General features: G+C 31.5%; 40 protein-coding genes (1 of these 40 only partly in view). 1 reads left to right on the forward strand and 39 read right to left on the reverse strand.

All coding sequences use genetic code 11. The annotated features are described in order from the left end of the window. The 9 genes in view from GGR97_RS12165 to GGR97_RS12205 are tightly spaced (at most 13 nt apart) and all read right to left on the reverse strand, a layout consistent with a single transcriptional unit that may run on beyond the window. Window positions 1-213, reverse strand: the start of a protein-coding gene (locus GGR97_RS12165; protein WP_167898794.1) for a DUF4494 domain-containing protein. It extends 297 nt beyond the left edge of the window; 213 of the gene's 510 nt are visible here — the first part of the coding sequence; the start codon lies at window positions 211-213; its stop codon lies off the left edge, out of view. A 13-nt stretch (window positions 214-226) separates the two neighbouring features. Then, the gene (locus GGR97_RS12170) at window positions 227-484 is read right to left on the reverse strand and encodes a hypothetical protein (RefSeq protein ID WP_167186136.1); all 258 of its coding nucleotides are present in this window, start codon (window positions 482-484) and stop codon (window positions 227-229) included. Then, window positions 481-780 (reverse strand): hypothetical protein, encoded by a 300-nt coding sequence (locus GGR97_RS12175; RefSeq protein WP_167898795.1) that lies wholly within the window; start codon window positions 778-780, stop codon window positions 481-483. Before GGR97_RS12175 ends, GGR97_RS12170 begins: the two co-directional genes overlap by 4 nt. Further along, window positions 777-968, reverse strand: coding sequence for a hypothetical protein (locus GGR97_RS12180; protein ID WP_167186130.1), 192 nt, complete (start codon window positions 966-968; stop codon window positions 777-779). The genes GGR97_RS12175 and GGR97_RS12180 overlap by 4 nt, the downstream gene beginning before the upstream one ends. Before the next feature lie 3 nt (window positions 969-971). Next, on the reverse strand, window positions 972-1,328 hold the full coding sequence (locus GGR97_RS12185; protein WP_167898796.1) for a hypothetical protein: 357 nt from the start codon (window positions 1,326-1,328) through the stop codon (window positions 972-974). Window positions 1,329-1,332: 4 nt separating this feature from the next. Next, complete coding sequence (locus GGR97_RS12190; RefSeq protein ID WP_167898797.1) at window positions 1,333-1,998, reverse strand: AAA family ATPase; 666 nt, start codon at window positions 1,996-1,998, stop codon at window positions 1,333-1,335. Between the two features lies 1 nt (window position 1,999). After that, window positions 2,000-2,851 carry an AAA family ATPase gene (locus GGR97_RS12195; protein ID WP_167898798.1) on the reverse strand — a complete coding sequence of 284 codons (852 nt, stop codon included), beginning with the start codon at window positions 2,849-2,851 and terminating at the stop codon, window positions 2,000-2,002. 4 nt (window positions 2,852-2,855) lie between these two features. Beyond that, a complete protein-coding gene (locus tag GGR97_RS12200; RefSeq protein WP_167898799.1) occupies window positions 2,856-4,853 on the reverse strand; it encodes a transposase family protein in 1,998 nt (665 codons plus the stop codon). A gap of 9 nt (window positions 4,854-4,862) precedes the next feature. Further along, window positions 4,863-5,054 (reverse strand): hypothetical protein, encoded by a 192-nt coding sequence (locus tag GGR97_RS12205; RefSeq protein ID WP_167898800.1) that lies wholly within the window; start codon window positions 5,052-5,054, stop codon window positions 4,863-4,865. Window positions 5,055-5,177: 123 nt separating this feature from the next. On the opposite strand from GGR97_RS12205, the gene GGR97_RS12210 reads away from it, so the two are divergent. Beyond that, window positions 5,178-5,840: a S24 family peptidase gene (locus tag GGR97_RS12210; RefSeq protein WP_209272378.1), complete on the forward strand. Its 663-nt coding sequence runs from the start codon at window positions 5,178-5,180 to the stop codon at window positions 5,838-5,840. A gap of 584 nt (window positions 5,841-6,424) precedes the next feature. On the opposite strand, the gene GGR97_RS12215 is transcribed toward GGR97_RS12210, so the two are convergent. The 30 genes from GGR97_RS12215 to GGR97_RS12360 all read right to left on the reverse strand — a co-directional run bounded on the left by GGR97_RS12215 (window position 6,425) and on the right by GGR97_RS12360 (window position 57,668). Continuing rightward, window positions 6,425-6,577, reverse strand: coding sequence for a hypothetical protein (locus GGR97_RS12215; protein WP_167898802.1), 153 nt, complete (start codon window positions 6,575-6,577; stop codon window positions 6,425-6,427). A gap of 72 nt (window positions 6,578-6,649) precedes the next feature. Continuing rightward, the gene (locus GGR97_RS12220) at window positions 6,650-7,036 is read right to left on the reverse strand and encodes a MerC domain-containing protein (protein WP_167898803.1); all 387 of its coding nucleotides are present in this window, start codon (window positions 7,034-7,036) and stop codon (window positions 6,650-6,652) included. A gap of 769 nt (window positions 7,037-7,805) precedes the next feature. Continuing rightward, on the reverse strand, window positions 7,806-8,186 hold the full coding sequence (locus tag GGR97_RS12225) for an HU family DNA-binding protein (RefSeq protein ID WP_167898804.1): 381 nt from the start codon (window positions 8,184-8,186) through the stop codon (window positions 7,806-7,808). A 336-nt stretch (window positions 8,187-8,522) separates the two neighbouring features. After that, window positions 8,523-9,587 (reverse strand): glycoside hydrolase family protein, encoded by a 1,065-nt coding sequence (locus GGR97_RS12230; protein WP_209272379.1) that lies wholly within the window; start codon window positions 9,585-9,587, stop codon window positions 8,523-8,525. 9 nt (window positions 9,588-9,596) lie between these two features. Next, window positions 9,597-10,418: a carboxylesterase family protein gene (locus GGR97_RS12235; RefSeq protein WP_167898805.1), complete on the reverse strand. Its 822-nt coding sequence runs from the start codon at window positions 10,416-10,418 to the stop codon at window positions 9,597-9,599. 6 nt (window positions 10,419-10,424) lie between these two features. Then, window positions 10,425-11,879: a sialate O-acetylesterase gene (locus GGR97_RS12240; protein ID WP_167898806.1), complete on the reverse strand. Its 1,455-nt coding sequence runs from the start codon at window positions 11,877-11,879 to the stop codon at window positions 10,425-10,427. A 144-nt stretch (window positions 11,880-12,023) separates the two neighbouring features. Continuing rightward, window positions 12,024-13,088 (reverse strand): glycoside hydrolase family protein, encoded by a 1,065-nt coding sequence (locus GGR97_RS12245; RefSeq protein WP_167898807.1) that lies wholly within the window; start codon window positions 13,086-13,088, stop codon window positions 12,024-12,026. Window positions 13,089-13,462: 374 nt separating this feature from the next. Then, entirely contained in the window at window positions 13,463-14,791 is a 1,329-nt protein-coding gene (locus tag GGR97_RS12250; RefSeq protein WP_209272380.1) for a glycoside hydrolase family protein, read from the reverse strand. A 23-nt stretch (window positions 14,792-14,814) separates the two neighbouring features. Beyond that, window positions 14,815-16,317 (reverse strand): hypothetical protein, encoded by a 1,503-nt coding sequence (locus GGR97_RS12255; protein ID WP_167898809.1) that lies wholly within the window; start codon window positions 16,315-16,317, stop codon window positions 14,815-14,817. A gap of 259 nt (window positions 16,318-16,576) precedes the next feature. Then, window positions 16,577-18,196, reverse strand: a complete 1,620-nt coding sequence (locus GGR97_RS12260; protein ID WP_167898810.1) for a sulfatase-like hydrolase/transferase — start codon at window positions 18,194-18,196, stop codon at window positions 16,577-16,579. A 192-nt stretch (window positions 18,197-18,388) separates the two neighbouring features. Next, a complete protein-coding gene (locus tag GGR97_RS12265; RefSeq protein WP_167898811.1) occupies window positions 18,389-19,525 on the reverse strand; it encodes a carboxypeptidase-like regulatory domain-containing protein in 1,137 nt (378 codons plus the stop codon). A 145-nt stretch (window positions 19,526-19,670) separates the two neighbouring features. Beyond that, on the reverse strand, window positions 19,671-21,236 hold the full coding sequence (locus GGR97_RS12270) for a sulfatase family protein (protein ID WP_167898812.1): 1,566 nt from the start codon (window positions 21,234-21,236) through the stop codon (window positions 19,671-19,673). 186 nt (window positions 21,237-21,422) lie between these two features. Next, on the reverse strand, window positions 21,423-23,090 hold the full coding sequence (locus GGR97_RS12275; protein WP_167898813.1) for a sulfatase family protein: 1,668 nt from the start codon (window positions 23,088-23,090) through the stop codon (window positions 21,423-21,425). 220 nt (window positions 23,091-23,310) lie between these two features. Then, window positions 23,311-26,061, reverse strand: coding sequence for an outer membrane protein assembly factor BamB family protein (locus GGR97_RS12280; protein WP_167898814.1), 2,751 nt, complete (start codon window positions 26,059-26,061; stop codon window positions 23,311-23,313). A gap of 141 nt (window positions 26,062-26,202) precedes the next feature. Beyond that, the gene (locus tag GGR97_RS12285; protein WP_167898841.1) at window positions 26,203-27,723 is read right to left on the reverse strand and encodes a sulfatase family protein; all 1,521 of its coding nucleotides are present in this window, start codon (window positions 27,721-27,723) and stop codon (window positions 26,203-26,205) included. A gap of 3 nt (window positions 27,724-27,726) precedes the next feature. Then, window positions 27,727-29,241, reverse strand: a complete 1,515-nt coding sequence (locus GGR97_RS12290) for a sulfatase family protein (RefSeq protein WP_167898815.1) — start codon at window positions 29,239-29,241, stop codon at window positions 27,727-27,729. After that, a complete protein-coding gene (locus GGR97_RS12295; protein ID WP_167898816.1) occupies window positions 29,242-30,783 on the reverse strand; it encodes a glycoside hydrolase family protein in 1,542 nt (513 codons plus the stop codon). 120 nt (window positions 30,784-30,903) lie between these two features. Continuing rightward, the gene (locus GGR97_RS12300) at window positions 30,904-33,552 is read right to left on the reverse strand and encodes a PQQ-like beta-propeller repeat protein (protein WP_167898817.1); all 2,649 of its coding nucleotides are present in this window, start codon (window positions 33,550-33,552) and stop codon (window positions 30,904-30,906) included. 30 nt (window positions 33,553-33,582) lie between these two features. Next, on the reverse strand, window positions 33,583-35,103 hold the full coding sequence (locus GGR97_RS12305) for an arylsulfatase (RefSeq protein ID WP_167898818.1): 1,521 nt from the start codon (window positions 35,101-35,103) through the stop codon (window positions 33,583-33,585). Window positions 35,104-35,113: 10 nt separating this feature from the next. Next, the gene (locus GGR97_RS12310) at window positions 35,114-36,793 is read right to left on the reverse strand and encodes a glycoside hydrolase family protein (RefSeq protein WP_167898819.1); all 1,680 of its coding nucleotides are present in this window, start codon (window positions 36,791-36,793) and stop codon (window positions 35,114-35,116) included. A gap of 13 nt (window positions 36,794-36,806) precedes the next feature. Beyond that, entirely contained in the window at window positions 36,807-38,333 is a 1,527-nt protein-coding gene (locus GGR97_RS12315; RefSeq protein WP_167898820.1) for a sulfatase-like hydrolase/transferase, read from the reverse strand. Between the two features lie 229 nt (window positions 38,334-38,562). Next, the gene (locus GGR97_RS12320) at window positions 38,563-42,663 is read right to left on the reverse strand and encodes a hybrid sensor histidine kinase/response regulator transcription factor (RefSeq protein WP_167898821.1); all 4,101 of its coding nucleotides are present in this window, start codon (window positions 42,661-42,663) and stop codon (window positions 38,563-38,565) included. Window positions 42,664-42,823: 160 nt separating this feature from the next. Further along, complete coding sequence (locus tag GGR97_RS12325; protein ID WP_167898822.1) at window positions 42,824-44,476, reverse strand: hypothetical protein; 1,653 nt, start codon at window positions 44,474-44,476, stop codon at window positions 42,824-42,826. A gap of 16 nt (window positions 44,477-44,492) precedes the next feature. Then, window positions 44,493-46,298, reverse strand: a complete 1,806-nt coding sequence (locus tag GGR97_RS12330) for a RagB/SusD family nutrient uptake outer membrane protein (protein WP_167898823.1) — start codon at window positions 46,296-46,298, stop codon at window positions 44,493-44,495. Window positions 46,299-46,310: 12 nt separating this feature from the next. Next, window positions 46,311-49,415: a SusC/RagA family TonB-linked outer membrane protein gene (locus GGR97_RS12335; RefSeq protein WP_167898824.1), complete on the reverse strand. Its 3,105-nt coding sequence runs from the start codon at window positions 49,413-49,415 to the stop codon at window positions 46,311-46,313. 776 nt (window positions 49,416-50,191) lie between these two features. Further along, entirely contained in the window at window positions 50,192-51,697 is a 1,506-nt protein-coding gene (locus GGR97_RS12340) for a sulfatase (protein ID WP_167898825.1), read from the reverse strand. A 28-nt stretch (window positions 51,698-51,725) separates the two neighbouring features. Next, window positions 51,726-53,141 carry a carbon starvation CstA family protein gene (locus GGR97_RS12345; protein ID WP_167898826.1) on the reverse strand — a complete coding sequence of 472 codons (1,416 nt, stop codon included), beginning with the start codon at window positions 53,139-53,141 and terminating at the stop codon, window positions 51,726-51,728. Between the two features lie 32 nt (window positions 53,142-53,173). Next, window positions 53,174-55,102 (reverse strand): FAD-dependent oxidoreductase, encoded by a 1,929-nt coding sequence (locus GGR97_RS12350; protein ID WP_167898827.1) that lies wholly within the window; start codon window positions 55,100-55,102, stop codon window positions 53,174-53,176. Between the two features lie 54 nt (window positions 55,103-55,156). Continuing rightward, the gene (locus GGR97_RS12355) at window positions 55,157-56,716 is read right to left on the reverse strand and encodes a sulfatase (protein ID WP_245229501.1); all 1,560 of its coding nucleotides are present in this window, start codon (window positions 56,714-56,716) and stop codon (window positions 55,157-55,159) included. A 274-nt stretch (window positions 56,717-56,990) separates the two neighbouring features. Continuing rightward, complete coding sequence (locus GGR97_RS12360) at window positions 56,991-57,668, reverse strand: hypothetical protein (RefSeq protein ID WP_167898828.1); 678 nt, start codon at window positions 57,666-57,668, stop codon at window positions 56,991-56,993. Between the last annotated feature and the right edge of the window lie 3 nt (window positions 57,669-57,671).

Genomic DNA, 57,671 nt, shown 5'->3' on the forward strand with positions numbered 1-57,671 from the left:
ATCTCCATGCTCACTAGGGAATATTTCAGAGAAGTTTGCAATAGATATATCCGTGATCATAAAACCTTCAGATAAATACTTACCCATTTCTTCATTAGCACGAGCTTCTGCTTCAGTATGCGTTAATGCATCAAACAAATAGGGCTGATTAAAGGTTTTAATCTTTTCATTATCATCTAATTTGCTATACTTTACTTTTACGATAAACCACATATGTATTTCTTTTTTAAATTGTAAATTCTATTTTTAAACCAGCACCAGATCTCTTTATCTCGAGGTCGTTAAACTTCCAAAAGGCTAAAATTTCAGAGATACCTAACAACTCAAACCTTTTAATAGTGCTTTCCTTAGGTATGATGATTTTACCTCGTTCAATTCTTTTCTTTCCGGCATGCCATTTTAAATACCTTTTTGCTTTTGCTCCAAAAACTTCATCAATGTTTTGGTTCAATGCTTCTTTACTTGTTTGTTCTTCTGTACTCATTCTATTATTGATATTAAATTAATTGCTTCTTGTAGTATTGGGTGTTTATAGGTTTCTATAGGCTCCCAGTTACCTGTTTTAGGATGTAAAAACACTTTGCATCTATCTTGGTTGTATTTTATTTTTGGAGTAACCCACTTATATTTTAAAATTAAATTGCATAAATCCTCAATAGTCTCTGGAGGTTCTCCATAATAAATTCCTTGAGGAATTAACCGCTGTCTTTGCAACCATATTCTTTCATCAAAACTTAATAGATTCACTAAGCTATCAAGGGCCAATATTCTTTCTATCATAGCTGTATGCAGTTAAAAGGGCTTTTATCCAGCTCAATTATTTTATTTACGTAGTAGTTTCTTTTAATAATTGTTAAAGTCCTTTCTTTAGATCCTGTTGGGTTAGCATCTAACCAATTGTTTAAAACTTCAATATTTGCATTCAAACAATTTTCATTTACGTAGTGTTTTACATTTTTAATTGCCATGGCTTAGTTTTTATGAGATTCAAAAAAATTAATAGGTTTGGGTCTGCTTGTAAACTTGTGTTTGTCTGGAAACAATGCAGAAGGAAAAAACTCTAATATTTTAGTCACTACTTTGCTGTAATACTTTAAAGCATCTACTTTGTCTAATTTTTTAATGTATGGCTTGGTCGTTTGTATAAACTCTATTTCAAGAGCTTTAAACTCCATTTTAAACCAGTTTAAAAGTTCCTGGTAAGAAAGTAACTGTTGTAACTCTCTTTGGCTATTAGAGTGCTTATCACACCAATTCATATACACAGATAACACTAACACATCGTACTCTTTAGGTGTGTATTCTAATATTTTTTGTATTTTTTTCATAGGATTAAGATTTTCGTAATAGTTTTAATTCTCTAGCTGCAGCTCGTTCTTCATTTATGATATAAGGAGTATTTTCATCGGCTCCACATCTGCTTTTAAGTACATGTGCTTTAAAATCCTTAACCAATATTCTGTTTTGGCAGTCCCAATAAATTTCTTCAGCAATACTTCCTTTTGGATTTCCTGCTCTATCAACATGAGAGATAAAAACAAATAAGGTGTTGTTAAATTCCTCAATCAGATCAAAGTAATGCTGAACTCTTTTACCTCTAAATACGTATTGAACACTATCTATAAACACCACTTTAGGCTGACGTTTACGTCTTAATCTCTTTACAACATCATCATATCCTTCTTTTTGAAAAAACACACTAGACTTTACTTTCTTCATGTTATTTAACAACAACGATCTTTTGAACGAATTCCTTAAACCTTCCTCAGCAGTGTCGTAGTACACTTTTTCAAATTCTGTTAATTGATGTACAAAGTCTAAACAGTAAGTTGTTTTACCATGCCCAGAATCTCCCATAATCAAAATAGAACCTGAACACTCTATAATCCCCTGATGCCTTACCCATTCAGGATTGTTAAATTCAAACGTTTTATAGTTTTTGCGGGTAATATCTTCGTAGGACAAAAACTTTTTAATATCTGATTTTTGTTCTGCCATATTATGCTGCTTTATTTTCTGCTTCCATTAAAAAATACTTTTCAACTTCACGTTTTACACGTCTAGCATCACCTTCACAATTTTCATAGATATACTCTATAACCTCCAAATCAGTCAATCCATTTGCCTTACACATTAATGCAACATCATTTAAAGAAATAGGACCTAATGGTATTGCTTTACTACCTACACGAGACCAACGTTCTGCATAACCCATTTTGTTTTTATTACGTCCTTTTTTCTCTTGATGAGCTAAATGTTTAACTCCAGATAACAGAAAAGCACATTCTCCATCTAAATCATTGTAGTAGTCCATAAACAAATCCTTCTGAACCTCTTTAAGCTTATCAAACTGATCATAAATAACTAATGCTTTATTTTGCTTAGAAAGATATTCAGCAAAGGCTTCAATCATTTCCTCTGTGGTTCCATGTGTATCAAGTCCACAAGCCAACAATTGATGACGTGCAAAACTCTTTTTAGACCAGTAGTTTTTACATTCAATAAGAATTACATTATCATTTTCTTTTTGATACTCCTTGTAACCTGTAGTTTTACCTATTCCTTGTGCATCAGAAATCATGGCACTCATACTTAAAGACTGAATATCTTTTAATAATTCTTTTACCGTCAATAGATTTTGTGTAGGTACTATATTCCAACCCCAGTCAATTTTTAAATTCACCTTTACTTTAATCCACATAGATTCTGCAATATGATCATGCTTATTGTTAACCATTTGGCTAATCGTAGCATTAGAAACCTTAGCCATATTTGCTACTTTCTTTTGAGAAGATTTTGCAATTAGAATATTTAATTGCTCTACTATAAGTTGTATGTGTTCTGTTTTCATAATTTTAAAATCTTGATGCGGTTAAATTTTCTGATGATTCAGCTTTACTACGTTGTTCTTTGGTTAAATGACCTTTCATTTTTATCATCAAATCTTGATCATCTATCATTTTCTCTCTTGATATCCCCGTTCTTCTTACCAAAGCTTTGTAATCAGCTTCATCTCTGGCAAACTCAATCTCTCTAACTTTAAAGTCTTTTTTCCATGCCTCTTTATCACCATCCTGCATTAAAACTTCTATAGTGTTGTGAGTTCTTTTAGGTTGTGCATTAGCTACGTGAACAATCTTCTTGTTTTCGTCCATTAAACACAGTTGTATGTAGCCATCTAAATATTCAGGATCGTAACGAACAATGAATTTTTCACCTATGTACTTACGTCTGAATTCTAAATCAATGTGCCCATCAGCATCTAGCACTTCATACTGGTGTTTTTTATCACCAATACGTAAATCCAAACCATGACCTTTGTAAGTGATTGGTTTTTTGCGTTCTTCAATCCACATTTTATCCATAATATCAAAAAGACTTAATGACTGTTGTTGTGGCATTTCTTGATTATAAACCTGTGCTCTGGTTAATTTTTTTAAATGAGGGTGTTTTTTATCATTCCAAAGATTAACAGCTGTTTCCCATGCCTGATATAGTTCCTCAGGTGTTTTAAGAATATCTTTGTTGTCATAAACAAAATCTTCGTTCATTCGGTTGTCAGCTCTACGTACTTTTATACTTTGCCCATCAGAAAACCAAAACTTTGTAATTACCTGCTGTTGTAATCTTTTAAACAATTGTTCTGCAGGCGAGTTGTGTTCCCCTGCTTTGTGTGGGTAGTGTGTTCCTCCATTTTTTCCATCATCATCAGACTTTGCAACTAAAGAACTGTACAGATTTTGCATTCTATCCATTTTATGACCACTTTGATTATCGTATGTAAACAAATAAGGTCTACAGCCTGCTTCATTAACCGCCATTTTAATAGCTTTAAAGTGATCTACATGGTTTTCTGTAAAACTTAAAGACCAACCAATAATTTTTTCGCTAAACACATCAAAAACAACATCTATTTTAAGTTTGGCACCCATGTTATTACTGCTGTCGTCCCAAAAGTGAACCCAGTCCAATTTAGTACCATCAATAGCCCAATACACATTTGGAAACCAGTTAGATTTATCTCGCGTAAGTGTGTGTTTAAACTGTTTTGCCCATTCCTCTTTACCATGACGAGCAAGCATCCAAATTCTTTTGTTTTCAGGTTGATCTAAAAAGTTACTTACTGCACCTTCAGAAATACTAGGCCAATTATTTTCATCTCTAACATTATTGTATTTTTCTAAAAGCTCTGGAATGGTATATTTTACAGGTAAACAATAAGTAGCTAGTAAAAAATCTTTAACCTCTTGTTTCAATTTTAGTTTGTGATCATTCCCTTCATTTTTATGAATAAAACAAGCGTAACCGTTTTTTAAATATTCATTATACCTTCTGTATAAGCTTCTATCATTACCGGGTAAAGAGTAATTCCATTCTCTTGTAGGAATTGCATTTACAGCATCACTAATATTCTTCCAGATATGGGTTTTCTTTCTCCCAAAAGCTTTAGAAGCAACACCATAATCATTTAACACCGTTCTAATAGCGTTTAAAATCATCACATTGGTAGCTCTAACAACTTGTACATCTTGTGCCAAAGGTTGCCCATCTGGTTTCCTGTGTTGAGCAAAAAATGAAATTGCATTGTGGTCTGGTACCAAATACTCTATTAAAATATTTTTTACCGCTACTTTTTTAGGATCTCCTAATTTTGACAGACAAATATTTTTAATATCTAAGGGTAGGTCCTTGTAGCTTACAAAAGCTTCGTTACTAGCACCACGTCCTTGTTTTGTTCTTACTAACTTTCCTCTTTTACACCAAGTCTTATATGTTTCATAAGCCATTAAAGCCCAATCATCATAAAGAAGTTTTGCAGGAATAGAAAGTGTATTGCTGTGATATTCGTACATAAGCTTTTTTTAGATATTCTTAACAAGTGTTTCTGTAACAGATTCAGAAGTATTTAAAACCATTTGATATTGCTTTCTTACTTCGTCTGCAAAAACAGTGTCCGTATCTTTTCTTATATACCTCTCAATTTGTCTAGTAGATTTTCCGTGTTTTTTAGCTAAAGCGGCAACTATTTTTGAGTTCAATTTTATTTGTGTCATAAAACTTGGTTTAATTATCTTTTTTAATACTTTTACCCTTTCGACTTATGATGTCGTGTTTTATGACAAATATAGAAGATAATTATCTTCTTAAACAAATAAATGGAAGAAAATTTTAATCCAATGAGTGATTCGATAATTGATAGAATAATGTATATAGCTGAAAAAGAAAACATTACACTTACTTCTTTAGAAAAAAAAATTGAAGCAAGCAAGGGGGTTTTAACTAGAGCATATAACAAAAAAACAGACATTCAGTCTAAATGGGTTACTCGTATAGCTGAAAATTATCCCCTATATAATGCTTTTTGGATTTTAACCGGAGCTGGAGAGCTTGAAAATGAAACTTCAGTAACTAGAGAAGATCAATCACCATATTTTAATTTAAAAAAAGGAACTCCATTAATTCCAGTAAATGCTTTTGCTGGTCTAAGTCATGGGAATGTAAGTATTATGGAACAAGATATTATGGAACGTTATTTAGTTCCTGATTTTACCAATGTAGATTTTATGATTCGCATAAAAGGTTCTAGTATGTACCCAAAATACAATAGCGGGGATGTAGTGGCTTGTAAAATGATTAATAGTGAATCTTTTTTACAATGGAACAAAGTACATGTTATAGCTACAAAGGAACAAGGGGTATTGATCAAACGTATTGATATTTCAGAAAAAGAAGACTGTATAAAAGCAGTAAGTGATAACGAAAAGTACAAACCTTTTGATATTCCTAAAGACGAAATACTAAATATAGCACTAGTTACAGGTGTTATACGTTTAGAATAACAATCTAAAACACTGAAAAACAATTACTTAAAATAAACTTCATACATCACTATATTGTCGTTTCACTATGGTTATAAATCTATTTTAAACACTTTAATTGTGTAAAAATGTATATTAGAGCCTTTTTCAAATCTTTTTTTTATTGTTTTTTGAACCCCTAAGTGAACCCCTAAGCGAACCCCTAACCCCAAAAAACAGCATTATTTAAAAAATTAAAACATTTTTAAACAGTGAAGTTTTAAAGATCTACCAGAATTCTGCAATAAAACAGAAAACCAACAAATACAAGCCCTTTAAGAGGTTTAATAAAACTCATCGGTAGTTTTGTTGTTATTGTATTTAAAACACCTTTAAATGGTTTTAAACCTTGTTTTAACTAGGTTTTAAGAGTGTTTTATTCGTAAAAGAGTAGTGTTTTACAGCAAAAGCCTTAAATGCTTTTTAAAAGAGGAAGTATAAGTGAAGTATATGGAAGCATTTTCACATTATGAAGATTACTTCTTAAACATAAAAAAACGCCCGTATAGAGCGTTTTTATTGGCTTTTGGTTGTTTTTCAGCCTTTTTTTATTTGTATCTTTTTATTTAGGGGGTGTAATTAATAAATAGGAAATCACTAGCTTCAGAAACAAGTACAGGGATTGCATTATGCGTTAAAGCATAATCACAAACAACACAGTGCTCTACATGATGCTCATCTTCTGTATGAGTCCATGCATGAAGTCCTGCTATTTTCATGACGAAAAATAGTGCAAGAAACAAGAAAGTGATGTTATTTTTAGTAGTACTGAATTTCATTCGTTAAGAGTCCTAATGTTTATAACACCAGTCAGTTTTTAATAATTTCCAATTTAAATAATGGGCAAACGAAACAATAGAAGCTCCAATCACTGTATTTATAATTTCAAAAGATTCTGTTAGGTTTAACCTTCCAAAGGCTATAAATAAAAAACCGACCATAGCATATCGTAAAGGTTTTACTTTATGATGATTTTTTTTATAACTAGGCCATAAAGAAACAAAGATAAAGACAAGACCAAAACTTAAAAATGTCCATTCTATATATGGGTTTTTTAAAAAATGTAAAGTACTTAAAGATGAGAATGAAAGCACTACCGGTATGGTAGCACAATGTACTGCGCATATCAGTGAACTTGATATTGCTATAATATCTACCGTGTTGTTTTTAATCTTCATTTGATTATTGAATTTCTGTTTTTTACTTTATGATACACTAGTTAAAACAATACAATCATTTTAACTCGGATGCAAAACTATTCTATTTTTTTAACAAACGCAACAATGTTGCGTTTATATTTTATATACATTCAGGTAACAATACAAAGCATTTAACCCTTTCAAAAAACACTAAAGAAAGAATTCATATAGCTTGATTCTAAACACGTTAAATATGATCTATTGCTTTATAAAATAAGATATTAGATTTGTATCCATTCATCTGGAGGCTAAAATATTTGTGCATATGTACAACACTTATGCATATTAGGTTTGTCCTAAAAAAGAAAAAATGCTGATACTACCTATACTATTAATAGGACTGATACTACTTCAAAAAAATGATGACAACCCTATTTTTACGTTTAGCAAAGGAATAACTAAAGGTCTCATGGATTGTTTATTCATAATAATGGGACTGTTAATGCTTTTAAGTTTCTTAAAATAATTTGCCCAATGAGTTTCTATACAAACCAATTCCCTCAGTTAATAGATTGATCCTGTAATTAGTTAAACTCTTTAAATTTTAAAGACTACTATTACTTTAGAACAAAAGAAATGTTTGAGTATGAAAATTGAAACGTTGCTATTACACAAGAGGAACGTTTCGGTTGTAAAAGAGCAACGTTTCTTTTTTAAGTTTAAAAATGAGACTTTATAAAACACAAAAAAAATCCCCGACAGAAACAACTGTTGAGGATTTTTAAACTTTAGGTTTTTAAAGAGATCATTACGAAGATACGCTATACTTTAGGTTTTTCAACATCTTTCTCAAACGAGCATCAGGTCTAAAGTTTACATGTGCTTTTTTAACAGCATTTGCGGTTAAATCTTTCTCAGTACTGACTCCCATTGAATTCACTCCTATTTGAAAAGAACCTAACCTGTCTAATCTTACAATATTACCTTGCTCCAAGGCATCCATTATATTGTGTACTAAAGACAAGGTAACAGCATAACAATCTGCTTCTCTTACGGTACTTTGATTGGCTATTAAATAAGCCAATCGTTCCAAGTCTACTGTTCCAGTAGCTACGGCATGCGCATAATACTTTCTTTCCGCTTCTAAATCCAACGGATTCACTTTTTGTAAAGGTTTTACTTGAATCATAAAAATAAAAGGTTTTAAATGATACTCTAACGAGCAACCTACACACCTATGTAGATAAACACGAAAATAAAAGCCTTCTAAAACTTCACAAAAACCGCAAAAACATAGTTTTCAACAGTTTACATCTGTATTCTTATGTCTTTTTAATTCTATTTGATGATAACTTAAATTATAAAAAAACTGGAATGATTTGTTTTGCAATCATTTAATATTTTGAAAAGTAATTTTCAACTCTACCTGTTTATAACTTTTTTCTAGCTTTTTAAGAATTTAACGTCAAAACAAAGACTAAAGCCAGTTTAAACTTAAATATTTATCAAACAACACACCTATGCTTTAATTCCCTTTATTTAAGGGTATAAAAACAGTAAAAGAATCGTTCCCTTTTTTTATGGCAAGACAGAGAACCTTTGGTTGATTATTTTCTAGATAAACAAATGGTCGTTCCATACGGTTGGGAATTAAGAAAGTACCGTCTTCCAATTTTATTTTTTTACGAGTTATTTCATAATTTTCTGCTTTCTTCCATGTTAAACCATCTTTAGAACACATTAATCCAATATAAGAATGGGCATGAAAAACAGCATAAAAAAGAGCTTGTTTGGCATCATACCACATAGAAACATCTTCAGTATCTAAATTTCCTATAACAGGGTTTGGTTGTATGGTAAAAGGTCCTGTTGCTGATGCAGATTTAGCAATTGCCTGATTTCTGATAAACTTGGTTTCATTAGGTTTATCTCCTTTTACAATTAAATAATAAAGTCCATCTTTACCTTGATCAATTGCAGGGTTTACAGTGATAGTTGCTATAGGTCCAGACGGTTCTATTAACGGTGCATCCATTCTTTTCCAAGGTCCATCAATTGAATTTGAAACAGCAACTCCTGTTCTTTGATGTTTACGTAACAAACCTCTATCTGTATTTTTTAAAGATGCCGTACTTAAAGTAATTAAATCTTGCTGTGTATATTCCTTACCACCCAAATTGGTTGCTATATAATAGAGATAATACTTTCCGTTAAAATATTTAATTTTAGGATTATGTGCGGTAATTTCATCCCAACTGCCTTTTCCTCTACCTTTTAAAACAGTCTCTTTGTATTTCCATGGTCCTTTGGGAGCAGTAGATACAGCATGTGCAATTTCTGAAAATGTTAACCATCCATTAAATGTATACGCTCTCTTCCACCTAGAATAAAACAGGTGGTATTGACCTTGTTTGTCTTTTATAATAGAACCACCCCAATGGTGATACAAAGAATCTCTAAAAATCCCATCTTTGCTCATAGGTTCCATCATTTGATGAAGATTTAAACTATTTTTAGTTCCCTGTGACACAACACTTATTGAACAGCTTAAAAACAGAGCCAATAAAAACCTTACATAGAGTTTATTCATGGTTTTATATTATTTACGCTGGCTAAAAAGCCAATCTATTAATTTGTGATTTTTCCATGCCAACTCGTAGGAATTGTGTCCAACATCTTTGTAAATTGTTAAACGAGCTTTGTACTTCTTATAACTTTTTATAGATTCTATCATGTCTAGAGATCCAGAAAGTGGTACTGTAGGATCTTTATCTCCATGAAAAGCCCATATTGGAATTCTCTTTATTTTTTTTGCCATAGAGGGATCCCCAGCTCCGCAAATAGGAACAGCTGCTGCAATTATTTTAGGATATCGCATTACAAAATTCCAAGTACCATAGCCTCCCATAGACATCCCCATTACATAAACACGATTTTTATCTACCGAAAACTCATCTAGGACTATGTCAAAAATTTCTTTTGATAGTTTCATAGGTTTGCTAATTGGTATTTCTTTAAATAGATAAGAACCTTTTCTCCAGTCTACATTTACCCATTTTTGTTTTACAGGACATTGAGGCATTAAAAGAATACACGGATGTTCTTTTTGTACCTGTTGATCCATCCAACCGGCAACCCATGGACGTAATTGTTTTGTGTTATCATTTCCTCTTGAACCTGCTCCGTGAAAAGCCAACACTAAAGGGTATTTCTTTTTAGAATTGTAATTGATGGGCAAAAACAATCTATAAGGCATTTGTTCCCCATTATCATCAGTATAAACAAAAGCAGTTGTATGCTTTTCGTAAAAAGACAAATCGTGTTCTTGTATGTCTGTCTCATAGGATTTACTTATGTTATTAATTTGAGAATAACTGAATTGTATGAATAAACAACAGAAAAAAGTGATTATTTGTTTCATTATTTTTTAATTTTTTACCTGAGTTGCCTCTGTCCAATTATCTGTTCTAAAAGAGGAAGCTGGCAAAAGATTTGTATCATACAATGTTCCCTTAATCCAGTTTTTCCAAGCATATCTTACCGCTACAGGCTTGGGAACTTTATCGCTCTCAACATATACTTTCTTTTTATTTACGATACTAGCGGTAGCAGGATAAAATACTTTATCGGTACCTGCAATTTCAAACCCCGTTAGTTCATCATAGGCATAGATTCCTTTTTCTGCATTTAGAAAGTTTAATACAATTCCACCATCTTTTATTTCTAAACTTTGATAAATAGGACTAGCATAATCTACAGTTTTGTAACCATAAGTTTTATGTAATGCATTGTACAACAACCTGTCGGCTACCTCTTTCTTTTTGGGAGGATGAATGCTTTTTTCATCACCAATATCCATTGTAATAGCTATTCCAGAATTCGGAATTAAGCTTAAACATTCTAATTGTGCTTCTCTAATAAATGCCGTATTATCACTCTCTTGAAAAGCATTGTTATTGCCATATAAATAAGGAGCTATTTGTACATAATAAAATGGAAAATCACCAATTCCCCAACGGGTTCTCCAATCTTTTACCATGGCAGGAAACAACTTTTTATACTCATTAGGTTGCTTACGGTTACTTTCTCCTTGATACCATAGTGCTCCTTTTATTTTAAAAGGAATTAACGGATGTATCATTGAATTAAATAAAACAGTAGGAATGTATTGAGTTCTTTTTTTAAGATCTACCTTTTCTAAATTAATTTCTTTAAAAGTATGCATCACCTCTTTACTAATCCAAGCTTGCACAATGCTACCTCCCCAAGAAGAATGAATCATTCCTACAGGGCAATCTAGAATTTCTTGTAATTGCTGACCAAAATGATAAGCCACTGCACTAAAATTTAAAACAGTTTCTGGAGAGGATTGTTCCCAAGCAGAAAATTTTTGAATGTTTTTTAAAGGAGTTTTTGATCCCTGTTTACGAACCGTAAAAAAACGTAAGTTTTTGTTGTAAGATTTTGCTGTGGTAGCAACAGCACCATAGGTGGGTTGTCCGTTGTAACCACTTATGGGTTGTTCCATATTAGATTGTCCAGAGCAAAGCCAAACTTCTCCAAATAAAACATTATCTAATAAAATATCAGAAGTCTTACTCTTAATTTTTATAAACTGAGGTTCTTTACTTTGGGTGGTTTGTACTTCTATTTTCCAATCTCCATTTTTATCAGCTTTACAATCAATCGCTTTTTTTAACCAAGACGTTTTTATGCTTATTTTTTCATTAGCATCTGCCCATCCCCAAAGTACAACTGTAGTATTTCTTTGCAAAACCATGTTAGAAGATACAATAGCAGGTAGCTTAACTTCTGCTTTTATTGATGGATGAAACAATAGATTACATACTATAAATAGACTGATTGTAACAACTTTTTTCATTTATTCTTCTTTTAAAAATTAAAACTTGACAGATTAGAGCTTGTTTTAAACAAGGCATAATCTGTCAAGTACTTACTTTAAGGATCTTAATTCTATTGTAAGATGTTCTTAGACAACTGTTTTTATCTATAATCGTATCAAATTTTACTCAAAACTAATTTTAAATACATGTGAACTACTACCATAACCTGGTTCAGTTTGTACTCCAGTAGCCAAGTATAAATAAGCAGGTTTATCATCTATAAAAAGCATTTGAGCACGCTCAAGATGTCCATCTTTTTTTCCTCTGTAAGAAACAGCATCTTTTAAATGCTCTTCTCCAACATAGTGTAATAAATCTTCGTAAGCACGTACTGTTTTTTCTGCAGGAAAAGAAAAACCATCTCCAGATTTCCATAACAAACCTCCTCCACTATTTCCTAAAGAAGCTCTAAAATCGCGACTTACAAGGTATACAGAATCTTTCATGGTAAAAGCAAAAGCATCTTCTAAAGGCATTTTTTCTTCGGTTACTCTTGTAGGATTATGAATGTAAGGTCCTTCTACAGAATTAGCAACTACAACACCGTAAGAATAAACATATCCTTTAGGTTCTTTTCTTACCACAGATTTGTGATACAAAAGGTATTTACCTTTATACTTTATTAATGATGGATTAGAAACTCCTAGTCTCGCTGTGTAATTCCATCCTTTAGGATCTTTTGTTTGACGTAAAATAGTACCATCTGCTTCTCCTCCTTTAGCAGGTCTCCACGTATCGTTAAGATCATCTGCAACATACATAATAATACGTTGAGTTTTTAAATCGTTGTTTTCATTTACTATAAAACAAAGTTGATATTTTCCATCTATATTACTGATGGTTGGATTGTGAGGTGAGTTAAACAAACCATCTTTGTCCGATACTGCTACCCCCACATATTCAAAAGGTCCTTCTGGACTATCACCCACATAATGACCAATTTCACAGTCTTTGTACCATCCACTAAAGTTGGGTTGGGTTTTGGTAGACCATTGTGCAGCAAATAAGTGAGTTCTTCCGTCTTTACCAATAACAGGAGAAGATCCCCAAACATGCATTCCTTCTTGTCTAGCAGCATCTCCAATGTATTCAAACTTCATTTTCTGAGCTTGACTGTTACATCCCAAGAAAACAAAAAAGACTGCAAACAATGCTATTTGTTGTAATTTAATTTTGATTTGTTTCATTTTTATCTCTTTTATTTATTCTTTATTTCATGTTCCTAACCACACTAATTTATCTATTATTCAATATAGCAAATTAAGAACTAAGGTTCATACCTAATAAGCTCCACTCTAATTTTAAACAAAAACATAAAGATTCATTTTTTAGCAAGCTAATCCCTACAAACATAATATTATCAATTAGGCTAGAATTCTCAAAAAGGGTTCTATATGTTGCATATTTTATTATTATTCAACATATGTGTTGTTTTTACTTGTTGTACTTTACTAAAAACAACTCATATGAAAGATTAAGAATTCTACTATTCCTTAAACTCCTGCAACTAAAAAAGCCCCTCATAATAATTATGAGGGGCTTTTAAGAGTCTGTTTTTCTTTTAGAACTGATATGCTTTTACTTGGTAATCTTTTACAAGCACTCCTTTGTCTGAAATAAATTCGCTACCTGGATGCGCTGCTTTCCATGCTTTTTTTTCTGCTCCCCAAGATGCTTTTCTTGTATCTGAACGGGTAACTATAGGTTTATTGTTGTGATGAGGAAAACCTTTCATTTTAATATTTTTCCCTAGCTTAATACTATAGGTAGTAGGTCCATAATGTACAGCTGTTACAGAAGGTCCTTCATAAAATTTACCATCAGAAAACACTTTTAAATAATCAAAATAATCATCAACTTTTGGAAATTCTAACAAAGTCGGTCCTTTCACCTGTGCTGATTTCCCATAAATAGCCACTACATTATCTATTGAAGAATCTTTATGAAAATAACCTGGTGTTTGATCTGGGGCATCTTTTTTTACACCACCATCTCCAACAGTAACCGCAAAAGTTGAGCTGATAGAAGTAACACCATCTACCTTTATAATTCCATTTTTAGCTGAATGAGGTCCTAACATTACTGCGGCTCTTCCGTTTTTATTGATGATGTTTTTTGCTGTTAAATCAAAAACTCCTACATTTTTGTTATTAGCACCAACTTCTAATCTAAACGTTACCCCCCCCTCTGAATATAAGTTTTCAAAATGCACATTTTGTGCACCATGGCACTGTACCAATCCATAACCAGGACTTGCATTGTAATGCGTAATATTACGTATTGTTCCATAGCTAGCTCTAGATACCTCCCAATTTTTAACATCCGCAACTTTTTCATTAGCAGGAGCCAAAGTAATTCCACAATAAACAGAATAATTGTCTTTTACAATCATGTCTTGAATTAAGAAGTTTTGTACCATTTTAGCAATAATTGCACGTTGTCTGTCTTTGTATTTGTGTGTGTGATAATCAATAATAAAAGCTCCACCATTTCCACGAACACTTACATTTTTAATAAAAGCTTTTGGATTCTTTTTTTCTGTTTTATTATCTACAGAAAAATTAAAAACAACACTAGATGCTGGTTTGATAACCGTACCACCTTCTATTAAAATATGAACATTTGACTTTAAGTTAACACCTGAAAAACGATAAACTCCTTTGTCTATTTTAATAATTCCTCCACCTTTACTATTTACATCATCAATAGCTTTAACCAACTTATCACTTTGATCTGTTTTGGCATTATCATCTTTTAAATTATAATCTTTATTTAGACTTTTGGTCAATCCTTTTTTATTCATTACTTCGGTATACTGTGCATTTACTTTTGTTACAAACAACATTAGCAAAGTAGCTACACCTAAACTTTTTATCATTTTTGCATTCATCTTTTTTATGTTTTATATTCTTATTATTTTCTTTTAAAATTATAGGCTTTAGCTTGGTAATCCTCTGCAATTACACCTTTGTTAGATTTAAATTCTTTCCCCGTATGTGCTTTTTCCCATGCTTTCTTTTCTTCTCCCCAATTACCATCTCTTCTATCTTTATGAGTAATAATAGGTTTATCATTGTGATAAGGAAAACCTTCCATTGTAATATTACTGATGTTTACATGAAAACTAAGTGCTGAATTTTCTACAGCTCCAATAGACGGCCCTTCAAAAAATTTATAATCTGAAAATACTTTTAAATCATTATAATAAGCTTCAATACTAGGATAATCCGTAAAAGAAGAACGTTTAATTTGTGCTGATTTTCCATAAATAGCATGAATATTGGTTATAGAAGAATCATCGTGAAAATATCCTGGAGTTTGATCTGGGGCTCCAGATTTTACGTGTCCATCACCTACCTTTACAGCATAGGTAGAACTTATAGATGTAACACCATCTACTTTTATAATTCCGTTTTTAGCAGAATGAGGTCCTAACATTACCGCACATCTTCCGTTTTTGTTGATGATGTTTTTTGCAGTTAAATCATAAACTCCAACATTTTTATTATTAGCACCAACTTCTAATCTAAATGTTACCCCTCCTTCTGAATATAAGTTCTCGTAATGTACATTTTGTGCTCCATGACATTGTACCAATCCATAACCTGGACTTCCTCTAAAGTGAGTAATGTTACGAATGGTTCCAAAAGTTGGTCTAGATACTTCCCAATTTTTAACATCTTTTACTTTTTCTCCTGAGGGTGATAATGTAATTCCACAATACACCGTATAATTATCTTTTACAATCATGTTTTCTATTAAAAAATTTTTTGCCATAGAAACAATAATTGCTCTTTGTCTGTCTTTACTTTTAAGATTGTGGTAATCTATAGTAAAGGCTCCACCAACCCCTCTTATACTCACATTCTCTATATATTCTGTTCCACCATTTTTAGCATTTAACACAAAAAACACTCCCTTAGTAACTTCTCCTTTTTTAGTATTCTTAGCTCCTTTGTCTTTTTTAGATGTATCACCTTTTTTCTTGTTCTTTTTACCTTTTGATACTTTCTTTTTTTTCTCTTTTTTGGCATGAGAAACGGACTCTTCTTTCCCATTTCCTTTTTTTGGACCTTTGGGACTATTAGCTCCTGCTACAGAAACTCTACCCGATTTTAACACCGTTCCTTTTTCTATTAAGATATGTACGTTAGATTTTAAAGTAACATCACTAATATTATAAACTCCTTTAGGAATGTATATACTTCCCCCATTCTTTTTACTGTTTACATCATCTATGGCTTTTTGTAACAAATACCCCTGAGGTTTTTTGGCATTGTCGTTTACCAAACCATAATCCTTTTTTAAATCTACTTTAAATCCTTTAGGATTCATAGTTTCTTTATATTGTGCATTCGTTGTTATAAAAACAAAGAATAACATAGCTGTAATTAATTTAGAAATTTTTGTGATCATTTATTTTGTTGTTTAAGATTATTAGTTCTTTGTTGATTCTATTTTCTAACTGAAATTAATCAACAGGTTTAAAATTATTAAGTCTCCCTATCTCTATCGTCTGCAATAGCACTTTGTATGTTCTTGTAAGTCCTAAGCTTAAAATAAAGTATCTACAAATACATAGTACACACCATAGAGTTTATTTAAGGTCTAAAAAAAAAGAGAGCTTTTTGAATAGTTTCAAAAAGCTCCCTTTAAAATTTATGTACTCTTTTAATTAAATTCCGTACAACTTATAACTCATTTTCTGAGGTCCTAGTCCATTATGCCAATCTCCATTACATTCTTTAAGTAGTAATGTTTTTAAAGTCTTTAAACGTTCGGGTTGTTCATTAGCTAGATTATTTTCTTCTTTATAATCATTAGGTAAATAATACAATTGAAAAACATCTTTTTTAATGTAGTAACGTAACTTCCACCCATCTTTAGTAATTAGTGAGGGGCCCATGGTATGAGATGAAAGTACCGTATAATCACGCTCTCTACTTTTACCACCAAACAAGGTCTTAGCATAAGAAACACCATCAGATTTTTTTACAGGATTTGTTTCTATTAGTTCAGCCATTGTGTTCATAAAATCATAACCCGCAACACGTTGTTCTGATATAGTTCCTGATTTAAATTTATCTTTCCAATACCAAATAAGTGGTACTCTAGAACCACCTTCCCAATTGGCTCTTTTAAAACCTGCCATACCATCATTTCCATCAAATACATCTCCACTGGTTTCTGAGTAAAATTTAGTTTTGATATCATCGTATTTTTGACCCGTGTGTATGTTTCTTTTATCATCTAACCTACCTTCTTTTGGATAAGGCATGGCATGTCCGTTGTCTGATGTAAATACAATAATCGTATTATCTAATACTCCCATTGCTTCTAGTTTATTGTAAATTCTTCCTACATCAGAATCTAACATTTTAACCATAGATGCGTATTCTTTTTCTAGCTCGGTTAAATTAGGATTGTTTTTAAAATCTGCATGAACTTCTGGAATGGCTACAGGACCATGAGGCAATTGCGTTGGAAAATAAATAAAGAACGGTTTTCCGGTGTCTTTAGGATGGTTACGATCCATATAACTCATCATTTCGTCCATAATAATATGTTCTGAATAGACTTTTTTACCCGTCATATCCCATCTCTTTTTGTAATTTTCTGGAGATTCAGAATCTGGTCCTTTGGCACAATCTACATGTGTGTTTCCTGGAATAGCTACTTTTTTACCATTTCTAAATAAAAATGGAGGGTAAAAACCATGACAACGTCTGTGATCGTAATATCCAAAATGATAGTCCCACCCATGTCTTTTTACACGTTTGGCGGTAGTAGCAAATCCCCATTCTAACTTTCCAAACTCTGCTGTTGCATACCCAGCTTGTTGAGCTACTTGTCCTAAGAAAACATCTTCTTCTTTGGCAGGAATCATTACTTTTTCTATTTTCTCTTCAATTTGTTCTAAACTTAAACCATTGTCTAACTTCATATAAATCCCACCCGTGGTAGTATTAAATAAATCTCTACGAACATCGTGCATTCCGGTTAACAAACTAGCTCTAGCAGGAGAACAATAATGAGAACCATAAGAATTTTCAAACTTTACTCCATAATTAGCCAATCTATCTATATTAGGCGTTTTTACAATTTTTTGACCATAAGTACTTAACATTCCTCTACCTAAATCATCGGCATAAATAAGTACAATATTGGGTTGGGTGTTTTGCTTGTTAGCAATTCCATTTTGATGAACTGTGTTACTTTTTTGCTTTGTTTGAGCACATGAAATAATTCCTAAAAAAACAACTCCCAAGAGTGCTTTAGTTATTTTTTGAAACATGATCTATTTTTGTTTTAATAATATTCTATTGCGCAGCAAAGTACTTTAATACCAAAACTAATAGTTCTGTCTAGTTCTTTTCTATGTTTCTAAGAGTCCAAAATACGACTACAAACAATGCGTACTATTTTACTAAACTAATACACCTATATCTAAGTTTTTTATCTTTTTATAAAGAATAATTTAAAACCTCTAATTAAAATTTGTTTGAGAAATAAAATTTAGTTTAGTTACATTAGATTTAACATCTATAGACCTAGAAGTAGCTAGTTCTTTTCCTGTTGTACTTTTTACCCTAACAATTCTTTTTCCTGAAATAAGACCTTCTAATACATATTCTCCTTTTTTATTTGTAATTGCAAAATGAGTTCTTCCACTTTCTACAAAAACTCCAGAAACAGGATTTCCTTTAGAGTTTTTTACAATACCACTAACCGTATAGGTGTTTGGTTTGTTTTTTATTGTTTTTAGAAACCATGTATAGACCTTATTGGCATATTTTGAATCAAATAACAACCACTTATCTGTATGATTATGTGGAACAAAATTTGTTGGAATATTTGGGATTACAGATGAAATTGGAAGTATTTCAAATTGAATATTTGCATAACTTTCTAATTTATTTTCTATGATATATTCTTTCGTTGCAAACGTATAATCACTCTTTGTTCCTTTTTGAGAAATATAACAGTTTCGTCCCTTTATACGCATAAACCTTTCTTTAGCTTCTTCTCTATATTTTGATAATGGTGTTCCCCATTTGGCCCATTGTTTTACACCATCGTATTGATCATGAGAAAAAAAACCTAGCCAAGTATCTGCTATTTCTTTATTGCGTAACCCTAAATAGTTAACTCCTATTGCTCCTCTTGAAAAGCCACATATAAATACCTCTGCAGGATTACCTCCATAATTTAAACAAATATCCTTTATATTGTTCATAGCAAACTCAATGGTTTCTTCTTCATTTCCCCACCAATTTAAAATAGATTCACCTTTCTTTACATATGGAAACACTACCCATATAGCTTCTATTTTTTTAGCAATTGCATATCCTAAATTTGCATCTTTCACCTTTCCTGTAGAACCAGTAGGAGCATGCTTATTTCCAGTATACTCAACAATAACAGGATATTTTTTATTAGGAATATAATTTTCTGGAAGATATAAAGAATAGTACAAGCCTGTATTTTTATAGGCTTTAGGTACTACTTTTACCCTTACACCAGCTTTTGGTTTTTGATTAGATATTTGAGGTACTTTAAGATATTGAGCTTTTACAGAAAAAACAGTATGTAACAAGCAAACTAGCAGTATTAAATTTTTCATTGCAAATTGTATTCATATAAAGTATGTTTTTAAAAGCTATAGCGTTCTAAAAACATACTTATTTAACGCATTATTGTATATATAAAATATTAAGAAACCTTTTACATATATTTAGATTATATATAATAGCTACACCTAAAATGTATTAATTTAAATACTCTTGAAGCATATTTATTTGTGGCCATTTTAAGTTAGGATCATTTAAATCTGTTGGCTGATTTTTTCCTTCATTACTCCTTCCTCTTTTAATAATTCTTGCTAATTCTTTTTTTAAATGTATAACAATTTCTGGATGCTCTTTTGATAAGTTTGTAGATTCTATAGCATCTTTTTCCATATCAAACAACAGAACAGTATCTATGTTTTTTACAGGCTGTAATTTATCTTTTGGATTCGCTCTTGGAGAACCACCTTTATGATCCATCATTAATTTCCATTTACCTTGTCTAACAGCAAAAACTCCTTTATCCGAATGATGCGTAATTATTCTATCTTTATCTCTTTTGTCATTACCTTTTAATGCTGATAAAAAGCTAAAACTATCTTCAGCTTCATTATCTTTTAAATCTACTCCTGTTACTTCTGCACAAGTTGCAAAAAAGTCAGTAGTACAAATAGGTTTGTTACTTACAGTGTTTGCTTTAGCAACCTGTGGCCAACGAACCAAAAAAGGCATTCTATGTCCACCTTCCCAAAGTGTTCCTTTTAAACCTCTGTAAATCCAACTTGTATAGTGGCCTTTTGCTTGCATTTCTCCTAATTGTGCTTTTGGAGAAGTCCCATTATCTGCTGTAAAAATTACCATAGTATTATCTGCTATATTTAATTCATCTAACATATTTAATACTTTTCCAATAGTATAATCAGTCTCTAAACAATAATCTCCGTGATTGTTTAATTGACTTTTATTTACAAAGTCACTACTTGGTACAATTGGAGAATGTGGTGAATGTAAAGGCATGTATACAAAGAAAGGATTGTCCTTATTATCTTTAATCCATTTAGTAGTTTCTTGAGCCAATAAACCTAAAAGTTCGTCTTGCTTAAAACCTTTAGAAACCCATCCAGCATTTGCAGGTTGTTTGTATCCTCTTGCATCCATTTCACTTCTAGATTTCACAAACTCCATATCTCCTTGAATTTTATCATCGATAATAATTCCATGAGGAGCCATGTTTAAAGACCCTGCAATTCCATAAAATTTGTCAAAACCAACAGCATTAGGACCATTTTTTACAGCTTTGCTAACATCAAACTTTAAATCTTTTTTACCGCCTTTGTAATTTTTATTAGGTTGCCAGTCCATTCCTAAATGCCATTTTCCAAAACAAGCTGTTTTATACCCTTGTTTTTGTAAAAAACTAGCTACTGTTTCTCTAGATGGATTAATTAAGTGTTTACTCATTCCTCCTAAAACCCCTTCTTTTTTATTAGTCCTCCAAGCATATCTTCCTGTAAGAATTCCATATCTTGTTGGAGTACATACAGAAGAATTGGTATGAGCATCCATAAACTTAACTCCTTCAACGGCCAATCTATCAATATTTGGGGTCATTATTTTACCCTCTTTATTATAGGCTGAAACATCACCTGGCCCCATGTCATCAGCTAAAATATAAATGATATTTGGTCTTTTTATATTTTTGTTTTTTTGAGCATACATACTTGCAGCTACTAACAAACAACTTAAAATTAATTTAGTTTTTTTCATTTTTTATAATATAGATTTATTACTTATTTACGAACTACAAATTATACACACACCTAATAACCAAAGTATTTTAGCATCCAATTAATGTACTTGCTAGTCTTTACTTACATCAAATAAAAGCATAAAAATACCTCCCTTATCAATTTAAGTATTCATGGTGGGTTTAGAGAAGGTTGTAACTTTTGTCTAATGTTTTTTAGTTTGCTTTTTTCGATTATTTATGTAAATATTCTTTTGTACTTTATCTAAATACTGATGAGAAATTTCGATGGCTCTATTTTGATCGTTTTCATCGTAATCCCAAAAATCATCTATCACTTTATTAAAAGTAAATTTAGAATCATCTTCTCCATATTCTTTTCGTAACTGTTTTAATTGCTTTTTTAGTTTCGCAATTACTTTCTTGTATTTAGGATTGTTGTAAACATTATTGTCTTCTCTAGGATCTTTTTCTAGATCATACAATTCCCAACCAGGAGGGGTTTGAGGTACACTACTTTTGATAGCTGTTCCATAGAAAAATATAAGTTTGTGTTTTTTGGTTCTAATCGCAATATGTCCTGGATTATCGTGGCTAGTCATATGCATCCAGTAATGATAATAGGCTGCTTTTTTAGATTTTTTTGTTTCTTTACCTGTTTCTAAAATAGCTTTAAAACTTTTTCCATGCATATATTTAGGAGTATCAATCCCTGCAAAGTCTAAAATAGTAGGTGCATAATCTATATTTTCTACAATCGCATCAATTTTTCCTTTTTTAATGGTTTTAGGGTAGCGAACAATAAAAGGCATTCTCATAGACTCCTCATAAGCCCAACGCTTATCCATATAATCATGTTCTCCTAAAAAGAACCCTTGATCTCCTGTATAAACAATTACTGTGTTGTCATATAAATCATTTGCTTTTAGGTAATCTACCACTCTTTTTAAATTATCATCAACCCCTTTTACACAACGTAAATAAGCCTTCATATAACCCTGATAAGCATCCCCATGAATTTCTTCATCACTTTTAGATAAATCTAAATCTTTAACCCATGCTCCAGAATTGGTGTAATTTCTTCTAGGATTTCTTTTTCCTATAGAAGTTCCTATGTAAGGGATTAATTCTCCATTATGACCTCTTGTAGCAATAGAACCATTATTTTTTCTATCCCTCATATTCTCTGGTTCCGGAATGCTTACATCTTTTAAATAGTTTTCGTAGCGTGGTGCGTATTTAAACATATCATGAGGTGCTTTAAAATGCAAACTTAAATAGAACGGTTTATTTGGATCTCTTTTGTTTTTAAACCAATCTAAAGCAGAATCTCCAATACAATCAGAGGAGTGTCCTGTCATTTGTGAAGCCTTTTGTATATCATATTTTTTCCACTTTATACGTTCAGTACCATCACTGTCGTAAAATACAGGATCAAAATAATCTCCCTGACCAGGCAATACTTTATAATAATCAAAGGTTTCTGGAATTTCATGTAAATGCCATTTTCCTATAATTGCTGTTTGATAGCCCGCTTTTTTTATTTCTAAAGGTAAATATTGTTTGTCTTTAGGTAAATGATCATCCAGTGTTGGACATCCGTTTACAGCACTACTTTGTCCTGTCATAATAGATGCTCTACTAGGAGTACAAATTGCATTTTGACAAAATGCATTGGTCATAATCACACCCTCTTTTGCTATTTGATCAATTGTTGGTGTTGGATTTAATTTTTGAAGTCTTCCTCCATAAGCACCTATTGCTTGTGATGTATGATCATCTGACATGATAAACAAAATGTTGGGCTTTTTTGATTGTGCAAAACAACTACTGAAAGCCAATAACAATAAACTAAATTTTAATAGTGTATTCATTGAATGTTAATTTTATGGATATTTTTATGATTAGCAAGATATTCAGTCATTAATTGAACAAAGTACTTAAGAGTCTAAAATATGTTTCCATAAGTTTATTTTTAATTGTATTCCTATTTAACACCCCTGTAATTTATTAAACACAGTATCCTATTTTAAATAAAACAGCATCTTACATAATTACGTAAGATGCTGTTTACATGATATCAAAAATTCTATTCTATAAAGCTGTTTCTAGCTCAATATCTAAAAACACAAATAATCCACAAGGCACATTAATAGTGGCAACTGCTGAAGAAAACTTCACTTCTTCATTCGTTAATAAATTTGTGATTTTTTTCACCTTTGCCGTATGAAATTTTACGGTAGCAACACGATCATTTGGATTTACATAACCTCCATCAACAATAGTTAAACGTAAATGTTTTGGAGCCGTATGAGCAGTAACCCAAGCCACACGACCTTCAACAGTTAATGGTAGTTTCTTAGCTCCTTCATCAATTGCTTTTTTTATCGTTTTATAATAAGTATCTGCAGCATATGTTTTTGATTTATTCACATCAGAATAATAATTTTTTCCATCCATAAAAAATTCAGTTGTGTTATTTTTATAAATAGGGTTTAGGTTACTTTCCAAAGTTCCTCTTTTAGAATTTTTATCATTTGGAGGTGTTGTTAACACCAATCCTCTTGAGTAATTAGGCAAATATTCTAGTCTTCTTTCTTTTGTATTAGAAGTATACTTAGAAAAATCCCATTCATTTACTGGTGCTGCTGAATAAACACCTTTAGTTTTACCCACTATCATCGGATTTTCTTTTTCGAATTTAGCATCATAAATAGTTACATCTTTTACGCCACTTCCAGCTAAAAATAGCGGATTAGGATCTAGCATACTTAAATGAACAGGACTAAAACTTACAATTTCCTTTTTAGTAGGAACATACAAAATCCCTTTTGCAATCATTTCCCATAATACTCTTTGATATTCAACATTTACTGAAGTATTATGCACTACCGAAGCACCACTTGCTATTCTATGTACAAACATTCTTAATGCATGATTAGGAACTTTTTGATAAGATAATTGTCTTAAACGATCATAACATACATTATCTCTGGTAAATCTTGTACCCCACTGATTCATAGAACCAGCAGCCCATAAACCAATTCTTCCAGAAAAACTCATGTCCATTACCTTGCTGTTTGATTCTTCCATTGAAGACACAAAAGCATCTGCATATTTACCAGAAACCAATCCTTTATAGGCAGGTGTATATACTTCACATTGCCAAAAATTAAATTTATTTCTAACTGAAATAAAACTATTTGTCCCTTTTAATAATTCAGCTAAAGGATACATAAAATTTTTAGCAGACCATATAGCATCTTTATCAGTAGCTCCCATTTCTGCAAGAATTGGAATGACTATTTTATCTCCTGCCTCTTCAATTACTTTTTTCATTGTTGGCAACGAGTAAAAGAATATATCTCTACCATGTCCTTGCCAATATTGAACTCCATGTTCAGATTTACTCAATTCTGTTTTAAATTTTTGTACTACTTGATCACTCGTTAAGTCGTACTTTTTTCTATGATCTTTCGTTTCTCTAGCAACTTTATTGTCCATTCCAGATCGATCCCAATTTTCTACATGAGGATATAATTTTTTAACACTATTAATATTTATAAAATTTTTAGCGTTTTCTCCTCTTAAATTACTTGCTTCTTCATCACTTAAACCTGAAACCAATACTTTTACTGCTACTTTATGCTCTTCCCATTTTGGAATTTTAAATTTTTTAAGCTTTTTTCGAAAGTCACTTGTGTTGGTTAAAATCTTCGCCATTTTTCCGGCTGGTTGTAATTGCTGAAAATCTTTTTTCCATGCATTGCTAGAATAATCTATTACATGAATACAACTTCCTCCACTTTGCGCACTTGCTAAAATTAGTTTTTCGCTATCACCATCTTTACACATATCGTTAAAAGCATAATTACTTTCAATAATTTCTGTTGGATCTCCATTTTTTTCGGGTGAAACTAAATGCATTCTATTCCCATAAAGCACATAATATTTAAAACTCTTTTTATACGGAATAGCTTCGGCAGAGGCTAATCTATAACCTACTTTACCTATATCTTTTCTTGCATTTTTAAATTTAAATTGTAATTGTCCTGCAGCACATTTCTCTACAGATGCCACTGATACTTGTAATGTATTTAATCCATTTCCTCCTAGCAAAATCTCGGTATTACCAGGAATAATATCGTTAACAGAAAAAGTCCCAGGACAAGATCCACCACCACCTTTACCCTTCATTTTAGTAAATTGGTAAGGTTGATCTTCAAATGGTTTAAAATAATACAAAACTCCTTTATCGTAATTTGTATTAAATGCGCTTAATACTACTAAAACATCTTTTCCGTTTTGCTGAATTTTTCTAAGATAATTAATCGCATGATTCTTATGTTTCTTTTCAATACCATATGAAACCGAAGGTATTGATTTCAACAATTTTCCTTTGGTAGATAAATAATGAATATTCTTATCGAATCCACCACAAACAACATAATTTGTTTTTCCTTTGGTTACCATAGTAGCCGATAAGATTGGAGCCGAATTCTGTTTAAACTTCCATAATAGTTTTCCATTATCATCTAAACAGTATAAAGTTCCATCTGCATTTGGTGCCAAAATTTCGTCTTTACCATCATTATCAATATCCGCGCAATAAATATCATTATTCATAAAGCCAGAAAGCTCATTTTTCCATTGTAGCTTTCCGCTATAATCATAACAAACTACCGTACCTTCGTAACTCGTCCCAATAATTTTTGTGGTGTTTTTGTACTGCATCACTCTAACTTTCATGATGGTATAATCGGTTTCAATACTTTTAATTCCTGAATTGGCATTTATATTTTGCAACCCCAAAAAAACAAGTAAAAGACATGCTATTTTTTTCATATGATTTATAATTATTAATTGTTTGTTTCTATGTATTAAAAAACTCCTAAAACAAAAAACATAAAACCTATGTAGTTTTATGTTTTTGTGCAATTATTAAATGTTAGTTAGAGTCCTAAATTGTTATTATCTATTAAAATTCTATTTCTTCTTTTTCTTTGAATTTGATTTCTTTTTTAATGCACTGCCTTTCTGCGGATCAATTTTAGCAACATCTTTAATTAAAGGTTTCCAATCGTCTACTGGATGAAAATTCTGATCGTTATAATCTATTCCTGCTTGACTTTTTTGGATACTTTTAAATTTTTGCAACAATTCTATTTCCATAGCTGCTACCAAATCGGGATGTAATGAAGCTAAATTATTTTTTTCTTCTCTATCCTTAAAAACATCATACAACTCTTTAAGTGGATACACTAATTTGTAATTTCCTTTGACCAAAGTTGTAATACCTCCAGAATATCTAAACACAACAGATTTATCTCTATGTTGTTGTTTTTCTGTTAAAATAGGTAATATATTTTGTCCATCGATTGGTCTAGAATCTGGCATATTATAGTTTACTATACTTTGTATTGTTGGTAAATAATCTAAAGTAGATAAAACAGCATTAGATGCTGTATTTTCTTTAATTACACCTGGCCACACTGCAAAAGCAGGTACTCTAACCCCTCCTTCATACAAAGAACGTTTTCTTCCTCTAAGACCATTTGTAGTTCCTACAATTCTTCCTGCTGGTTTACGTCCTTCAGGACCATTATCTGAACAGAAAAAGATCATTGTATTTTCATATTGATTTGTCTTTTTTAGTGCTTCTACAATTCTCCCTACTTGCTCATCTAACTCTGTAATACATCCGTAAAAATGCGCAGCTTCTCCATGTCCTTCGTACATTTTTAAATACTCAGGTCCTGCTTGTACATCTTTATGAGGTGCATGAAACCATACTACTGATAAAAAAGGTATTTCTTTTTTAGCTGCATTTTCTATAAAAGGTACCACTCTATCTACCACAACTTTTGCTGCTCCCCCCATTAAACTTTTATCACCTTTTTTTAAAGCAACTCCATTTTCATAAAAAGGATTATTAACTGCTCTTGATCCAATACCTGGGTTCCAAGTAGTAACAGCAGACTCTGTTACAAAAGAGGCATCATAATTACGTAACCAAGGTGGAGCGAAATTTAACGCAGGTTTTCTAGAAGCTCCTTTTGATGATTCTGTTTTACTTAAAGTACCTAAATGCCACTTTCCAAAATGCCCTGTTGTATATCCTTTAGATTTTAACATTTTAGCCAAAGTAATCTCCTGTTTTGGTAAATGTCCTTTGTTAGCTACGTAAACCCCCATTCTATCATGATGCCTACCAGTAAGAAATGTTGCTCGTGTAGGAGAACATACGGAATTACCTGCATAGAAGTGATTTAACAACATCCCTTTTTTTACCAAAGCATCCATATTGGGCGTTTTAACAATAGGATGTCCGTTAAAACCTGTATCTCCATAGCCCATATCATCTGCCATCATTAAAATAATGTTTGGCTTTTTTGATTGAGCTATTACCAACGTATTCCATTGAAATATGAATAAAAATACTGTAATAACAATACTTTTATTTATTGTTAATATTTGTGTCGTAGTAATTTTAAAATTTGTTCTCATCATCTATTTTTTGGTCTTTTTAGTCTTTTTAGCTTCTAAATTAAAAGCTAAAGATGCTTTTTGATTCCATGTCAAACTTCTATCAAACAACACACTGTATCGCTCATAATTGTTATAAGTTACTGCCAACTCTTTCCATTTTTCTATTTGAGCATCATAAGAATTTCTTAATACAGTTAACTCTTTATCAGACTTATTTACCATATTTTGAAGTTCTAAAGGATCGTTTTTTAAATTGTATAACTCCTCTGTTGCCTTGTAACCTTCAGAAGCATATCCCCAATAAATATATTTGTGGTTTTTAGATACAATGGATAAAGAATGTGTTTCTGACGGCCCCCAAACATTAATTAAAGGAATTGTTTTATGAATTTCTTTTTTAGGATCGTTATAAAGAGATATGATATTTTTTCCATCTATTCTATTCGTCATTTCTATTCCTGCCAAAGCTAAAATAGTTGGAGCAATATCAATATTAGCTGTCAAAGCATTGGAACGAATTCCTTTATGACTATTGGAGTGTCTAGGGTCGTAAATAATTAAAGGTACTTTAGAAGATTCTTCATAGGGTAATACCTTAGATCCATATCCGTGTGAACCACAAAAATATCCATTATCAGAAGTATATATTATTACGGTATTTTTATCTGCCCCAGATTCTTTTAAGGCATCTAAAATCATTCCAACAGACTGATCTATTCCGTATACTTGTTGATGATAGGTTGCCATTACCTGATCATATTTATCATTATAATGCCATTCATAAAATCTTGGATATTGTCTACCTTGTTTGCTTTGTTTTGAAAAATGCTCTCCATGAATTCTTCCATAATTATCTGGCTTTTTAAATTTAACGTTTGAGTATACATCATTAAATCGTGGATCTGGAGTAGCTGGTCTGTGTGGAGCTTTGTAACTTATAGATAAACAAAAAGGTTCTTTTTTAGCTACAGATTCTATGATAAAATCACTACCAAAAGCTCCATATGCCAAGGTAGAATGAGGGTATTTTTCTTTATATTTTTCTAAAGCTTTATTTTTTTCTGTATCATAAGAAGACTGTCCTGCTGCACCAGCCCAAACATCAAAACTATTTACTAATATCTTTTTATCCTTTTTACCTTCTATGTGATCTTGAACATCAAATCCAAATTTTCCTGCAAAAGCTGTACGATATCCAGACTTTTTAAGCAATACAGGGTATGAATTATTCCACGTTTCTTTTTTCATAGGACCGTGTAAAAAATTAGTTCCGGTTCTATATTCTACCAAACCTGTCATTATTGTAGCTCTACTCGCCATGCAAATAGCTGTAGTAGCATAATGATGATCAAAGGTTAAACCTTTATCAGAAAGGTTATCAATATTGGGTGTTTTTACATCTTTATTTCCATAACAACCCAACGTATAAGATGCCTGATCGTCTGCCATTAAGAAAATAATATTTGGTTTTTCTTGCGACATTCCTATCGTTAATTTTAAGAACAGACAACTAATAAATAATCCTAGATTTTTCATTTATAATATTTTTTTTATCTCTTGTTTTTCCATTAATTTCTGAATTCTTATCTTCATTTCTTCTGGAGTCTCAATTTCATAATCTTCATTAGTTACTCCTTTGTTGGTCATCCACTTTGTTCCTACGTGTGATGCAACCCAAGCTTTTTTAGTATCATGCCTATTTTCTGTTTCTTTTCTAAGAATAGACGGTTCAAACGGAAAACTAGAACACGTTACATTGCTTATAGAAACTTTATACGCTATTGGTTGCTCAGAAATGACTCCTAAAGAAGGGCCTGAAAAAAACTTTCCATCCGACCACATTTTTAATTTCTCTAAATATTTAGGGTTAGAATAAGCTCCTAAACTTGTTCCTTTTACTTGTGCCGATTCTCCATAAATAGCGTGAATATTTTTTACAGAAGATTTAGAATCAAACCAACCTGGTGTTTGATCTGGAGCCTTTTTTTTCACATGTCCATTTCCCATAGAAAATGCCTTTACACATCCTATTGCTAAAATTCCATCAACCGTAACAATACCATTTTTTGCTGAGTGAGGCCCCATCATTACAGCAATTTTACCATCTTCACAAATCACATTTTTTGCAGACATATCAAACACACCTACATTTTTATTATTAGCTCCAACTTCTAATCTAAAACCAACACCTCCATAGGTATATATATTTTCAAAATGCACTGTTTGTCCACCATGACACTGAATAGCTCCATAGCCAGGACTTCCTCTAAAATGACGATAATTTCTAATTAAACCATCGGTAGGACGAGAAACCTCCCAATCTGAAACATCTCCTTTTGAACTGGAAGGCCCAAAGCTTGTTCCACAATACACTGTATAATTATCTTTAATATCTACATTTTCAATTAAGAAATTCCTTACCATTTTCAACATAAATGCGCGTTGTTTGTCTCCGCTTTTTAAATGATGATAATCTATAACAAATGGCCCGTTAACCCCTCTAACACTTACATTTTCTATAAACGCTCTGCTGTTTTTATTTTTTCTTCCTTTTGCGGAAGAGCTCTCTGCATCAAATTTAAAAACTACTCCGTTTGTACTTTTAGATTTTTTTTTCATGTTAGATTCAGAAGCACTTTTTTTACCATTTTTTAAATTCTTTGCCCCTGTAGATTCTTTTAGTACTTTTAGAACTGTTCCTACCTCTATTAAAACATGAACATTTGATTTTAGAACAATTCCTTCAATAGCATACACTCCTTTTGGCACATATACAATTCCCCCATTATTTTTTCTAGCTACATCATCTATTGCTTTTTGTAATTTATCTCCTTGTGGATTCTTTGCATTATCGTTTACTAGATTGTAATCTATTTGCAGGTCTACTCTGTATCCTTTTGGATTCATCTTCTCTACATATTGTGCATTTACAAACTTGATGTTGCACATTAACATCACAATTATCAGAGATAATTTTAACTTTGTATTATCCCAATTTTTAAAATTATTTTTTATATCCATTATTATTGCTTCTATTGTTACTTCCTCTATTTTTAAGCTCTTTACCTGCTTGTTCATTACTTTTTATATGGGTAACTTCTACTCTTTTATACTTAAAGCAAAATTTATGTTCTCTTGACCGTAAAATAAAGATGAAATCAGAATTAGTAAATAAGTTATGTACAACTTCATTCAGTTTTATTTAGTAAGGAATTCTATATCTACAAATCGCATAGCACCTGCTGGTACTGTTAACTGCATTTTGTTATTCTTGATTGATATTTTTTCTTTAGTTAAAATATCTATGGCCTTGGATGGTACCATCGATTGAAAAGAAACATTCACCTCTCTTTTTTTAGGATCTATGTACCCAGGATCTATTAAAACCAACCGCGCATGTGTATTATCTAACTTTATGAAACTCCAAGAAGCACCTGTTACTAACAGCGGTAATTTTTGAGCACCATTTGTCACTGCTTTTTGCATCGTTTTACCAAAATCTTTGGCTACCACAGGTTTATGATGCACATAGCCCATTTTCATATTACTAACCACATAAGAGGCTTTTTTTTCTTTTAATGTTGATTCGAATTCTACTGGTGCAATAGGAACCATTCCATTTGGCATTTCAGGAATAAAGTTCAACCACCTATAATTTACTCCTAAAGCTATTTTTGAATAATCATAATTTGGAACAGTGGCTCCACACCATGTTACCGAATTAACTGCAACAACAGCATTATCATCATTTTTACTATAGTTTATTAAATTATGACCATCTTCGGAAAGATGTGTAAGATCTTCATCTATATCTTTTATTAAGTGCCAAGATCCTATAGATAGAAGATCTTCTCTTTTAACAATTGGTAAAATTCCAGACTTCATTAAAGAGAATAAAACATTCATACCTGGATCTTCTAAATATTTAATATTAAAAAGAATACCATACCTAGCTCCATAAGAAATCATACTAGCCCCATTTCTTAAATAAGGAGAAACAGTTCTTTGCCCACCTGGAGAATAAGGTCTCCAACTTGTTGGATTATCATCTACCAAACGAATAGACCAATCATTTACATAGCCTCCTGCAAACATTCCCACTCTCCCACTAAAGTTTATGTCTTGTAATCTGCTATTTGTATCTTCTGCTGAAGGCACCAAGATGTCACTATACTTTTTTGAGAAGAACACTTTTTTCCAAGTTTCTGTATGTGAGGTAGCGGCCCAAAACATGTTTTTATAACGGAAATAAATTTTTGCTTGATTTCCATGCTTACGAATTGCTGTTGCCAAACGTGGCAAATATTCATCAATCCAATAATGCACTCTTGGATCTTTAGGATTGGCAATTTCTGCATAAATAAATCCATGACACATGGTAGGAGCAACTTTTAAGATTTGCTCTAAGGTTTCTATCTGAAGATAAAAAGGATCTGTTCCATGTCCTGCCCAAATAACAAAAGGTTCCTTATTCGCTTCAGACTCTCTTGCTATATTTAAAACATCTTCTCTTGACAACTCATATTTTTGACGTTTGTCTTTTTTTAAAGCATCTTTTCCAATAACACGAACTATATACCCACGATCCGTGTTTTCACTTAGCGTATATTGACGAATATAATTTACAGAACCTCCTTTTAATTTTTTTACTTCCTCATTGGGTTTTATACCCGTAATCATATTAAAACTCTTCGTCGATTTTTTCTGATAGCTTGGAAGTTTAAATTTTAATACTTGTTTATACAACGTATTTATATTGTTTTCTACTTCAGCAATACGACCTTGAAGTTTATGATGAATTGTCCACCATTTCTTTTTAGATAAAGGATAAAAATACAATCCATTCCCCCCACCAACTTGTCCTCCTCCAATAAGAATATTGTCTGCACAAACTAAATTGTTATAAATAATTTCTCGGTGTGGTTCTCCTGTTCTACTTAGCACCTTACCTGTTAAATCAATTCTATACATAACACCTCCATGTTGTAATACAATTTCATCTTTATAAGGAAGTAATGTAGTTCCTTTGGTGTGCACATAACGCTGTTTGTCTTTTTTAGATCCTTTAAAATCTATCAGCTTTTTAAAACCACCATCCATAGCAACTACTACAGGAGCTCCTTCTCCTCCAAAAAATAAAAGATCATCGCGTCCATCTTTATTTACATCTGCAGTAGCTACATCCTGAATCATAAAACGCCCTATAGGTGTTGACTTTGTGTTTTTCGGCCTTATCGAATGATTTGGATTGTTAAAATGTTTTGGTAAAATAAATCCAAAAAATTCAGCTCCATATTTGTCGTGTTTTAAGGTATGCACAAAAAGGATTTCTTCTCCTTCTTTTATAAAATCCCCTGCTTCAATTTTTCGAACAGAACCTTTAATTGCTCTAGCATTGACTAATTTTCCTTGGGCATCTATTTCATAAATATGATAATCATTCCCCCCAGCAAATATTCTAATTGAATTCCCCGAATGAATTACAGCAACTTCATTAAAACGAACCTTATGCCCTGGATTAAATTTCCAAAGTAAGCTTCCATCACTTTTCAAAGCAGTAATGTAACCATCTCCACTAGCAGTTAATACATCATCATTTCCATCTTTGTCTATATCTACAGCTTCTATTTCAAAAACTACAGCAGGATGGGTTGATTTTTTATGCCATAATTTAACTCCATTTGTTTTGTAACAAGAAATAGCACCATCTATTTCTGAAATATAAAGAACCTCTTTATTATTTATTTTGGCTTTTACAACATTGCGTATTCCACTACCATCCGTATGAAAATTCTGTGCATTTACAGATAGTAAAACTGTAAAAAATAGAATTATTAATTTATACATATACTTTTATATTTAGGGAGATTGTAACAATTAATCTATGCTATTTACTTTCCAGTTTAGAGATTTGTTATTTGATCTTTCAGGTTCATCTGTATTTGCTGGAGACCATTTTGGGATTCCTATTGCTGCCTTTTGATCTGTATATAATTTTTCAAATGGTGCTTGTGGATCTGTCCAAACATTATTTTGATTAATCATATAAGGAATCATCGTTTTATACCAATCAAAATGAGATTTTGTTAACTCTTTTACTACAAAAGGATATTCTTTTGCTACATTTTTTTGTTCGTAAGGATCGTTTTTAAGGTCGTATAATTCTTTTCCTACCAACCTCCATCGATCAGTTCTTACAGACCACATTTTATCAGAAGAATCTTCAGGATTTTTAGCAATATTTCCTCTTTGTGTTTGTAATATTCTTGGTTCCCATTTAAAATTTGGATTTTCTAACAATGGCAATAAGCTTCTGCCTTCTAATTCTTGTTTTGACATTGCTATATCAGCTCCAGCTAATTCACAAAATGTTTGGTATAAATCTATATGTGCTGTTAAAGCCTCTATATCTACATTTTCTTTAAACTTTCCTTTCCAATACCAAAAAGCAGGTACATGTACTCCACCTTCAAACGGAGTTCCTTTTCCTGTTTTATGTCCTTGAATAAAATCTGGATCAGAACCTGGAGCACCATTATCAGATGTAAATATTACAATGGTATTATCTAACATATCCCATCTTTCTAATTTTTCCATCATAACCCCAAAATTGTCATCTATATTTTCAATCATAGCCAACCTAGGTTGAGGTTTTTTAAGCCCTCTTTTTTTCATTCTTTCTAAATTTTCTTTGGGTGCTATTAAAGGTGAATGTGGTGCATTTGTAGAAATGTATGCAAAAAATGGTTTTTTATTCTCCTTTTGCTCTTTAATCCAAGCTAAACCAGCATTAAAAAATATGTCTGTACAATATCCTTTGGTTTGAACAATCGTGTTATTGTGTAATAAAACAGGATCAAAATATTTTGCTTTTTTTCCTTCTCCTTGGTTTGGCGGAAAATCTGCATAACTTGTTATTTTAACTCCTCTTTCTCTTTGTCCAATTCCTCCAGCACCATGCATTAATACTTCTGAAAACCCTCTGTTTTGAGGTAAATATGCATTAGAATCTCCTAAGTGCCATTTTCCAAACAATCCTGTTTCATAACCTTGTTGCTGTAATAACTGAGGAAAAGTTGTTAAATCTAAAGCCATACGTTCACACTCATTATGTGTTGCTGTTACTGCGGCTCTAAATTCATGCACACCACTCATTAATGCAGCTCTAGAAGGAGCACAATTGGGACTCATATAAAAATTAGTAAATCGTGATGATTTTTTGGCAAACTTATCTATAAACGGAGTTTTAACTACCGGATGTCCTAAGGATCCTAATACCAAACCTTGATCGTCTGTCATTACTAAAACAATATTTGGTTTTGTATTTCTTAAGGATTGTGCATGAACTCCAACTGTCATGATAAATACAACAATTGCATTTATGATATTTATTTTCATATTATTTGTATTAATTTTTAGTTATACTAGTCTTAAAAGCAACTGGTTTTATATTTCTCGATAAAATTTTAATTTCAATAGGATAATCTTTGTCTTTTATTAGTTCTTTATTAAATGCTACAATAAGCTCAGTTTTTCCGTAAGGTTTAATTTTAGGAACAAATTGACTTGTTAATTCTTTTAAAACTCCTTTTTCATCATATCCATTAATTGTTAGAAGAGTTTGTTTAGAGCTTACTTGACCATGGTTTTCTACAACAACCGTTAATTTCCCATCCTTATAAATAGGTTTTCTTGCAGATAAAATTGGAGTTATATACGCTAGCCAAGGTATACGTGCATAACCAAACAACATATCTCCTGTTTTGTTTTTTCCTAACATCTTAGGTGCAAATACATCATCACTAATGCAGTGATCTTTGGCTTCAAAAACTATTATTAAGTCTTTACCGTCCACAATACTCTTTATTGCTTTAGCACCTCTCCCATAATTTACTTCTGATGAAGCCCCAAAGCGAAGTGATGTTACATCTACTTCTTTAATAGGGTTAAAGTTTTTTTCTGCTTTAATTCTAACTTTAATTTCCTTTGTTTTATATTCAAAAGGAGTTTTATTCTCTATCGTAAGCAACATTCCAGGGTTTAAAGGCAAGCTTATATTTTTAGAACTATGGTTATCGTTTGGTAAGTCTCCATGCTTATCATAATCAATTACAGCAAAGTTAGCTTGAATTGCTCTTCCATATTCATCTTGAAACATACGGATACGCTCAAACTTATACCAACCTTCTTTAGTACCATCTTTATGAACAGCAACTCCAGGAGCATAAGCCCTACCTTCTTCTGTAATCCAATTTATACCATCTTTAGATCGCATATAAAATGCTGTTCTTCCAATCCAATCGTTCACAATTGCATGGTATTGAATATGATCTTTCCATATCACAGGATCTTCGTACTTACCAGAAACCATGGGATAAATTGATTTTGTAGTAATTAAATGATAGGGACTGATTCCTGTTTGACTTACCCAAATGGAACCTTGTCTGCTCAGCATTAATACAGAACCGTCTTCTCGCTTTGTAAAACTTAAATTATGAAACCAATTCCCTCCTCCTAAACGTAAAACTCTATCTCTATTATCCATAGAAAAAGTATGTTTTTTCCAAGGCCCATTTAAATCATCTGAAATTAAATAATTACAATCTTTTTCTACGTCGTGTCCTGTAATGTGGTATATCACATATCGACCATCTTTTAATTGAAATATTTCTGTATTGTGCCCTTCTCCTAATTCTTGTGTAACCTTAAAAGGACCTATTGAGTTTGTGGCTACTGCATGAAACATTCTTGAATGTGTCTTATATCCCATATGTCCATCAGGAGTATTTTCATTCCACCCACAAAGGAAAAAATGAAATTTTCTATCTTTTCCTTTTAAAATATTTCCTCCCCAATAAGATATTTGATCATCTTCAATTCCATTATCTACATAACGGGGTATTACGGCCTTATCTCCCCATACTTTTTTTGTTAATTTTCCATCAGGCATTGGTAAAATTCTATCCATAAAATTTCCCCCCATAACCAATTGATCCCATTCGGCTGGTAGTGGTCTATATTCTATTTGAGCCTGAGTTCCATTTATAAAAAAAAATGCAACTATTATTAGGTAAATTTTATTTTTCATTGTTCTATTTATTTTATTTTTCACCTTTATATTCTGCTAATAATTGTTTTTTTAAGATTGCTGCTCTTTCTGGATATTGATTTATAAGATTCTTTATTTCTTTATAATCTTCAGGTAGAAAGTACAATTCGAAAATATTTTTTTTAACAAAATATCGTATTTTCCAACCATCATTAGTAACCAAGGCTGGACCTATTTTTGAATTAAACACAGTATAAGGTCTTTCTTTTGCTTGTCCTCCAAATAAAGTTTTTGCGTAAGAAATTCCATCTTTACCTTCTATTTCTTGTTGTCCTGTAATTTCTGCCAAAGTGTTTAAAAAATCGTAGTTAGACACACGTTGTTCTGAAACAGTTCCTTCTGGAATTTTTCCTTTCCAATACCAAAACAAAGGAACACGAACTCCTCCTTCCCAGTTGGATCGTTTTAAACCAGACATACCATCGTTCCCATCAAAAACATCATTCCCTAACTCACTTAAAAATCTACTTTTTACATTGTCATATTTTTTTTGTGTTGTTAAATCTATATTCTTGCTCGTTCTATCTTTTTGCTGTGTATACACCTCATGTCCATTGTCTGATGTAAATACAATAATGGTGTTTTCTAATAACTGTAAAGAATCTAATTTTGATACAATTCTACCTACATCTGTATCTAACATTTTAACCATTGAAGCATATTCTTTTTCAAATTCTGTCAAACGATCATCGTGTTTAAAGTCTGGATGAACCTCTGGAATAGCAATGGGTCCGTGCGGTAATTGTGTTGGAAAATACAAAAAGAAAGGCTTTTCTATTTTTGAGGTGTGATAATGGTCTATATAACCTAACAACTTATCCATAATAAGATCTTCTGAATAAAATGTTTTACCCGTCATATCCCATCTTTTTTGATAACCTTCTAGACTCTCAACATCATTTGTTTTAGCACAATCTGCATGTGTATTGCCTGGAATGTCTATTTTTTGTCCATTCTCAAATAAAAACGGAGGATAAAAACCATGACAACGTTGATGATCGTAATAGCCAAAATGATAATCCCAGCCATGTCTTTCCATTCTTTTAGGAGTTGTTGCAAACCCCCATTCTAGTTTTCCAAATTCAGCAGTAGTATATCCAGCTTGTTTTGCTACTTGTCCTAAAAAAACTTCGTTAGGCTTTGCAGGCATCGCTGTTTTTTGAATAGAATCTTTAATTTGCTGAAATGTCATTCCATTACCTAAATTCTTATATATCCCCCCCTTTGTAATTTTCCATTGATTAGGACGAACATCGTGTTTACCTGTTAATAAACTTGCACGAGCAGGTGCACAATAATGACATCCATATGCATTCTCAAATCTAATTCCTTGATTTGCCAGCTTATCAATATTTGGAGTTTTGATAATTTTTTGTCCATAGGTACCTAACAAACCTCTTCCTAAATCATCTGCATAAATTAAAATGATATTGGGTTTACTTGGTGAACTATCTATCTTACGACAAGCTGTAAAATTTAAGCTTGATATAATAGTTCCTATTATTAAAAAACACTTCATTTTATCTAATTATTTATTATTCAGTTACAAGGCTAAATTATATATGAACAACAATAAAAATGTATGCATTGGTAGATTTAATGTACTTTAGAGTCTTTAATTTAATTATTTACCAATAAAAAACACATATATATTCTTTATTACTAACAAATAAGCGTTTCAATTATAAAAAACACAAACGCCAACAAATAAAGGCTTGTAGACGTTTGAACATTGATAACTATGTTTTTTATGATAGCTTATTTTCTTCTTCTACTTTTTGAGCATATTTACTAGGAGAAACATTGTATTTTTCTTTAAACTTTGTAGAAAAATGAGTTCTACTTTTAAAACCAGTCATAAAAAACACCTCTGTTACCGATAGTTTTTCTTGCGTTAAAAGTTCGCTAGCTCTTTTTAAACGATAATTAATAATTAACTCTAAAGGAGTTTGATTGGTTAATGTTTTTACTTTTTGATAAAAAGCAGACTTACTTAAACACAAATCTGAAGCTAAGTCTTTTAAATCAAAATCTTTATTGTCTAAGTTTTCATCAATTACGCTATAAAACTTTTCTAAAAAGGCATTATCATTTCTACTGTTTTTATTGTCTTTGGTTAGTGGAATACCAATTTTAAACCGTTCTCTTAATTGTTTTCTATTGTTTAATAAAGCTTGTAATGTAGTGGTTAATTGCTCTAAATTAAATGGTTTTTTAATATAAGCATCGGCTCCATCTCTAATACCTTGTAAATGATCTGTTAGGTTTGTTAATGCCGTTAGCAATACAATTGGAATATGACTTGTTTTTAAATCTGATTTGATTTTTATACACAAATCCAATCCATTCATTTCTGGCATTTGTACATCACTAATTACCAAATCTGGCCATTCTTCGTCAAAAGCATCGTAACATTCTTTACCGTTTCTAAAACTTTTAACTTTAAAAAATTGAGATAAAAATCGTGTAATGTAATTTCTCATTTCATCATTATCCTCTGCATAAAAAACAAGAGAATCTTTAAATTCTGGAGATACTTCTATTTTAGACCATTCCTCATTATTCATAATATTTTGTACAGAAACTTCTTTTTCTTTAGGTAAAACTATTTCTTCTGTCAATAAAACATCTCCTTCTTCTTGCTCTTTTACGATTGGAAGTTTTACAATAAACTTAGATCCTTTTCCTAGTTCACTTTCTACATTAATATATCCATAATGCATTTCTACTAATCTTTTAGAAAATGCCAAACCAATACCAGATCCCCCAATATGTTCGTTGTTGGGTAAGTGAGATTGATAAAATCTTTCAAACACATGTGCTAGGTCTATAGGATCAATTCCTCTTCCACTATCTTCAAAAGTGAGGATTAAATCTTTTTCATCGCAATGGTAAGAAACTTTTATCTGATCGTTTTGACTGGTATATTTAAAAGCATTATTTAATAAGTTATTAACTATTTTTTCCAATTTATTTTTGTCTGCAGATACAATAATAGGGCTTTCATCAACAATTAATTTTAGTTCCTTTTTATCACTGTAAGCTATGTACATAAAATCATTTACTACTTCGTTTATAAACGAGTTAAACTCAAATCGTTCATAAGTCATTTTTAACATATTAGCATCTGATCTTCTAAAATCTTGTACTTGTTCTAAGAGTTCGTGTATTTTTTTAGACTGACGTAATACAATGCTTAATTTTTCTCCAATGTCTGGGTTGCCTTTAAACCTTTCATACAAATTGTGAATAGGGCTAGATATTAAGGTTAGCGGAGTTTTAATTTCATGAGAAATATTTGCAAAAAACCTCAGCTTAGCTTCGTTTACATCTTTTTCATTGTCTTTTTCTAATTGTTCTATTTCTATTTTATGGTTTAATATATATATTTTTAGAACAGTTCTATTAATTAAATATCCAATTGCAATTAGTAACATTACATAAATTCCGTAAGCCCAAGGAGTTTTCCAAATGGGTGGATGGATGGTAATTTTAATTATTTTTGGAGTTCCCCACTCTCCTAAAGAATTAGAAGTAGCTACATTTAATTGATATTCTCCTGGTTGTAAACCACTATATGTAATTGTATTTTTATCGGATGCAACCTCAACCCATTCTTTATTTATAGGTTTTAATTTGTATTTTATTAAGTGATTTTCTGGATTTGAATAGTGCAAACTAACAATATCTAAAGAAAAAACATTTTCATTATGTTTTAAGTTTATCTCTTTTATTTGCCCTATAGATATTGGAAAAATAACTCTATTTGCAATGGTATCACCAACACTAATTTCTTTATTAAAAATTTTAAAATTCTCAAATTCAATTTTAGGAATACTCTCTTTTTCTAATACATCTTTTGGATTAAAATAACACAAACCTTTTTGTCCTGTTAATACAAAATTTCCGTTTTTTAATTTTTTAGAACCATAGTAAAAGTCTTCAAAAGGCAATCCGTCTGATTTACCATACTTGGTTACTTTTAGTGTATTTGTATTTATTTTGTTTAATCCAATGTTTGTGGCAGCCCATAAGTTAGAATCCCCATGATTTAGTATGCTTTTTACCACATTATTAGACAATCCATTTTCTTCTGTAAAAGGAATAAATTTGGGATACCCTTCACTATTATCTATTCTACACACCCCACCTCCTTCTGTTCCTATCCATAATTGATTATTAGGCAAACGTAAAACAGCAGTTACAAAGTAACTTGGTAACGAAAACTCATCATCTTCATTTGGAATAAATTGTTCTACTTCTACGTTTTGTAAAGAAATAGCGTTTCTTTTTTTAATTCTATACAGTCCTTTGTGATCAGTGGCCACCCACATAAAATTGTTGATAGGATCTGGGTAAATACCTCTAATTCCTGATATTTTTTTCTTGGTAAAGAATAAGTGATTATTTAGTGATTCTGACTTTAAAATATTATTGTTTTCATCTATAGTTATTCTATAAAGTCCACCAAAAGATCCAATCCATATTTTACGTATCTGGTTGGTTTCTTCGGTAATACAACGTATTTTATATATTCCCTTAGAAGCATCTTCTTCATTTAACTTAATTATTTCTTTTTCTAATGTTTTAGAAGATAATCTAAAAAAATTATCCTTTCGGCTGTTTACCCAATAATCTCCCTTAGAATCTTTATATATATAATCTGAATTTTTTAATTCCTTTAAGGGTAAATTTTTAAAATCTCTTGTTGCTAAGTTATATATAGCAACATCATTAAAACCTCTAGATACAAATATTTTAGAACTATCTATTTCTTCTATATTGTAAACCTTATTTTCCTTTTTACCCATATTACATTTTACAAAAACATTTTCTTTGGTATTAAATTTATAAACTCCCGAATTAAAAGTAGCATACCAACAACTATTCTGAGAGGTAGCTAAAATATCACTAGAAGTTAATACGCTTTTAGCTGTATTAAATTTTTCTATTTTGTAGGTGTTTCCTTTAAAAAAAGCATCCGTGTTTTTTATGTAAATTAATCCAGATCGTTGGGTACCTAGCCATAAACTTCCCTCAGTATCCATATTCATTTTAGTAAACCTAGCCTCTTTTAAATACGTTTTTTTATTAGTAAAAGAGATCAATTCACCAAATGTATCTATCGACAGTAAATGAATACCACTATAGTTTGCTGCCAACAAGTTTTCATCATCTATTTTTAATAAAGAATAAGTTACTCTTAACTGTTTTTTTAGATGATGTTGGTATTGTTTTGTTTTTAAATTAAAGGTAAGTAAGCCAATATTTGTAGCAATTAAAATATAAGATTTGTTTAATTGAATTGCATCATTAACTTTTATAGTTTCATTTATGTTAAGAGCTCTATTGATACTATATTCTCCTAAGTACTGATAATCATCTGAGAAAATTTGAATTCCTTTATTCTCCAAAACAGCATAAATTAAATGATCACTTTTACTAATGATAATTTTTTTAACTACTTTTTCTCTGTAAGAATTTTCTACAACATTTTTTAATTTAATAAATTTCTGAGAAGCGCTTTGGTACACAGTAACTCCCCTGTCTGTACCTATCCAAATAGTTCCATTTTTATCTTCGGCTAATGAACGAACTCTATTGCTACTTAGAATTACTTTTTTATTAGTGTTTTTATATGTTTTTATTTTATACCCATCATATCTATTAATACCCGAATAAGTACCAAACCACATAAAGCCTTTAGAATCTTCTAATATAGAGGTAACTCCATTGTGAGACAACCCATTGGAAATTGATAGCTTTTTATGATTGTAAAAGATATTTTCTTGCGCATTTGTAGAATAAAAAGAACTTAAAAAAAAGAAAAGGTATATATATTTTAACATATGTTTTAAATAGAGTTAAATATTACTTATGATAAGCTTGTAAACTAAAATAACAAAAACAAACTCATTAAAATTTTTGAAACCAATAATAAATGAGTTTTAAAAAGTATAACCTCATCCAAATAAAATTGAATGAGGTTATACTATCTATATAAAATTACTAGGGTCTATCTAGCCACTCTATATTTACATCATCTACAAAGAACAGTGCATCATTTGATGATGATTTTTTAAGAATTTCAAACGTAAATCCTGTAGTGGATGATAATACTGGGAATGCTTTATCATTTACCCAAGAAATGGTATGCCATTCTCCTGTAGACAAACCAAATACATCGTCAAATTCTACAGTAAGTTTTCCAAGCTTTAAATTAACACTTTTTATGGTAGTATCTTCTCCTAAACTATTTTTCTCTAACTTTATTTTAAAACTTACTTTATATACAGGAAACTCTGTTCCTGGAACATCAAATTCAGACAGAATTTTATCACTAATTGCAGAAAAAGTTTTTCCTTTTCCTCCACCTACATCATTAGATTCAAATCTTAAACTTTGTCCTAAATCTGTTTCTTCAAAACCTACAAAAAATTTACTTTTATTTGGTATGGTCCATGCGCTTGGATTTTCAAAACTAAACACTTCGTTACTGTAACTTAAAGTCTTTTTAACTGTACTTAAATTGCTAAAAGCTTTTAAGGTTCTTCCATAAACGTCTGTTATAATAGATTCATCAGCTCCAGGATTGTAAGAAATAGTAATAACATCATCCGCGTATATAGGCTCTCCTAATTCAAGAACAATTCCTGTTCCTTCTTTAGATAACTTTGCAGCAGCAATAACCATATCTCTATGAACTCCCTTAGCACTGTTATTTAACGAAACTGTAAAATTTGCTATTGTTGCAGTAAAATTCTCATTCTCTATTTTTCCATTTAATCCAAATTCTATAATAGAAGAAGCATCAATATTAATAGCTGTATTAATCGCTAATGGTTTGGTTGGTGTAATTACATTAATTTTTGCAGGAACCATAATGCTATCACTTACTTCTAACAAGCCTGTAAGATCTCTTTCTATTTTTAATTTAAATCCCGAAAAACTTTCAATTTCTGCAAAACTTACAATTGCTTCTTTTTCTTGAACTGTTGAGGGACTTGCACCCGTAAGCTCCCAAATAGATTTTGTGGGTCTACCTATAGAAATGTCTTTAAAAGTAACAGGCTCTCCTGCTTCTACCTCTATAGTTGGCCAAGTACTTTCATCAGAAATAGATATTGTAGATAAATCTGTTTCTACCTCATTATAAACAATAGCTGCTTGTGGTTTTATATCCTGATAAACATCTATTTTAAAGGTGTCTTCGTACAGCCAACTTCCATTTTTTTCTACCGAAAAAACTGCGGGTGTATTAAATACATTTTTAACAAAACGATCAAATGTATTGATTAATTTTACTTGATGTATTCCAGGTTTTGTAAATAGAACATTGGCTTTGTAGTTCGTGTTTTTAGTCCCTAACTCTTTATCTATAAATTTGCTATAATCTTCGGCCTCTATACTAAACTTAGACTTTAAGAATACAGTACCTTCTTCTTGTATTTTCCATTCATGCGATAAAGGTTCAATAGAAAAATCGACAAAAGAAATGTAATCATTAATACTAATATTTCTTTCCCTTGTTTGTTCTATATCCGATAACACCCACTTTACGCCTTTAAAATCATTAGGTTGTGTTAATTCTTCTTCTTTTTGACATCCAACACCTATTGCCATAAACACAATTAATGTTATTATATATTTTAATAGTTTCATTGTTCGTATATTTTGGTTAGTTAACAGCTCCATTTGTTGTTTTTTCGTTTAATGGAATTGGTAAATAAGCATGAGCTTTTTTACTGTAATTGGCTGCTGCTTCTGTATATTCATCATCTAGTTCTGTTAAAGGATCAAAATCTGCATCAGCATCAGAAATAATCATTGCTGCTTCTACAGTATCAACTACTCCTTCTATATTTTTTCCTGTGTAAACAATCTCTTTGGTACCATAAACTCTAGTTGATAAATCTTGAAATCTTTGTTGAGTAATTCCCCATCTACGTAAATCTATAGACCTAACAGAGTGTCCTTCTAAACAAGTTTCTAAAGGTTTATCTATATACATTAACTTGTCCATTAAACTTGCAGCATCATAAGTTTGATTGTCATAAGTATGCATTCCATCACTAAATTCTGCTGGAGCACCATACAATACCAATCCCCATCTTTCTCTAATCTTATTAATATGCAACAAGGCTTTGTCTATTTGATTTTTATAGATATAGCATTCAGCTAGCATTAAATGAACCTCAGACAATCTGTTTACAATTACATTTTTTCCTGAATTAAACTTACCTGAAGGCAGGTCATTTTCACTTGTTAAAATATCGTGATTTGTATATTTCTTAAATACTGAATAGAATTCTTTTGTTTGATTAGTTGCCAATGTAAAAATTGGTTTGGCTCCTCCATAAAAACTAGAAATTGAATCTTGAGCCAAAGCAATCATCGTAGATGCTCTCCAAGATGTGGTACGATTAAAGACATTTCCTTCTTCATCTTCTGTTTCATTAATCGGATTTAATGGATCTACGGGTTCTTTACTATACTCATCTATCATCCAATATGCGGGTGTATAATTACTATTACCATCTGCATTTGCTTTGGTAGCCCAACTGTTTATCAACTTAAAAACACCTGAACTTCCATCATCAGATAAACCATCAGTAGTATAAGATACTTCTAATATAGATTCTTTATTAAACTCACCTGCCGTGGTAAACAACAAATCAAAATCTCTTTCTAGTTCATAATCAAAATCATTAATAACACTTTCAAAATTTTCAATAGCAGCATCAATTTTGGATATATCTTTAATACTCCCTTCTACAACTGCTTCGTACAAATTAGACATTCCTAAGATGGTTAACACTGTTCCTTTGGTAGGTATTGCTTTATTGGCACCTCTGGTAGTTGCTAAATTTTCTTTAGCATATTCTAAATCTGCTGTATAAAATGCTATTACATCTGCTGATGATGATAAAGGCACTGCATAATCTGGAAATCCTTTAGGAGATTTATCTCTTATAACCACACTACCATTATTATAACTAGAGTGCAAATAGAAGTAAAACAAGCCTCTTAAAAAGCGAGCTTGTGCCATTTGAGATTTCCACCTAGCTAAATCAAACACTACAGCTTCTTTGTCTAGTTTAGGCTTTATATTATTTAAAGACTCCATTACAATATTGGCTCTTAAAATGGCATCATATAACAATTTCCATTTAGATTCTACAATTGGTGTAGTTTCTGAAAATTGTTTATTGTACCAAGGAAAACCATTTGGATTTTGATCTTCATCTCGTCTACCTGGATAAGCTATATCCGATCTAAATGCCTCTGTATCTACATCGTATAAAGAAGCATCTATTAAAGATGAATACGTAGCAACTAAAGCTTGTTCTGTACTTTCTAATCCTCTGTTAGAAAAATCTTCAATCGTATCACCTGTATGTGGAGCTATGTCTATATAATCATCACAAGAATATATAATAGTTACTAATAGGCTTAAATAGGTATATTTTATAAGTTTTTTCATCACTTCTAAATTTTAAAAATTAATATTTACCCCTACAGAATATAGAGAACTTACAGGTTTTCTACCTTCATCTACACCAGCCCTAGATACACTTCCTGATATTTGTGGATTGTAACCTGTATAACCTGTAAAAATTAAAGGATTTTGAGCTGTAACAAAACAACGGAATCTATTTACTCCAATGGCTTTGATCGTTTTGTCTGGTAAAGAATATCCTAGTGTAATATTGTTTAATCTAACAAAGCTTCCATCTTCCAACCAAAAATCTGTATTTCCTCTCTGGTTGGGATGTCCTGTTTTATCACTTACATATCTAGGAATATTAGAATTTGTATTTGTAGGGGTCCACATATAGACTAAATCTTTATGTCTTTGGTTTCTATAAGCACCTAATTTAGTTCCATTAATCACTTCTGTTCCTACAACAGCATGCCATTGCATGGTTAAATCAAAGTTTTTATAATCAAAAACACTTCTTAATCCTATTTCATAATCTGGTTGTGGACTCCCTGCATACTCTCTATCACTATCATTTATAATTCCATCATTATTAGCATCTCTAAATTTTAAATCTCCTAATTCGGGTACAAATCCATCTATAGAAGACACTTTACTTCTATAATTTTCTAATTCTTCTTGTGTTTTAATAACTCCATCTGTTTTGTGTAAGAAAAAAGCATTTACTTCTTTACCAACAGATATGGTAGAATAATTAGAACTATCTCCGTTAATAACCCCTTGAGATCTAGTAATGGTTTCTAAGCCATCAGATATAAATACTACTTTATTCCTGTTTTTAGAAAATGTTCCACTTAAATTCCATTTAAAATCTTTGATTTGATCTCTATAAGTTACTGCATATTCTACTCCTCTATTTTCCATATCTCCAACATTAAAGTTTAGTTGATTTCTACCTGTTGATGATCCTCCTCCAATAGATGGTGGTGTTTGTAATGGAAACAACATATCTGTTTTTGTAGTTACATAATAGTCTGTAGTAAAGGTTATTTTGTTCTTAAAGAAACTTAAATCGGTACCTATATTTAACTGCTTAGTCGTTTCCCATCTAGAAGCTGGGTTTGCATGTGTTCTTAAAGTTCCTCCCTGATAACGATTTCCATTACTATCTGCATAATCACTACCATAAGTAACCAATGAATATACACTATCTGGTCTAATTCTATCGCTACCTGTAGTTCCTTGACTTACTCTAATTTTAAAATTATTAACAACAGCGTTTATTGGCTGCCAAAAATTCTCATCAGACACGTTCCAACCTACAGATACTGATGGAAAAGTTTCCCATCTATTTCCTTCAAAAAATTTAGAAGAACCATCTCTACGTACACTTACATTTACCAAATACTTTCCTTTATAATCATAAAGTAATCGTCCTATAATACCTACTGTTCTATACTTGTAGTTGTTTGAAGCCGCTGTACCTGCCCCTGCTGTTACTGACGGATTTCCTGCACCTTCTGAAATTAAAGGCTTCCTTCCGTCCGTAGTAATGTTAAATTCAGATCTACTTACTCTAATAGCTTCTGCATTGTCTTCTTCTATAGACATTAATGCCAATCCTTGAATTCTGTGGTCTCCAAATTTTTTGTTGTAATTCAATCCACCATCTAACAATAATTTAGATTTTTTTGTATTGGTATATTGCAAACTACCTCTACCTCTAGTTTCACCAGCATCTTCTAAATTTCCTAAATCATTAATTGTAAAAACCTGAACTCTTGGATTGTAATTTTCTACTTTTAAAATATCTTCTGTATATCCAAAATTTGATACAAATGACAAATCATCTGTAATATTATATTGACTACGCATGTTAAAAGAACTTCTGTTTCTTTCTCTTTCCGAAATACTATTTAATCCAGACAAAAGACTAAATACATTTTTTAAAAAAGCTCCGTTATCATTACTTGTAATTACTTCAAACTGACCAGGAACAATTGCTGGAGATAAAGCACTGTAGGCTAAAGCATCTCTAAAAATGGATGTACTAGCAGAAATACCTTTTTCGTATTGTATAGACATCCCTGGAGTAAATGAAAAATGACCTTTGGTTAATTTTGCATTTGCTCTTACATTATATCTTTTAAAATTAGAATTGATTATGTTAGATTCTTGATCTAAATACCCTCCTGTTATATTGTATGATAATTCTTTAGTACCACCAGAAATTCCTAAAGAAAGTGTGGTTGATGGTGCCAAATCATTTTCTACAACATCTACAATATTCGTATTATTTAAAAGACTTGATCTTTCGTAATAATTAAAATTGTCTGATTGATATTCCGAAAGAAAGTAAAGCGTTTCTGGGGCATCCATATATGCAATACCTGAGGTAATTTTATTAACTCCTCTAGTAGCATTTAACGAAACTTTTAACGTTCCTTCCTTTGCTTGTTTGGTCGTAATTAATATAACTCCTGCAGCTCCTCTTGATCCATAAATAGAAGCAGATGCAGCATCTTTTAAAATATCAATAGATTCTATATCATTCGGACTAATTTGTGGATCTCCAAACTGTGGAACTCCATCTACAACATACAAAGGCGTATTGTCTCCCTCTGCAGAAGCCAAACCTCTAATTAATATCGTAGCGGCCTCTCCTGGTTCACTAGAAGGTGTAATGGCAACCCCTGCAACCTGACCTTGTAATGCTACAGATAAATCGGGTGTAATGGTGTTGTTAATTTTATCGGCATTAAGCCTATTTACTGCCCCGGTAAGTTCTTTTTTCTTTTGAGTACCGTATCCAATTACGATTACCTCTTCTAAATTTTCTAGACTAGAAGACATTCTAACATTTAAGTTTTCTTGACGAACTTTAATTGCTTTTTCTTCCATACCTATGTAAGAAAAATTTAATGTTTCTCCAATTTTAGCTTTAATAGTATAATTACCATCAAAATCTGTCACAGTAGCTTTTCCGGTTTCTTTTACTACAACAGATAAGCCCGGTATTGGCTCTCCATCTTCGATACTTGTTACAACACCCCTCACTTTTATTTTTTTTTGTGCCTGTACTTCAATCGTAAAGCACATTAAAAAGCAACAACATAAAACAAATACAGTTCTCCAGTTTTTTTGATTTTTTAAATTCATTTAGATTAGTTTAGTTAATTTGGTTTTTACTTATTTATAAACTTTCGTTTCTAATTTTACAATTTTCACATATTCATTATTATTTAAATTTTAAGTACATAGATCTCTGATTATATTTTCCTTGATAATTCTATTTTTTAACTATTATATTTTTAGAATTTAGAGTAACAGCAATTCCTTTGTATTGCAATACAAACAGAGAAACATCTTAGCAACACTGCTATTAAAATAAATTTGTGTTTTTTAGTTTAAACAGTGCTGAAGTGTTTATTGGAAATGTAATTGTTGATAGGAATGTAAAATTGATTTTAAACCTTTAGCATTGAACATAGTTTTATTTTTTAATTATGCTCAAATTTTAAATTATTCCTAAAAAAACATGTTTTTTTTAGATTTAATCATGTTTCTAAGAGTACACAACTGTCAATTTCTATTGATTTAACCACTAAAAATAGAGATTTATCACTATTCTATTTTTTATTAAATGATTTTAAATTGTTTGTTATATAAACAGTCCCTAAAATAAAAACCCCTCAAGATTTATAAAATCTTGAGGGGTTTTTAAAACACTTAAGTCGTAAAATACTTATTCTTTTTTTTGCTTTCTTATGAGCTTTCTCATCTAGATCGCTCATTTTTTAAGCACCTACATCCAAAGCCATTAACTACATAATATTAGGTTGTATTGCTTTCATTCCTTGTTTTACACAATGCAATAGTTAACATGCCTTAAAACTTTGATTAACTTTACTATTACATTCATTATAATTATGTTATTATTCTAACGTTTCTAAATTTCTACTTGGTTTTATGGTTGGATCTGCATCTGCATCCACATATTTAGGGGGCTTATCGTAATGTTCTTTTTTAGGAGTTTGTCTTGTTTTTGGAACCCATTTTTTCAACTCTTTTACAATAGAACTATAGTCTTTGTTGTGAATTAAGTTAGTCCACTCCATTTGATCTTTATGTACATCATACAACTCTTCTGTACCTGAAAGGTTTTGAATGTAATGCCAGTCTTTTGTCATAACAGAAGTTCCACTGTTAGAAACAGTAATACCAGGATATTGCCATTTTGCTTTTGGATCTTTTAATAAGGTGGTAAAATCATGCCCTTCTATATTTGGCTTTTTAGGCAACTTACAAAGGTTTACCAAAGTTGGATAAATATCTAACAAACTTACCGGTTGTTCACAATACATCGTTTTTTTCATTCCTGGTAGTCTTACAAACAAAGGAGGTTTTACAGCCTCAGACCATAAAGTATTTTTTAAATATCGTAGTTTTTCTCCTAAATGCCATCCGTGATCTCCCCAAATAACAACAATAGTATTATCGGCATGCCCACTTTTTTCCAAAGCATCCATCACAATTCCTAAACATTTATCTACATAACTAATGTTTGCCAAATAAGCTCTAGCAGCTTCTTTTTCTAAACCGTGTTTTTTAATCCATTTATATTCACCACTGGGTTCAAATTCTGGTTTTCCATTTGTTTTTAAAATATCCTCTAAATCGTGTTCATTAACAATAGGAGCTTTGATTTTATCAATATCGTACATGTCAAAAAACTCTTTGGGTACATACCAAGGTAAATGTGGCTTTATAAAACCAACCCCCATAAAAAAGGGTTTGTCAAAATCTCTTTGTAGTTGATTTTTTGCCCAATCTGCCACCGCATAATCTACGGTTTCTTCAAAAGTATCAACTGTTGGCCCCCAGCTTAATTTAGATTTTTTGCTCTGAAAACTTGGATCTTTTTTTCCATTAATAATTCCGGCTTTAGAAGATGTTACATACTTTTTATCGGCAACATCATTATTATATCTTCTCCCTCTAGCAAATTCATCAAAAGCCCAATGTCCAAAATCTACACCTCCAGCGGCTGCATGTTTGTGAAAAATTTTACCATTAGACAAAGTGTGGTATCCGTTTTTAGAAAAATATTCGGGTAAGGTTGCATTTTTTTTAACTACATCTGTATAAATCATATTTTGGGCATTTCCATAAACTCCAGAAGTACTAGGTAAAAAACCAGATAGCATTGCTGAACGAGAAGGACCACAAATGGGTGCTGCTGTTACCGCATTTTTAAATACCATAGCTCCCTGCTGTGCAAATTTATCCATATTGGGAGTTATAGCTTGTTTGTTCCCGTCTAAAGGACTTACCCAGTCGTTGATATCATCTATAGCAATAAACAGAACGTTGGGTTGCTTTTTTGTCTGAGCAAAGATTTGTATACTTAAACAGCATACTAAAATTAATAGAATTCTCATTTTTCTTATTTTGTGTTATTTATATAAATTATTCGTTATTTCTTTTGGATGACAAAAACCACACAGACAAAATAAATGCGGTTACAATTCCTATGGAATAGGAAATTGTATAAGGTAATTGAAAACCTTCTGGAGCTACTAAAATATAGGTAACTACAACTGCTGTCATAAATGCTGATGGAATTAGAACAAACCAAGTTGATTTACTTTGTTGTTTTAAATAAACAGCAACCGTCCACAATACTATTGTTGCAATTACCTGATTAGACCACCCAAAATATCGCCATATAATGGCAAAATTTACCTGTGTTAAACCAATAGCTATTAAAAAGATAGGCAAGGTAACCATCAATCGTTTGCTTAATTTTTCTTGATTGATGTTAAAAGAATCTGCAATGGTTAATCTGGCACTTCTAAAAGCTGTATCCCCCGATGTAATTGGAGCAGCAACTACTCCAAAAATAGCAAGGATACCTCCTATTTTTCCCAACATGGTATTGCAAATAATATTTACGACCCATGCTGCATTGTGTCCTTCTTGAGCCATAGTTTCTCCTAATTCACGAACTCCTCCAAAGAAAGCCATTGCAACAGCTGCCCATATTAAAGCAACAATTCCCTCCGTAATCATGGCTCCAAAAAATATTTTTTTTCCGTGTGCTTCGTTAGAAATACAACGTGCCATTAAGGGAGATTGTGTGGCATGAAATCCTGAAATGGCTCCACAAGCTATTGTGATAAATAACATAGGAAAAATTGGAAATTTATCCGGAGAACTATGCATATTATACAACGTATCCATTGTTAATTCTGGAATGGTATAATCTTGATACAACAAAGTAATAAACAATCCTAAGGCCATTACTAATAAAGACATTCCAAATAGTGGATATATTTTTCCGATCAGTTTATCTATGGGAATCATCGTAGCTAGTAAATAGTACACAAAAATTAGAATCACAAGAATAGAACCACTTATACCTGTTAATTCTTGTAGTATGGTCGCAGGTCCTTTTACAAATACAACTCCTACTAGAATTAATAGAACCACTGCAAAAATTCTCATAAACTGCTTAACCCCATTTCCTAAATACTTTCCTGATATTTCTGGAATACTAGCACCACCATGTCTTATGGAAAGCATTCCTGAAAAATAATCGTGAACAGCTCCTCCAAAAATACATCCAAACACAATCCAAAGAAAAGCTACAGGTCCCCACAAAGCACCTGCTATGGCTCCAAAAATAGGTCCTAGTCCGGCAATGTTTAAAAACTGAATTAAAAATATTTTACTCAGTTTTAGAGGCACATAGTCTACTCCATCTTGCTTGGTAATGGCTGGAGTTTTTCTATTTACATCAACACCAAACTTTTTCTCTATGTACGTACCATAAATAAAATACCCTCCTATTAAAACAACTATGCTAATTAAAAATGTGATCATTTCTTTTTGTGTTTATCTCTTTTTTAAATAACTTAGTAACAACGTACTTCAAACATTTTTACATTTGGAGCCCCATGTGTTTCTTTTAAATTTAAACGTACAGTAGTTGTTTTAATCTCATCAAAATTAACCTTAACCAACCTTGTTTTGTTGTAAGTTACTTTTCCTATTTCTACCCAGTTTCCGTTTATTCTTGCTTCTACATTAAAGGTTTTGATTAATTCTGGTGGAATAGCAGTGACTTGCCCTTCGTTTTTAGCCGGGTTTTTATGCATCATCATTTTACGTTGCAAATTGGTATCAAACTTAAGTTCTACACTTGTTAGTTTTTGTGGTTTTATCCATTCCAACTGTAACGTTGCATTTAATCCTTCTGATTGCCAGTGATGAACTTTATCTACTTCATCTCTAGAAACACCATCTAACAACAATTTAGCATCTCCTGAAGAAGTTGATGAAGCAAAAATTACAGCTGCTTTTTTAGCTTTATCATTAGGATCGTTAGCAGGTCTGTTAGGAAAATAAGAATCATCTCTTAACAATTGCTCCTGCAACTCATTCATGCTTTTTTGATATAACTTTCTTGGAGTTACCTTTTTTTGAGCACACATAGCTGCAGCCGTTCCAACCGCTTGCCCCATCATAGAACAGGTACCAATAATTCTAGTAGATGATAACGCAATGTGTGTAACACTTACATTTCTACCAGCAAACAATAAATTGGATATGTTTTTTGAATACAAACATCTAAAGGGTACTTGATACACTTCTTTAAAGCGGGAGTGAAAATAACTAGCTGGCTCGTCTAAATTTTCTATTCCTCCAGGGCAGTGTTCATCTAAACTCCAACCTCCAAAAGCAACAGCATCGTCAAAGTGCTTTGTTTCAAGCAAATCTGTTTCTGTTAAAATATAATCTCCCATAAATCTACGAGACTCTCTTCTACCAGGAATAGAACCTACCCAATCCAAGGCAATATTTTCTGCTTCTGGAAAATCTCCAGAATTTTTTATATGATCCCAAACTCCATAAAAATGTGCCATTAATTTGTGACGGATTTCATCTCTTTCTCCTATAATATCAACATCACTACTCATTTCTACCCACCAAAAACCTTCTTTAACTTGCTTTACTCTTCTGTGCTTATCTTTAAAAGCTTTTTCGGCATTAAAAGGAATGGCATAATCTGGTGCATAAAAAGGAACAGGCCTTCCCATGTCTTTGGTAATCATCATAAAACAATCTCCCATGACCCAACCATCTGGTTGGTCTGGAGCATATTTTTCATTAAATTCAGCCTTACCTTCACGACCCATTCTAAACTCAGCTCCTGCCATAGCAGCCATCAATCCATCACCAGAACAGTCACAAAAAGAATGTGCTTTAATTGTAAAATCTGTTTCGGTTGTTAATTGTCTACAAACAACTGATTGTATCTCATTACCATCCATAAATACATCTGTAGCTGTTGTATTTAATAATAGCGTTAAGTTTTTTTCTTTGACCACATAATTGTACAAAACATGATCCCAAACAGGATAAGATTCTTGTGGATTGTGATGCCAATTTTCTATTAATAACTCTTCTACAATTCCTGTTTCTCGTTCTACTTTATGTTTGTTGTTTAAGGATTGAACTCCGTTTACAGTAACTCTCATTTCACTAGAAGCATTTCCTCCTAACACAGGTCTATCTTGAACTAAAACTACTTTAGCTCCGTTTCTTGCTGCAGATACAGCTGCAGAAATCCCAGACATTCCACCACCAATAACAGCTACATCAACTTCTAAAACTTTTTTTCTTATAGGATCCGTTTTTAGGCCTTTGCCTTTCTCATTTCCTAAAAATAAATCTTTGTTATTTCCTGTTGATGTTTGCGCATGAATATCTCCCATAAATGGAAATAAACTTGCTGCAACTGCTCCTTTAATACCTGTTTCAAAAAACTTTCTACGTTTCATAAAATTATTTTTTAGCTACCTTAATAGGTTTTATTTTTTATACTTATTGTTGTTTTATACTTCTAAAATTGAATTTGGAGGTAGAGGTACTTTATTTTCTTTTCTCCATTCTACCAATTCTTCTAATAACTCTTTAGTTAACTCTGTTTCTTGTTCTGATAAATTTATAGCCTCTTTAGGGTCTTTTTCTAAATTGTATAATTCAACTTTTCCATCTGCTAAAAACTGGATTAACTTATAATTGTTTTTTCTAATAATAGAACAAGTTCCTTGATGATAAATACTTGCCACGTGCCAAAACAAAGGTCTTTTCTTAAACTTTCTAGTATCTTTTTTAGCCAAGTCTAACATAGAATCACCATCTAAAATTCCTTTATGATTAATATTAGCTGCATCCATTAGTGTAGGAAAAACATCTAAACAAGACACTGCTGCATTGCTTCTTCTAGGTTTTACTTTTCCTGGCCAATTAATTAACATCGGTACTTTTAAACCTCCTTCGTAAATATGACCTTTAGCACCTCTTAACAAATTATTGGCACTTTGTCCTCCGTTGTATCCATTATCAGAAGTAACAATGATTAAAGTGTTTTCTCTTAAGTTATTTTTATCTAAAAAGTCTAGAATTCTTTTCATGTTATCATCTACAGATTCTACCATAGTGGCATAACCCGTATGTTCTATTTTTCTTTTAGCTCCTGCTTTTCCTTTTCCTAAAACTCCTTGACCTAAAACTGTATCTTGTTTTTGATAGTATTTATCATACAATTCTTTGCTTCTAGCTCTAATAGGTTTGTGAACAGCATAGTAATCTAGGTTAATTAAAAAAGGTTCCTCTTTATGAAGATCCATAAATTCGATAGCCTCATCGGTTAATCTATCTGTTAACCATTCATCTGTTGGCTTTTGCTCTATAAATGGATTTTGAAAAGGTGCAAAATACCCTCCACCTTTACTGTGATATCCTCCTGCTTCCAAAGCAGGATCTCCTCTATAAGTTCCTCCAACATTTTTAATAAACCCTCTACCTTCTGGGTAATATTGTTGAATTTCTGGAGTTTTGTGTTTTGTAGCCCAACTAAAATCTGCAGGATCTGGTTGTGATAATTTTTGTTGAATAGGCCAATCCATTGCTAATTCCTTTTCTGGATAAGGTCCTACAATATGCCATTTTCCAATATGAATAGACTTGTATCCTTCTTTTGCCAAAGGTTCTGCATATATAGGAAACTGTTTTCCTACCGTCCATCTAGAAAAAATATTCTCTTCTGCCGTACCTCTTTCTAAAACAGGAACGGTATATACTCCTGTTCTAAAAGATTGTTGTCCAGTAAAAATAGCAGTTCTAGAAGGAGAACATGTTGGATACATGTACGCATTATCTAACACCAAACTCTCTTTTGCCAAAGCATCCAAAGTAGGAGTTTCAAAATAATTGGAACCATTAAAACCAACATCTGCATATCCTAAATCATCTACCAAAACAAATACAATATTTGTCTTTTTGGGTGGCTTACTATTTAATGTAGCATTTGATTCCAATGTTCCTAATACCATTAAAAAAAGTAAACCTATCAATCCTTTACTTTTTAATTTTAAGTTTTTAAAACTCATGTGTCAATCTATTCTTTAGTTAATCTTATTTACTTCACAAATCTATATTTCAAAGTCTAAAAAGAAGTTCTTAGAGGTAAAATCAATGTCTTTCTAAGTGTTTTTCGTAACAATTTATCATGTTTTAACCTTATTGCTTAGATATTTTATACTATTTACTCTAAACAATTACATTTCATTAATTTAACACAAAAAAGGTTACCTCTATTTAGAGGCAACCTTTTTAAACAATTTAACCTAAAACAACTTTCATAAAAAGCTGTATCCGTTTACATTATAAAACTACTTTTACAGAGCTAGTAATTCCATTTTTAGAAATCACAACAATATATACTCCTGAAGACAAATTAGTGTTTTCTACAATTTGACCTGTAACTGCATACACTGCTTCTAAGTTAGCTCCTTTAACAGAAACAGAACCATTATTCACAACTACAGATGCTCCTTCTATTTTATTGTTTTTACTACTTAATGTAGGACTACTGCTTAGAACAATACTATGAATTTGAAAAGTAGTACCTGTTAATGTATTTTTAGCTTCTCTAGGTTGTATTACAAATTGAGCTGTAGTAGAATTCCATTCTGTTGCTGCAGACAAATCAAATTCTTTTGTTTGTTGAGTACCTAAGGAAGCTTCAATAGTTTCAAACAATTTTGTTGATCCAACATTTGTTCTAAGACTTGTAGCACTTGTATTGTTAGTAAACACAATTGTTAAATACCTATTTGAAGCTAAGGTACCATCGTAGGTTTGAGAATTCGTTAATACAGGTTGCCCATCATTTCCTGTAACATTATAGCTTAATTCAGCCGGATTTCCTGAGTTTGTTAAAGAACCTTCGGAAACAGTCCAAAAGTCGGTACTTAAGTTAACTGTTGTCTGTGCAGACATCTGTAGACTAAAGAAAGTACCAAATATAAATGCTAAAGTTTTAAGTAATTTTGTTCTCATAAT

It is taken from the genome of Wenyingzhuangia aestuarii (assembly GCF_011927765.1).
In the GTDB taxonomy this organism is placed as follows: domain Bacteria; phylum Bacteroidota; class Bacteroidia; order Flavobacteriales; family Flavobacteriaceae; genus Wenyingzhuangia; species Wenyingzhuangia aestuarii.

Bases quoted from the DNA above. Each gene is read 5' to 3' on its own strand.
- GGR97_RS12360 (WP_167898828.1), bottom strand. From the start codon at position 57,668: ATGAGAACAAAATTACTTAAAACTTTAGCATTTATATTTGGTACTTTC.
- GGR97_RS12270 (WP_167898812.1), bottom strand. From the start codon at position 21,236: ATGAAAAAAACTAAATTAATTTTAAGTTGTTTGTTAGTAGCTGCAAGT.
- GGR97_RS12355 (WP_245229501.1), bottom strand. From the start codon at position 56,716: ATGAGTTTTAAAAACTTAAAATTAAAAAGTAAAGGATTGATAGGTTTA.
- GGR97_RS12345 (WP_167898826.1), bottom strand. From the start codon at position 53,141: ATGATCACATTTTTAATTAGCATAGTTGTTTTAATAGGAGGGTATTTT.
- GGR97_RS12245 (WP_167898807.1), bottom strand. From the start codon at position 13,088: ATGAAACAAATCAAAATTAAATTACAACAAATAGCATTGTTTGCAGTC.
- GGR97_RS12300 (WP_167898817.1), bottom strand. From the start codon at position 33,552: ATGTATAAATTAATAATTCTATTTTTTACAGTTTTACTATCTGTAAAT.
- GGR97_RS12250 (WP_209272380.1), bottom strand. From the start codon at position 14,791: ATGAATGCAAAAATGATAAAAAGTTTAGGTGTAGCTACTTTGCTAATG.
- GGR97_RS12215 (WP_167898802.1), bottom strand. From the start codon at position 6,577: ATGAAAATAGCAGGACTTCATGCATGGACTCATACAGAAGATGAGCAT.
- GGR97_RS12315 (WP_167898820.1), bottom strand. From the start codon at position 38,333: ATGAAGTGTTTTTTAATAATAGGAACTATTATATCAAGCTTAAATTTT.
- GGR97_RS12230 (WP_209272379.1), bottom strand. From the start codon at position 9,587: ATGAATAAACTCTATGTAAGGTTTTTATTGGCTCTGTTTTTAAGCTGT.
- GGR97_RS12350 (WP_167898827.1), bottom strand. From the start codon at position 55,102: ATGAAACGTAGAAAGTTTTTTGAAACAGGTATTAAAGGAGCAGTTGCA.
- GGR97_RS12240 (WP_167898806.1), bottom strand. From the start codon at position 11,879: ATGAAAAAAGTTGTTACAATCAGTCTATTTATAGTATGTAATCTATTG.
- GGR97_RS12330 (WP_167898823.1), bottom strand. From the start codon at position 46,298: ATGAAAAAACTTATAAAATATACCTATTTAAGCCTATTAGTAACTATT.
- GGR97_RS12200 (WP_167898799.1), bottom strand. From the start codon at position 4,853: ATGTACGAATATCACAGCAATACACTTTCTATTCCTGCAAAACTTCTT.
- GGR97_RS12290 (WP_167898815.1), bottom strand. From the start codon at position 29,241: ATGAAAAATCTAGGATTATTTATTAGTTGTCTGTTCTTAAAATTAACG.
- GGR97_RS12210 (WP_209272378.1), top strand. From the start codon at position 5,178: ATGAGTGATTCGATAATTGATAGAATAATGTATATAGCTGAAAAAGAA.
- GGR97_RS12260 (WP_167898810.1), bottom strand. From the start codon at position 18,196: ATGTTTCAAAAAATAACTAAAGCACTCTTGGGAGTTGTTTTTTTAGGA.
- GGR97_RS12225 (WP_167898804.1), bottom strand. From the start codon at position 8,186: ATGATTCAAGTAAAACCTTTACAAAAAGTGAATCCGTTGGATTTAGAA.
- GGR97_RS12255 (WP_167898809.1), bottom strand. From the start codon at position 16,317: ATGATCACAAAAATTTCTAAATTAATTACAGCTATGTTATTCTTTGTT.
- GGR97_RS12170 (WP_167186136.1), bottom strand. From the start codon at position 484: ATGAGTACAGAAGAACAAACAAGTAAAGAAGCATTGAACCAAAACATT.
- GGR97_RS12285 (WP_167898841.1), bottom strand. From the start codon at position 27,723: ATGAGAACAAATTTTAAAATTACTACGACACAAATATTAACAATAAAT.
- GGR97_RS12310 (WP_167898819.1), bottom strand. From the start codon at position 36,793: ATGAAAAATAAAATTTACCTAATAATAGTTGCATTTTTTTTTATAAAT.
- GGR97_RS12280 (WP_167898814.1), bottom strand. From the start codon at position 26,061: ATGAAAAAAATAGCATGTCTTTTACTTGTTTTTTTGGGGTTGCAAAAT.
- GGR97_RS12265 (WP_167898811.1), bottom strand. From the start codon at position 19,525: ATGAAAAATTTAATACTGCTAGTTTGCTTGTTACATACTGTTTTTTCT.
- GGR97_RS12180 (WP_167186130.1), bottom strand. From the start codon at position 968: ATGGCAATTAAAAATGTAAAACACTACGTAAATGAAAATTGTTTGAAT.
- GGR97_RS12275 (WP_167898813.1), bottom strand. From the start codon at position 23,090: ATGAATACACTATTAAAATTTAGTTTATTGTTATTGGCTTTCAGTAGT.
- GGR97_RS12185 (WP_167898796.1), bottom strand. From the start codon at position 1,328: ATGAAAAAAATACAAAAAATATTAGAATACACACCTAAAGAGTACGAT.
- GGR97_RS12325 (WP_167898822.1), bottom strand. From the start codon at position 44,476: ATGAAACTATTAAAATATATAATAACATTAATTGTGTTTATGGCAATA.
- GGR97_RS12195 (WP_167898798.1), bottom strand. From the start codon at position 2,851: ATGAAAACAGAACACATACAACTTATAGTAGAGCAATTAAATATTCTA.
- GGR97_RS12235 (WP_167898805.1), bottom strand. From the start codon at position 10,418: ATGAAACAAATAATCACTTTTTTCTGTTGTTTATTCATACAATTCAGT.
- GGR97_RS12295 (WP_167898816.1), bottom strand. From the start codon at position 30,783: ATGAACAAGCAGGTAAAGAGCTTAAAAATAGAGGAAGTAACAATAGAA.
- GGR97_RS12305 (WP_167898818.1), bottom strand. From the start codon at position 35,103: ATGAAAATAAATATCATAAATGCAATTGTTGTATTTATCATGACAGTT.
- GGR97_RS12320 (WP_167898821.1), bottom strand. From the start codon at position 42,663: ATGTTAAAATATATATACCTTTTCTTTTTTTTAAGTTCTTTTTATTCT.
- GGR97_RS12335 (WP_167898824.1), bottom strand. From the start codon at position 49,415: ATGAATTTAAAAAATCAAAAAAACTGGAGAACTGTATTTGTTTTATGT.
- GGR97_RS12190 (WP_167898797.1), bottom strand. From the start codon at position 1,998: ATGGCAGAACAAAAATCAGATATTAAAAAGTTTTTGTCCTACGAAGAT.
- GGR97_RS12205 (WP_167898800.1), bottom strand. From the start codon at position 5,054: ATGACACAAATAAAATTGAACTCAAAAATAGTTGCCGCTTTAGCTAAA.
- GGR97_RS12340 (WP_167898825.1), bottom strand. From the start codon at position 51,697: ATGAGAATTCTATTAATTTTAGTATGCTGTTTAAGTATACAAATCTTT.
- GGR97_RS12220 (WP_167898803.1), bottom strand. From the start codon at position 7,036: ATGAAGATTAAAAACAACACGGTAGATATTATAGCAATATCAAGTTCA.
- GGR97_RS12175 (WP_167898795.1), bottom strand. From the start codon at position 780: ATGATAGAAAGAATATTGGCCCTTGATAGCTTAGTGAATCTATTAAGT.